This window comes from Micromonospora sp. NPDC005324 (genome assembly GCF_040607155.1).
Lineage (GTDB): Bacteria > Actinomycetota > Actinomycetes > Mycobacteriales > Micromonosporaceae > Micromonospora > Micromonospora trifolii.
In genome coordinates this window covers 56,710-106,755 of sequence record NZ_JBEXGE010000019.1, presented here as the reverse complement: position 1 = coordinate 106,755, position 50,046 = coordinate 56,710, and the positions used below count along the sequence as shown (strand labels likewise).

Annotated in this window: 84 protein-coding genes and 1 tRNA gene (1 of these 85 only partly in view); 68 read left to right on the top strand and 17 right to left on the bottom strand. The window is 71.0% G+C overall.

Annotated features, from left to right (window positions below):
• Positions 1-468: 468 nt before the first annotated feature.
• Positions 469-1,695, bottom strand: coding sequence for a site-specific integrase (locus ABZS40_RS20770; RefSeq protein ID WP_354944918.1), 1,227 nt, complete (start codon positions 1,693-1,695; stop codon positions 469-471).
• A 4-nt stretch (positions 1,696-1,699) separates the two neighbouring features.
• Complete coding sequence (locus tag ABZS40_RS20765; protein WP_354944917.1) at positions 1,700-2,125, bottom strand: helix-turn-helix transcriptional regulator; 426 nt, start codon at positions 2,123-2,125, stop codon at positions 1,700-1,702.
• Positions 2,126-2,421: 296 nt separating this feature from the next.
• Between ABZS40_RS20765 and ABZS40_RS20760 the strand changes: the two genes are divergently transcribed.
• The 60 genes from ABZS40_RS20760 (at position 2,422) to ABZS40_RS20465 (ending at position 36,760) form a co-directional block, all read left to right on the top strand.
• Positions 2,422-2,733, top strand: a complete 312-nt coding sequence (locus ABZS40_RS20760; protein WP_354944915.1) for a hypothetical protein — start codon at positions 2,422-2,424, stop codon at positions 2,731-2,733.
• Between the two features lie 2 nt (positions 2,734-2,735).
• Positions 2,736-2,942, top strand: coding sequence for a helix-turn-helix domain-containing protein (locus ABZS40_RS20755; protein WP_354944914.1), 207 nt, complete (start codon positions 2,736-2,738; stop codon positions 2,940-2,942).
• On the top strand, positions 2,939-3,211 hold the full coding sequence (locus ABZS40_RS20750) for a hypothetical protein (protein ID WP_354944913.1): 273 nt from the start codon (positions 2,939-2,941) through the stop codon (positions 3,209-3,211). Before ABZS40_RS20755 ends, ABZS40_RS20750 begins: the two co-directional genes overlap by 4 nt.
• 155 nt (positions 3,212-3,366) lie before the next feature.
• Positions 3,367-4,296 (top strand): hypothetical protein, encoded by a 930-nt coding sequence (locus tag ABZS40_RS20745; protein ID WP_354944912.1) that lies wholly within the window; start codon positions 3,367-3,369, stop codon positions 4,294-4,296.
• A gap of 6 nt (positions 4,297-4,302) precedes the next feature.
• Entirely contained in the window at positions 4,303-4,923 is a 621-nt protein-coding gene (locus ABZS40_RS20740; protein WP_354944910.1) for a hypothetical protein, read from the top strand.
• Positions 4,920-5,882 carry a hypothetical protein gene (locus ABZS40_RS20735; RefSeq protein ID WP_354944909.1) on the top strand — a complete coding sequence of 321 codons (963 nt, stop codon included), beginning with the start codon at positions 4,920-4,922 and terminating at the stop codon, positions 5,880-5,882. The genes ABZS40_RS20740 and ABZS40_RS20735 overlap by 4 nt, the downstream gene beginning before the upstream one ends.
• Positions 5,882-6,160, top strand: a complete 279-nt coding sequence (locus tag ABZS40_RS20730) for a hypothetical protein (RefSeq protein WP_354944908.1) — start codon at positions 5,882-5,884, stop codon at positions 6,158-6,160. The genes ABZS40_RS20735 and ABZS40_RS20730 overlap by 1 nt, the downstream gene beginning before the upstream one ends.
• On the top strand, positions 6,157-6,588 hold the full coding sequence (locus ABZS40_RS20725) for a hypothetical protein (RefSeq protein ID WP_354944907.1): 432 nt from the start codon (positions 6,157-6,159) through the stop codon (positions 6,586-6,588). The genes ABZS40_RS20730 and ABZS40_RS20725 overlap by 4 nt, the downstream gene beginning before the upstream one ends.
• The gene (locus ABZS40_RS20720; protein WP_354944905.1) at positions 6,588-7,115 is read left to right on the top strand and encodes a hypothetical protein; all 528 of its coding nucleotides are present in this window, start codon (positions 6,588-6,590) and stop codon (positions 7,113-7,115) included. The genes ABZS40_RS20725 and ABZS40_RS20720 overlap by 1 nt, the downstream gene beginning before the upstream one ends.
• Positions 7,112-7,573: a hypothetical protein gene (locus tag ABZS40_RS20715; protein WP_354944904.1), complete on the top strand. Its 462-nt coding sequence runs from the start codon at positions 7,112-7,114 to the stop codon at positions 7,571-7,573. Before ABZS40_RS20720 ends, ABZS40_RS20715 begins: the two co-directional genes overlap by 4 nt.
• Positions 7,570-7,698, top strand: coding sequence for a hypothetical protein (locus tag ABZS40_RS20710; protein WP_354944903.1), 129 nt, complete (start codon positions 7,570-7,572; stop codon positions 7,696-7,698). The genes ABZS40_RS20715 and ABZS40_RS20710 overlap by 4 nt, the downstream gene beginning before the upstream one ends.
• Positions 7,695-7,943, top strand: a complete 249-nt coding sequence (locus tag ABZS40_RS20705; RefSeq protein ID WP_354944902.1) for a helix-turn-helix transcriptional regulator — start codon at positions 7,695-7,697, stop codon at positions 7,941-7,943. The genes ABZS40_RS20710 and ABZS40_RS20705 overlap by 4 nt, the downstream gene beginning before the upstream one ends.
• On the top strand, positions 7,940-8,953 hold the full coding sequence (locus ABZS40_RS20700) for a lambda-exonuclease family protein (RefSeq protein ID WP_354944901.1): 1,014 nt from the start codon (positions 7,940-7,942) through the stop codon (positions 8,951-8,953). Before ABZS40_RS20705 ends, ABZS40_RS20700 begins: the two co-directional genes overlap by 4 nt.
• Positions 8,950-9,747 (top strand): ERF family protein, encoded by a 798-nt coding sequence (locus ABZS40_RS20695; RefSeq protein WP_354944900.1) that lies wholly within the window; start codon positions 8,950-8,952, stop codon positions 9,745-9,747. Before ABZS40_RS20700 ends, ABZS40_RS20695 begins: the two co-directional genes overlap by 4 nt.
• On the top strand, positions 9,744-10,196 hold the full coding sequence (locus tag ABZS40_RS20690) for a hypothetical protein (RefSeq protein ID WP_354944899.1): 453 nt from the start codon (positions 9,744-9,746) through the stop codon (positions 10,194-10,196). The genes ABZS40_RS20695 and ABZS40_RS20690 overlap by 4 nt, the downstream gene beginning before the upstream one ends.
• Positions 10,193-10,378 (top strand): hypothetical protein, encoded by a 186-nt coding sequence (locus ABZS40_RS20685; protein WP_354944897.1) that lies wholly within the window; start codon positions 10,193-10,195, stop codon positions 10,376-10,378. Before ABZS40_RS20690 ends, ABZS40_RS20685 begins: the two co-directional genes overlap by 4 nt.
• A complete protein-coding gene (locus ABZS40_RS20680) occupies positions 10,371-10,955 on the top strand; it encodes a crossover junction endodeoxyribonuclease RuvC (RefSeq protein ID WP_354944896.1) in 585 nt (194 codons plus the stop codon). Before ABZS40_RS20685 ends, ABZS40_RS20680 begins: the two co-directional genes overlap by 8 nt.
• Positions 10,952-11,269 carry a hypothetical protein gene (locus ABZS40_RS20675; RefSeq protein ID WP_354944895.1) on the top strand — a complete coding sequence of 106 codons (318 nt, stop codon included), beginning with the start codon at positions 10,952-10,954 and terminating at the stop codon, positions 11,267-11,269. The genes ABZS40_RS20680 and ABZS40_RS20675 overlap by 4 nt, the downstream gene beginning before the upstream one ends.
• Positions 11,254-12,144 (top strand): hypothetical protein, encoded by an 891-nt coding sequence (locus ABZS40_RS20670; RefSeq protein WP_354944894.1) that lies wholly within the window; start codon positions 11,254-11,256, stop codon positions 12,142-12,144. Before ABZS40_RS20675 ends, ABZS40_RS20670 begins: the two co-directional genes overlap by 16 nt.
• Positions 12,137-12,325 (top strand): hypothetical protein, encoded by a 189-nt coding sequence (locus ABZS40_RS20665; RefSeq protein WP_354944892.1) that lies wholly within the window; start codon positions 12,137-12,139, stop codon positions 12,323-12,325. The genes ABZS40_RS20670 and ABZS40_RS20665 overlap by 8 nt, the downstream gene beginning before the upstream one ends.
• Positions 12,322-12,798, top strand: a complete 477-nt coding sequence (locus tag ABZS40_RS20660) for a hypothetical protein (protein WP_354944891.1) — start codon at positions 12,322-12,324, stop codon at positions 12,796-12,798. Before ABZS40_RS20665 ends, ABZS40_RS20660 begins: the two co-directional genes overlap by 4 nt.
• On the top strand, positions 12,795-12,989 hold the full coding sequence (locus tag ABZS40_RS20655) for a hypothetical protein (RefSeq protein WP_354944890.1): 195 nt from the start codon (positions 12,795-12,797) through the stop codon (positions 12,987-12,989). The genes ABZS40_RS20660 and ABZS40_RS20655 overlap by 4 nt, the downstream gene beginning before the upstream one ends.
• Positions 12,986-13,387, top strand: a complete 402-nt coding sequence (locus ABZS40_RS20650) for a hypothetical protein (protein WP_354944889.1) — start codon at positions 12,986-12,988, stop codon at positions 13,385-13,387. The genes ABZS40_RS20655 and ABZS40_RS20650 overlap by 4 nt, the downstream gene beginning before the upstream one ends.
• Positions 13,380-13,574, top strand: coding sequence for a BldC family transcriptional regulator (locus ABZS40_RS20645; RefSeq protein WP_354944888.1), 195 nt, complete (start codon positions 13,380-13,382; stop codon positions 13,572-13,574). Before ABZS40_RS20650 ends, ABZS40_RS20645 begins: the two co-directional genes overlap by 8 nt.
• Positions 13,571-13,876 carry a hypothetical protein gene (locus ABZS40_RS20640; RefSeq protein ID WP_354944887.1) on the top strand — a complete coding sequence of 102 codons (306 nt, stop codon included), beginning with the start codon at positions 13,571-13,573 and terminating at the stop codon, positions 13,874-13,876. The genes ABZS40_RS20645 and ABZS40_RS20640 overlap by 4 nt, the downstream gene beginning before the upstream one ends.
• A complete protein-coding gene (locus ABZS40_RS20635) occupies positions 13,873-14,190 on the top strand; it encodes a hypothetical protein (protein WP_354944886.1) in 318 nt (105 codons plus the stop codon). The genes ABZS40_RS20640 and ABZS40_RS20635 overlap by 4 nt, the downstream gene beginning before the upstream one ends.
• Positions 14,187-14,534, top strand: coding sequence for a hypothetical protein (locus tag ABZS40_RS20630; protein ID WP_354944885.1), 348 nt, complete (start codon positions 14,187-14,189; stop codon positions 14,532-14,534). The genes ABZS40_RS20635 and ABZS40_RS20630 overlap by 4 nt, the downstream gene beginning before the upstream one ends.
• Positions 14,527-14,742, top strand: a complete 216-nt coding sequence (locus tag ABZS40_RS20625) for a hypothetical protein (RefSeq protein WP_354944884.1) — start codon at positions 14,527-14,529, stop codon at positions 14,740-14,742. The genes ABZS40_RS20630 and ABZS40_RS20625 overlap by 8 nt, the downstream gene beginning before the upstream one ends.
• 115 nt (positions 14,743-14,857) lie before the next feature.
• Positions 14,858-15,370 carry a hypothetical protein gene (locus tag ABZS40_RS20620; protein WP_354944883.1) on the top strand — a complete coding sequence of 171 codons (513 nt, stop codon included), beginning with the start codon at positions 14,858-14,860 and terminating at the stop codon, positions 15,368-15,370.
• The gene (locus ABZS40_RS20615; RefSeq protein WP_354944882.1) at positions 15,367-15,792 is read left to right on the top strand and encodes a hypothetical protein; all 426 of its coding nucleotides are present in this window, start codon (positions 15,367-15,369) and stop codon (positions 15,790-15,792) included. Before ABZS40_RS20620 ends, ABZS40_RS20615 begins: the two co-directional genes overlap by 4 nt.
• Positions 15,793-15,795: 3 nt before the next feature.
• Positions 15,796-16,083 carry a hypothetical protein gene (locus tag ABZS40_RS20610; RefSeq protein WP_354944881.1) on the top strand — a complete coding sequence of 96 codons (288 nt, stop codon included), beginning with the start codon at positions 15,796-15,798 and terminating at the stop codon, positions 16,081-16,083.
• Complete coding sequence (locus tag ABZS40_RS20605; RefSeq protein WP_354944880.1) at positions 16,080-16,766, top strand: hypothetical protein; 687 nt, start codon at positions 16,080-16,082, stop codon at positions 16,764-16,766. Before ABZS40_RS20610 ends, ABZS40_RS20605 begins: the two co-directional genes overlap by 4 nt.
• Positions 16,763-17,002, top strand: a complete 240-nt coding sequence (locus ABZS40_RS20600) for a hypothetical protein (protein WP_354944879.1) — start codon at positions 16,763-16,765, stop codon at positions 17,000-17,002. The genes ABZS40_RS20605 and ABZS40_RS20600 overlap by 4 nt, the downstream gene beginning before the upstream one ends.
• Positions 16,999-17,259: a hypothetical protein gene (locus tag ABZS40_RS20595; RefSeq protein WP_354944878.1), complete on the top strand. Its 261-nt coding sequence runs from the start codon at positions 16,999-17,001 to the stop codon at positions 17,257-17,259. The genes ABZS40_RS20600 and ABZS40_RS20595 overlap by 4 nt, the downstream gene beginning before the upstream one ends.
• A gap of 27 nt (positions 17,260-17,286) precedes the next feature.
• Positions 17,287-18,171 (top strand): hypothetical protein, encoded by an 885-nt coding sequence (locus tag ABZS40_RS20590; protein ID WP_354944877.1) that lies wholly within the window; start codon positions 17,287-17,289, stop codon positions 18,169-18,171.
• Positions 18,168-18,377 (top strand): hypothetical protein, encoded by a 210-nt coding sequence (locus ABZS40_RS20585; RefSeq protein ID WP_354944876.1) that lies wholly within the window; start codon positions 18,168-18,170, stop codon positions 18,375-18,377. Before ABZS40_RS20590 ends, ABZS40_RS20585 begins: the two co-directional genes overlap by 4 nt.
• Positions 18,378-18,532: 155 nt before the next feature.
• A complete protein-coding gene (locus ABZS40_RS20580) occupies positions 18,533-18,856 on the top strand; it encodes a hypothetical protein (RefSeq protein ID WP_354944875.1) in 324 nt (107 codons plus the stop codon).
• A 113-nt stretch (positions 18,857-18,969) separates the two neighbouring features.
• A complete protein-coding gene (locus ABZS40_RS20575; protein WP_354944874.1) occupies positions 18,970-19,473 on the top strand; it encodes a hypothetical protein in 504 nt (167 codons plus the stop codon).
• Positions 19,470-20,900: a hypothetical protein gene (locus ABZS40_RS20570; protein WP_354944873.1), complete on the top strand. Its 1,431-nt coding sequence runs from the start codon at positions 19,470-19,472 to the stop codon at positions 20,898-20,900. Before ABZS40_RS20575 ends, ABZS40_RS20570 begins: the two co-directional genes overlap by 4 nt.
• Positions 20,901-20,917: 17 nt before the next feature.
• A complete protein-coding gene (locus tag ABZS40_RS20565; RefSeq protein ID WP_354944872.1) occupies positions 20,918-21,193 on the top strand; it encodes a hypothetical protein in 276 nt (91 codons plus the stop codon).
• Positions 21,177-22,640, top strand: a complete 1,464-nt coding sequence (locus tag ABZS40_RS20560; RefSeq protein ID WP_354944871.1) for a phage portal protein — start codon at positions 21,177-21,179, stop codon at positions 22,638-22,640. Before ABZS40_RS20565 ends, ABZS40_RS20560 begins: the two co-directional genes overlap by 17 nt.
• On the top strand, positions 22,612-23,361 hold the full coding sequence (locus ABZS40_RS20555) for an HK97 family phage prohead protease (protein ID WP_354944870.1): 750 nt from the start codon (positions 22,612-22,614) through the stop codon (positions 23,359-23,361). Before ABZS40_RS20560 ends, ABZS40_RS20555 begins: the two co-directional genes overlap by 29 nt.
• A 2-nt stretch (positions 23,362-23,363) precedes the next feature.
• On the top strand, positions 23,364-24,611 hold the full coding sequence (locus tag ABZS40_RS20550; RefSeq protein ID WP_354944868.1) for a phage major capsid protein: 1,248 nt from the start codon (positions 23,364-23,366) through the stop codon (positions 24,609-24,611).
• 62 nt (positions 24,612-24,673) lie between these two features.
• Entirely contained in the window at positions 24,674-25,084 is a 411-nt protein-coding gene (locus tag ABZS40_RS20545) for a hypothetical protein (RefSeq protein WP_354944867.1), read from the top strand.
• 51 nt (positions 25,085-25,135) lie between these two features.
• The gene (locus ABZS40_RS20540; RefSeq protein ID WP_354944866.1) at positions 25,136-25,645 is read left to right on the top strand and encodes a hypothetical protein; all 510 of its coding nucleotides are present in this window, start codon (positions 25,136-25,138) and stop codon (positions 25,643-25,645) included.
• A 66-nt stretch (positions 25,646-25,711) separates the two neighbouring features.
• A complete protein-coding gene (locus tag ABZS40_RS20535) occupies positions 25,712-26,326 on the top strand; it encodes a hypothetical protein (protein ID WP_354944865.1) in 615 nt (204 codons plus the stop codon).
• Between the two features lie 3 nt (positions 26,327-26,329).
• Positions 26,330-26,752, top strand: a complete 423-nt coding sequence (locus ABZS40_RS20530) for a hypothetical protein (RefSeq protein WP_354944864.1) — start codon at positions 26,330-26,332, stop codon at positions 26,750-26,752.
• A 1-nt stretch (position 26,753) separates the two neighbouring features.
• Positions 26,754-27,482 (top strand): hypothetical protein, encoded by a 729-nt coding sequence (locus ABZS40_RS20525; RefSeq protein WP_354944862.1) that lies wholly within the window; start codon positions 26,754-26,756, stop codon positions 27,480-27,482.
• A gap of 69 nt (positions 27,483-27,551) precedes the next feature.
• Positions 27,552-27,959 (top strand): radical SAM protein, encoded by a 408-nt coding sequence (locus ABZS40_RS20520; RefSeq protein ID WP_354944861.1) that lies wholly within the window; start codon positions 27,552-27,554, stop codon positions 27,957-27,959.
• A gap of 6 nt (positions 27,960-27,965) precedes the next feature.
• Entirely contained in the window at positions 27,966-28,433 is a 468-nt protein-coding gene (locus tag ABZS40_RS20515; protein WP_354944860.1) for a hypothetical protein, read from the top strand.
• Positions 28,434-28,436: 3 nt separating this feature from the next.
• Positions 28,437-28,796: a hypothetical protein gene (locus ABZS40_RS20510; RefSeq protein ID WP_354944859.1), complete on the top strand. Its 360-nt coding sequence runs from the start codon at positions 28,437-28,439 to the stop codon at positions 28,794-28,796.
• A 5-nt stretch (positions 28,797-28,801) separates the two neighbouring features.
• Positions 28,802-28,975, top strand: a complete 174-nt coding sequence (locus tag ABZS40_RS20505) for a hypothetical protein (RefSeq protein WP_354944858.1) — start codon at positions 28,802-28,804, stop codon at positions 28,973-28,975.
• Between the two features lie 4 nt (positions 28,976-28,979).
• Positions 28,980-31,016: a hypothetical protein gene (locus ABZS40_RS20500; protein ID WP_354944856.1), complete on the top strand. Its 2,037-nt coding sequence runs from the start codon at positions 28,980-28,982 to the stop codon at positions 31,014-31,016.
• Between the two features lie 2 nt (positions 31,017-31,018).
• On the top strand, positions 31,019-33,958 hold the full coding sequence (locus tag ABZS40_RS20495; RefSeq protein WP_354944854.1) for a hypothetical protein: 2,940 nt from the start codon (positions 31,019-31,021) through the stop codon (positions 33,956-33,958).
• A gap of 10 nt (positions 33,959-33,968) precedes the next feature.
• Complete coding sequence (locus ABZS40_RS20490) at positions 33,969-34,490, top strand: hypothetical protein (protein WP_354944853.1); 522 nt, start codon at positions 33,969-33,971, stop codon at positions 34,488-34,490.
• Between the two features lie 15 nt (positions 34,491-34,505).
• Positions 34,506-35,354, top strand: a complete 849-nt coding sequence (locus ABZS40_RS20485; protein ID WP_354944851.1) for a hypothetical protein — start codon at positions 34,506-34,508, stop codon at positions 35,352-35,354.
• 1 nt (position 35,355) lies between these two features.
• On the top strand, positions 35,356-35,739 hold the full coding sequence (locus ABZS40_RS20480; protein ID WP_354944849.1) for a hypothetical protein: 384 nt from the start codon (positions 35,356-35,358) through the stop codon (positions 35,737-35,739).
• 9 nt (positions 35,740-35,748) lie between these two features.
• A complete protein-coding gene (locus tag ABZS40_RS20475; protein ID WP_354944848.1) occupies positions 35,749-36,054 on the top strand; it encodes a hypothetical protein in 306 nt (101 codons plus the stop codon).
• 214 nt (positions 36,055-36,268) lie between these two features.
• A complete protein-coding gene (locus ABZS40_RS20470) occupies positions 36,269-36,523 on the top strand; it encodes a hypothetical protein (protein ID WP_354944847.1) in 255 nt (84 codons plus the stop codon).
• 9 nt (positions 36,524-36,532) lie between these two features.
• On the top strand, positions 36,533-36,760 hold the full coding sequence (locus tag ABZS40_RS20465) for a holin (RefSeq protein ID WP_354944846.1): 228 nt from the start codon (positions 36,533-36,535) through the stop codon (positions 36,758-36,760).
• A 78-nt stretch (positions 36,761-36,838) separates the two neighbouring features.
• On the opposite strand, the gene ABZS40_RS20460 is transcribed toward ABZS40_RS20465, so the two are convergent.
• On the bottom strand, positions 36,839-36,982 hold the full coding sequence (locus tag ABZS40_RS20460) for a hypothetical protein (RefSeq protein ID WP_354944844.1): 144 nt from the start codon (positions 36,980-36,982) through the stop codon (positions 36,839-36,841).
• A 164-nt stretch (positions 36,983-37,146) separates the two neighbouring features.
• Between ABZS40_RS20460 and ABZS40_RS20455 the strand changes: the two genes are divergently transcribed.
• Entirely contained in the window at positions 37,147-37,281 is a 135-nt protein-coding gene (locus tag ABZS40_RS20455) for a hypothetical protein (protein ID WP_354944843.1), read from the top strand.
• A gap of 62 nt (positions 37,282-37,343) precedes the next feature.
• On the opposite strand, the gene ABZS40_RS20450 is transcribed toward ABZS40_RS20455, so the two are convergent.
• The 6 genes from ABZS40_RS20450 to ABZS40_RS20425 form a co-directional block, all read right to left on the bottom strand.
• The gene (locus ABZS40_RS20450; RefSeq protein ID WP_354944841.1) at positions 37,344-37,715 is read right to left on the bottom strand and encodes a hypothetical protein; all 372 of its coding nucleotides are present in this window, start codon (positions 37,713-37,715) and stop codon (positions 37,344-37,346) included.
• 226 nt (positions 37,716-37,941) lie between these two features.
• A complete protein-coding gene (locus ABZS40_RS20445; protein ID WP_354944840.1) occupies positions 37,942-38,412 on the bottom strand; it encodes a hypothetical protein in 471 nt (156 codons plus the stop codon).
• Positions 38,412-39,020: a hypothetical protein gene (locus tag ABZS40_RS20440; protein WP_354944839.1), complete on the bottom strand. Its 609-nt coding sequence runs from the start codon at positions 39,018-39,020 to the stop codon at positions 38,412-38,414. Before ABZS40_RS20440 ends, ABZS40_RS20445 begins: the two co-directional genes overlap by 1 nt.
• Entirely contained in the window at positions 39,020-39,253 is a 234-nt protein-coding gene (locus ABZS40_RS20435) for a hypothetical protein (protein ID WP_354944838.1), read from the bottom strand. The genes ABZS40_RS20440 and ABZS40_RS20435 overlap by 1 nt, the downstream gene beginning before the upstream one ends.
• A complete protein-coding gene (locus ABZS40_RS20430) occupies positions 39,253-39,597 on the bottom strand; it encodes a hypothetical protein (protein ID WP_354944837.1) in 345 nt (114 codons plus the stop codon). The genes ABZS40_RS20435 and ABZS40_RS20430 overlap by 1 nt, the downstream gene beginning before the upstream one ends.
• An 89-nt stretch (positions 39,598-39,686) precedes the next feature.
• Positions 39,687-41,012, bottom strand: coding sequence for a hypothetical protein (locus ABZS40_RS20425; RefSeq protein ID WP_354944836.1), 1,326 nt, complete (start codon positions 41,010-41,012; stop codon positions 39,687-39,689).
• A 126-nt stretch (positions 41,013-41,138) separates the two neighbouring features.
• Here ABZS40_RS20425 and ABZS40_RS20420 point away from each other — a divergent pair, with 126 nt between their 5' ends.
• On the top strand, positions 41,139-41,351 hold the full coding sequence (locus tag ABZS40_RS20420) for a hypothetical protein (protein WP_354944835.1): 213 nt from the start codon (positions 41,139-41,141) through the stop codon (positions 41,349-41,351).
• A 288-nt stretch (positions 41,352-41,639) separates the two neighbouring features.
• Here the strand turns inward: ABZS40_RS20420 and ABZS40_RS20415 are convergent, their stop codons facing one another.
• From ABZS40_RS20415 to ABZS40_RS20405, 3 genes are read right to left on the bottom strand one after another with little or no spacing between them, the layout of a single operon-like run.
• Positions 41,640-41,828 carry a DUF397 domain-containing protein gene (locus ABZS40_RS20415; protein ID WP_354944834.1) on the bottom strand — a complete coding sequence of 63 codons (189 nt, stop codon included), beginning with the start codon at positions 41,826-41,828 and terminating at the stop codon, positions 41,640-41,642.
• Positions 41,829-41,845: 17 nt separating this feature from the next.
• Entirely contained in the window at positions 41,846-42,055 is a 210-nt protein-coding gene (locus tag ABZS40_RS20410) for a hypothetical protein (protein WP_354944833.1), read from the bottom strand.
• Entirely contained in the window at positions 42,052-42,318 is a 267-nt protein-coding gene (locus ABZS40_RS20405; RefSeq protein WP_354944832.1) for a hypothetical protein, read from the bottom strand. The genes ABZS40_RS20410 and ABZS40_RS20405 overlap by 4 nt, the downstream gene beginning before the upstream one ends.
• 293 nt (positions 42,319-42,611) lie before the next feature.
• Between ABZS40_RS20405 and ABZS40_RS20400 the strand changes: the two genes are divergently transcribed.
• The 3 genes from ABZS40_RS20400 to ABZS40_RS20390 all read left to right on the top strand — a co-directional run bounded on the left by ABZS40_RS20400 (position 42,612) and on the right by ABZS40_RS20390 (position 44,852).
• A complete protein-coding gene (locus tag ABZS40_RS20400) occupies positions 42,612-43,691 on the top strand; it encodes a helix-turn-helix transcriptional regulator (protein ID WP_354944830.1) in 1,080 nt (359 codons plus the stop codon).
• Positions 43,692-43,755: 64 nt separating this feature from the next.
• Positions 43,756-44,166, top strand: coding sequence for a winged helix-turn-helix domain-containing protein (locus tag ABZS40_RS20395; RefSeq protein WP_354944828.1), 411 nt, complete (start codon positions 43,756-43,758; stop codon positions 44,164-44,166).
• Between the two features lie 134 nt (positions 44,167-44,300).
• Positions 44,301-44,852, top strand: coding sequence for a hypothetical protein (locus ABZS40_RS20390; protein WP_354944826.1), 552 nt, complete (start codon positions 44,301-44,303; stop codon positions 44,850-44,852).
• A gap of 69 nt (positions 44,853-44,921) precedes the next feature.
• Here the strand turns inward: ABZS40_RS20390 and ABZS40_RS20385 are convergent.
• Both ABZS40_RS20385 and ABZS40_RS20380 read right to left on the bottom strand, forming a co-directional pair.
• Positions 44,922-44,996 (bottom strand) — tRNA-Val (locus ABZS40_RS20385).
• Between the two features lie 50 nt (positions 44,997-45,046).
• Positions 45,047-45,715, bottom strand: a complete 669-nt coding sequence (locus tag ABZS40_RS20380) for a PGPGW domain-containing protein (protein WP_354944824.1) — start codon at positions 45,713-45,715, stop codon at positions 45,047-45,049.
• A gap of 273 nt (positions 45,716-45,988) precedes the next feature.
• Here ABZS40_RS20380 and ABZS40_RS20375 point away from each other — a divergent pair, with 273 nt between their 5' ends.
• Complete coding sequence (locus tag ABZS40_RS20375) at positions 45,989-46,420, top strand: SsgA family sporulation/cell division regulator (RefSeq protein WP_007457244.1); 432 nt, start codon at positions 45,989-45,991, stop codon at positions 46,418-46,420.
• Positions 46,421-46,535: 115 nt separating this feature from the next.
• Here the strand turns inward: ABZS40_RS20375 and ABZS40_RS20370 are convergent, their stop codons facing one another.
• Positions 46,536-47,312 carry a glucose 1-dehydrogenase gene (locus ABZS40_RS20370; protein ID WP_354944822.1) on the bottom strand — a complete coding sequence of 259 codons (777 nt, stop codon included), beginning with the start codon at positions 47,310-47,312 and terminating at the stop codon, positions 46,536-46,538.
• Positions 47,313-47,513: 201 nt separating this feature from the next.
• Between ABZS40_RS20370 and ABZS40_RS20365 the strand changes: the two genes are divergently transcribed.
• Both ABZS40_RS20365 and ABZS40_RS20360 read left to right on the top strand, forming a co-directional pair.
• Complete coding sequence (locus ABZS40_RS20365) at positions 47,514-48,506, top strand: AraC family transcriptional regulator (RefSeq protein ID WP_354944821.1); 993 nt, start codon at positions 47,514-47,516, stop codon at positions 48,504-48,506.
• Positions 48,507-48,513: 7 nt separating this feature from the next.
• Positions 48,514-48,969 carry an Rrf2 family transcriptional regulator gene (locus tag ABZS40_RS20360; protein WP_030333674.1) on the top strand — a complete coding sequence of 152 codons (456 nt, stop codon included), beginning with the start codon at positions 48,514-48,516 and terminating at the stop codon, positions 48,967-48,969.
• Positions 48,970-48,981: 12 nt separating this feature from the next.
• On the opposite strand, the gene ABZS40_RS20355 is transcribed toward ABZS40_RS20360, so the two are convergent.
• Together ABZS40_RS20355 and ABZS40_RS20350 are read right to left on the bottom strand one after the other, a co-directional pair.
• Positions 48,982-49,593 (bottom strand): malonic semialdehyde reductase, encoded by a 612-nt coding sequence (locus ABZS40_RS20355; RefSeq protein ID WP_354944820.1) that lies wholly within the window; start codon positions 49,591-49,593, stop codon positions 48,982-48,984.
• A 70-nt stretch (positions 49,594-49,663) separates the two neighbouring features.
• Positions 49,664-50,046: the 3' portion of a flavin reductase family protein gene (locus ABZS40_RS20350; RefSeq protein ID WP_354944819.1), read on the bottom strand. The gene runs 178 nt beyond the window's last position; 383 of the gene's 561 nt are visible here — the last part of the coding sequence; the start codon falls outside the window, past its right edge; its stop codon occupies positions 49,664-49,666.

The window sequence follows — 50,046 nt, the reverse complement described above, 5'->3', positions numbered from 1 at the left end:
CGCTAGTTGGAGTGCGCACTCATCGGATTCGCCGAAGAGGTCTCCAGGCTGAAGGGCCTGGTCACGTCGCTGCTCGGTGGCTCAGTGTCCTAACTGACTACACCAGCTACCGAACCGGTGGCGCCGGATAGCGTTCGGATCGTCGCGACCAGTCCGGGCTTTGCTGGAGGTCATTCAGCCGGGTGAGTCCATGGCGGCCCAGACCGAGAACCAGCCGCGCTGCTCCCAATCTAAGCCGCGCATACGGCGAAGCCCGTTACCGGCTACTCCGGCAACGGGCTACTGACCTGCACGAACTGAGAGTGGGCGATGCTGGTATCGAACCAGCGACCTCTTCGGTGTGAACGAATGCCGGGCGATGGCCCTGACCTGCGGTTACGCGGCGTGACCTGCGGCGGGGGTCCGCAGAACGTAGGCACGTTTAGGCGCTTTCAACATGGCGAATCAAGATCATGACTCACGGGTGACTCACGAGCCGGCTGACCGCGCCCGCTTCATCGCCTGCCGCGCCCGATCGAACCGGTCCTCGCGGGAGTGCAGGTACCGCTGTGCGGACCGCAGATCCTCGTGTCCCATCAACGCCATGATGTCGTGCACCGGCACACCCTCGTCCGCCAACCGGGTACCGAACCCGTGCCGCAGATCGTGGGGCGTTGGCTGCGGGTCGGCCAGGCTGGCGCCGACGACCGCCGCCCGGTACGCGTGACCCTTCACCATCGGCCGCTCCGGCAGCCCGCGCAGCGCTGGCGTCCACACCCGCCTGTGCCAGTTCGAGTACCGCAGCGCCTCGCCCTTCTCCGACGTGAAGACGAGCCGTCCCGGTCCGCCCTTCGGGAACACGCCGGCCACCTCCCGCGCGGCCAGCTTCGCCGCCGCGATCCGCTTCACGAGGTGCTCCCCGTAGGTCACCGTCCGGTTCCCGGCGGCGCTCTTCGCGTACGGCCGGCACGTCCCGTCGCGCTCCATCACCCACGCGATGTTGATCCGGTGCTTGCGGGTGTCGACCATCTCCGGCGGGATCGCCGCAGCCTCTTCCCATCTCATCCCGGTGTCGGCGATCAGCTCGACGAACAGGCTGGCGTCGGCGCGGCCGGGGAACATCCGGTCGAGCGCGTCGACCAGCTGCCGCTCCTCCCCCGGGTCGAGGATGCGGTCGACGTGCGCGTTGCGCTTCGGCCGGCTGACGCCCCGGGCGGGGTTGTCACGGATCAACTTCGCCTCGACGGCCAGGTCGAGGACGGCACGCAGCACCCCGAGGGCGCCCTCGATCGTCGCCGCGCCGACCGGCGGCTTACACCCCGGGCACGTGGTCCGCTTGCGGCAGCTGGCCTTGTGGGTGCTCTCCATCTCGACGACCCACGCGGTCACGTCGGGCTTGAGGATCGTGCCGACGGGTGTCTTCGCCCAGCGGGGTTCGACGTGCACCCCCCAGTGCGAGGCGTCGCGTTTCCGGCTGGCCATCTCCAACCGCCGGCTGGTCGTGCCCCACTTCTCCCAGCACTCCCCCACGGTCTTTTTGCCGGCGCGGGGGTCGATCCAGTCGCCGCGGCTGATGTCCGCTTCCAGGTCGCGGGCCCACGTCTGGGCGCCGCCCTTGAGCCGGAACGTCTCGGTGACGCGGTCAGGGTCGCTGCCCTTGGGCAGCCTGACGGTGGCCGCCCACAGGTTCGAGGGCAGCTGGCGAATCCAGGCCATCGAGCTACATCTCCTTAGCCTGGTCGATCCACCACTTCACCTCGTCGACGTGCCGCTCGGAGTCCTTGGCCCGTAAGGCTTGCAGGCGTTGGATCATGCGCTGCTTGACGCGCGGCGGCACATCGGATTCGAGGATGACCCGCATCGCCGGGTCGTCGGCGTCGGCCGGGGCCTGGTCGCCGGCGATCTCGTCGGGGCTGTAGAAGCCGGCGCGGACGAGCAGTGGGCCTGGCTTGACGTGCAGCGCGTTGGCGACCTGGCGGATGCTGTCTTCGGAGACGTCCGTCTCTTGGGTGAGCCAGCGGCGGACGGTCTTGTAGGTGACGCCGACCAGCTTCGCGAAGGCGGTGGTGTTTCCGCCTGCCTCGTCGCGGACGAGCTGGGCGACGACGGCGGCCCAGGCTTCTCGGTTGACGGTGCGTTCTCCCACCTCCACACCGTATCGGACACGCATGTCCGTGAGGGGTAGGCGGGGGCCTCGGAACCTCACGACGAGCGGCGGTTTTGCAGGGGTCGGGTGGGTTCGTTTCTGCGACGTGCGGTGTGCGCGCAACTCCTGAGCGATCGCGGTTCGCCGGTTGCGACGTGCCTGCAGCGTGGACATGGATGACAGTCTACGGACACGCGTGTCCGTAGTTCAACCGTTCGGCTGGACATGAATGCCGAGGTGCACAGGCGGCGCGCCGCCCCTTGCTATGACGTGCATGTCCTAGTAACTTAGCCCTCATGAGTACGGACATCCATGACACAGTAAAGCCGGACACGGCTGGGATACGTCTGGACGTCGCCCATCACACCGAGCTGTTCGCCGCGATCGGCTGCGACACCCCGGCGAAGATCGCGGCGGAAACCGGAGTCACCGAGCGCACCGTCCGCCGGGCCCGCCAGGGCGTCATCGGCGAGGTCTTCATCGCCCAGACGATCGCCGCGCTTCAGCGCCGCGACGCGCAGCTGCGCGCGGCCGGCATGAAGGCACCCATCCTCGACGAGCTGTTCACCGTCGTCACCACCTCGGCCGCCAGCACCCCGGCGGCCTGACCGTGTCGGCCCTGGACCTGCTCACCGTCAACGAGACCGCCGCGCTGATGCGCGTCGACAAGCAGACGGTCTACCGCCTGATCTGGGCCGGCGAACTGACCTGGGTCGACATCTCCAAGCCCGGTGCCAAGAAGGCCCGGATCCGTATCCGCCCGTCGGCCATCGAGGCGTGGGCGGATTCCCGAGAGAAGGCAGGCAAGGCCGCATGAGCACGAGCCCGAGCAACCCCACTCCCCCGGCTGGTCCCGGTCGCCTCAACCTGGCCGCCCAGCTCGCCAGCCTCCTCGACATCAAGGGGCGCGCCAAGCGGGCTGCCGCCGCCAAGACCGCCGGGTCGTACGGCAGCTCGGTGAGCCCGCTGACGGCGGAGCGTCGCGAGGACAACTACCGCCGGCAGAACGGCACCGACCGGCTGACCGCGCGTCAGCAGCGCCGGGCGGACCACAAGGCGGAACGCGCGCGCCGGACGAGGGCCTGATCTGAGTTTCCGGCCCGTTCGGGATCCCGACCCGGCGATCGCTACGACCGGGCGGGCCGGACGCACCACCTCGAACAGCAAGAACGCGGGCCACCTCTAGCCAGGTGACCCGCGCCAACCGACCTCATCCCAACTCCCGAAGGAGCCCAAGGTCGATGAACGAGAACCCTACCAACGAGACTCCCGCCGGCGAACTGCAGCGCCGCGACCACGTGCTCCTGACCAACCGGCCGCACGTCTACCGGGTCGAGCAGGCCCACCGCTACACCGACCACGACAAGGACGGCGACGCCGTCGAAAAGGTGCTGCTGGTCGTCACGCGGATCGGCGACACCGTGCCGCAGGGCGAACGCCTTTGGGCTAACGAGCCGGTGCGGGTGGCAACCGACGACGAGGTCGCGGAGGCGTCGGCCGTCGCGTTGCGGGCCGAGGTCGTGGCCGGGCTGAAGAAGCTGGCCGGGCTGATCGAGGAACACAAGCCGCAGCTGAAGGTGTGGCCGGGGCTGGGCATGAACGTGCAGCTGGCGGACGGCGAGGTGTCGCGTCTCGCGGCGGCGTTGGGTCTGGAGTTGCTCGACGGGTACGGCGCGAGCAAGTCCAAGCGGGCGACGTGGCAGTCGACCCAGTCCGACCTGGGCGAGGGGCTGTCCGTCTACTTCGAGGGCATGCCGGCTCCGGAGCCGGTCGAGGCCCAGGCGGACGAGCTGCCGGCCGACGAGGTCGAGCAGGTCTGGGTCTTCACGTTCGGCTCCGGTCAGGAGCACGACGGAAGGTACGTGCTGATCTACGGCACGCGCGCGGAGGCGCGGGCCGAGATGGTCCTGCACTTCGGCAACCGCTGGTGCGACCAGTACGCGTCGACGAAGGCGGCCGGCGTAAACGAGTTCGGCCTGACCCAGCTGGCGAAGACCGAGTGGCCGGCGGCCGCCGAGCAGGAGCACCGTCACTCGGGCGGCACGGCCGGCGGTCCGGGCGAGAACAGCGTCACCTGTGAGTGCGGGGCCTCGTTCTCTGGCTTCGACTCGCAGGCCGACGCGATGGTGCTGCTTAACGGGCACATCGCCGACGAGCAGTCGGGGCGGTGACCGGAGATGGGAACCCTGCGCCTCACCACCTCCACGCGGGAATGGCTGGATTCGCGAAGGGCCAAGCTACGTACGGCCGCGACCCGCTGCGACGCCGCCAGCCGCGACTACAACCGGCGCGACGACGAGCTGACCGACCTGGCCAAGCGGTCCGGGTGGGACGACCTGAAGACCGACAAGGTGAAGGCCGCGAACCGGGGCCTGACGGCCGCGTACGGCGCGACCACGTTCTGGCAGAACGAGGTTCAGCGTCTCGCGGCTGATATCCAGGCGGAGCTGGCGTACCAGCGGGCCCTGGCCGACGCGGCCGACGAGGCGACCCCGGTGTGGCCGGCGGCTGCTGACCGTGCGGTGCCGCGCCCGTCTCCGTCGTTCCGGCAGCGCCCGTACGCCACGGACGACGTCGACGAGGTGCGCCTGGGTGGCCTCGTCGAGCCGGCCCCGCTGACTGACCCCGCTCTGCGGGACACCGATTCCCCGGCCGGACCGAGCCCATCCGGGCTACCTCGCGTCTCCGGTCCGGCCGGGGGCCAGTGGTCGACGCCGCCGGGGGTCGGCGTCGGTCGGGGCGCGGCGGGTACGGGGGTGCCCGCCGCGCCCACCACCACCGAGGGCGGTGCACGGTGAAGATCCATTACGAAGCGTGGAACCCCGGCACCGACGCACAGATCGACATTCGGCGAGCCGACGCGATCTGCCGCGAGTACGCCGCGCAGGGCTTCGACCTCACGCTGCGGCAGCTCTATTACCAGTTCGTCTCCCGCGACTGGATTCCCAACACCGTCCAGTCGTACAAGCGGCTCGGCAGCGTCATCAACAAGGCGCGGATGGCTGGCCTGCTCGACTGGTCGTACATCGTCGACCGCACCCGCAACCTCGCCCGCAACAGCCACTGGAGCGATCCGGCGGACATCATGCGCGGCGCGGCCCAGGGGTACGCGATCGACAAGTGGGCCGACCAGCCGCGCCGCATTGAGATCTGGGTCGAGAAGGAAGCCCTCGCCGGCATCGTCGGCCAGGTCGCCAGTGAGCTTGACGTTGCCTACTTCTCGTGCCGTGGCTACGTCAGCCAGTCAGAGCTGTGGCGCGCCGGTCGCCGGCTCGGGCAGTACGTCGACCAGGGCCAGGGCGTCACCGTGCTGCACCTCGGCGACCACGACCCGTCCGGCATCGACATGACCCGGGACATCCGGGAGCGGCTGGAGCTGTTCATCGGCGAGGACCGTGGTTCGTGGGTGCTCTCCGACGAGGACCACCTCGATGAGCCGGACGGGCTGCCGAACCTGGAGGTCCGCCGGATTGCGCTGAACTTCGATCAGGTCCGCCGATACAACCCCCCGCCGAACCCGGCCAAGGAGACCGACTCGCGGTCGGGCAGCTACAAGCAGCTGTACGGCAGCCAGTCGTGGGAGCTGGACGCGTTGGAGCCGGCCACCCTCGCGGACCTGATCCGGACGCACGTCGAGGGCATCCGCGACGACGACCGGTACGCCGCGCAGGAAGCGACTGAGACCGAGCACCGGGAGCTGCTGGTAACGGCCTCCAATCGGTGGGATGACGTCGCCACCTTCCTGGACGGTGCGTGATGAGCCTGCCGATCAAGGCGGGCCCGGCGCGGTGCCCGGACTGCTGGACGCCGCCCGGCCAGGAGCACGAGCTGTCCTGTCCGGCTGTCTCGCCCGCTCAGTTCCGCGCATTCCTCGCCGAGCGGCGGGCTCACCATGAAGAGCAGGCGCGGCGCGAGCTTCAGCGTGAGCTGCGTTGGCGTTCCGCTCGGTGGTGGATCGCGGGCACGGTGCTGCTCGTCGTCGCGCTCGTCTGGGGTCCGCTCGTCGTCGCGCTGCTGCGGGGGTGGGTGCGATGAACCTCCCCACTGTGCTGCTCTGCGGCTGGCTGGCCACCCTCGTCGCCATCGTCGTGGCCCTGGCCGCACGCCCCCGCCGCGTTGCCGACCCGGCGCAGCCCGCAGCCGACGACAGCCTGCACGCGGCCACCGTGACCGCGCTGCTCCAGCCGGACGACCCGTCGCTGCCCGACGTCGACGCCGAGCTGATCGCCCTGGTCGTGGCCCGGACCGTCGACCAGTACGCCTCGTACCTGATCGCCCTACGCGACGGGATGCCCGCCGAGATCGTCGCCAGCCTCCGCGAGCAGATGTACGCGGACCTGCGCGACTCGCTGTCCCCGCCGCAGCTGGCCCGGGCGCTCGTGATCGGCCTGCACTCGCACGCCGACGAGCGGGCCCAGGCGCTGGTCAACCAATTCCGCACCCTTCCCACCCGGGAGTCCTGATGAGCCTGACCCAAGACCTGCTGACCAGCGCCTACTTCCTACTGCCCATCGGCGCTGCTGTCGGCGGCCTGCACCTGCTCGGCCGCAAGCGCCGGGCCGCCGCGAACGAGTACGACCTGTGGGCACCCCACGCCGACGAGCCGGCCACCGCCAACCCAGGGCCGGCGATCGTCTGGCACGACCAGGCCGCGAAGGACCGCCACGACCAGCGCTACGCCCGCGACGAGGCGGAGCAGGCGGCGTACCGGGCAGCGAACGCCGCACCGAGCCGGCGGATCCGCCCGGCCGCCGCGCTGGCGGAACCCGTCGACCTGGCCGCCTGGGAGACGTCGGCACCCGTCGGCGAGCCGGTGCCGCCGGTCGCCCCCGACCGGCCCGCGCTCCGAGACGTGCAGTGGACGCCCCCGTATGCCGAGCTGGCCCTGGCGCAGGTGATCCGCCGGTACGGGGACGACGCGGCGGACATCGCCCGCCGGTTCCTGCAGGAGATCGGCGACGAGCAGCGCGCCCTGGCGGTGACCCGGTGATCCCCCCGCACAACCTCAGCCCGGGTGATCTCGCCCAGCTGGACCAGGCGCACGTCGCACTCGCCGAGGACTTCGACCAGCTCCTGACCAACCCGCAGCTCGCGCAGTCCCTCGCCGACGACGGGATCGCAGTCGCCTGCGCTCGCCTGACGATCGGAATCGAGGAGGAGATCGGCGGCCGCATGGCCATCGCCGGCGTTGCCGCGCTGGCCACGCTGCGCCTCGTCGAGCGCGAGGCGGAGGTCGCCAAGCTCCGCGCCGAGCTGGCCCGCCGGCCGCTCGTCGACGAGCCCGGCCCCGACGTCACCGAGGTCTGGGACGGACAGACCGACCGCTGGCAGCGCGCTGGCGACGGCTGGCGAGTCTGCGAGGACGACAAGGGCAGCGAGCTTGCCTGGCAGGACCTCGTCGAGATGTGGGGCCCGATCTTCCTCCAGCCCACGGCGGCCGACCAGTGAGCGACGACAAGCCCCTCTACAACGCCGACCAGTGGGGACGCGGCAACTCCACCACCGGCCTGATCGTCGCCGTGATGGTGCTGCTGCTCGTCGTCCCCGGCATCGCCTGGGCGGTGATCCTGTGACCGCCCCAACCCAGCAGCGGCGCCGACCGGCGGTGTCGGAGTACGACGCGCAGATCCTCGCGCTCGTCGCCACCGGCCGCACCACCCGCCAGATCGGCCTGGAGCTTGGCCGCACCACCGCCGGCATCCAGTCGCATCTGTCGAAGCTCTACCGGCGGATGGGCGTACGCAACGCACCGCACGCCGTGGCTGCCGCGATCCGCGCCGGGATCCTCACCGTCGACCGCCCGGCAGGCCGCCAGTGACCGACGCTCCCACCCCGGTAGCCGCACGGCGGGTCACCCCGACCGCCGTGCGGCTACTCCCCGCCGACGCACCCCGCGACACGTGGCTCACCGCACGCCGTAACGGCATCGGATCCTCCGACGTCGCCGCGATCCTCGGCGTCGCCGACCACAACACCGCCGTGCACGTCTACCGCGACAAGCGCGGCGACCTCGTCGACGACGCCGGGGAAGCCGCCCTCTGGGGCAACCTGCTCGAAGAGCCCGTCGCCCGCGAATGGGCCCGCCGGCAACGCTCCGTCATCCAACGCGTCGGCCTGGTCGCCCACGTCGACCAGCCATGGCGCATGGCGACCCTCGACCGGCGCGTCGCCGAGTGCCCCATGAACCGTGAGGTACGCACCGCGTGCGCCCTCGAAGTGAAGTGCCGCAGCGCCTTCAAGGCCAGCCGATGGCGCTCCGACATCCCCGATGACGTCCTCGCCCAATGCACCTGGCAAATGGCCGTGACCGGCTACGACCACATCCACGTCGCGGTGCTGCTCGGCGGCAACGAACTGAAGATGACCGTCGCCCACCGCGACGAAGCGATGGAGCGGTACGTGCTGCGGGAGGTCGACCGGTTCCGCACCGAGCATCTGCTCGCCGGCGTCGAGCCGGACTGGGACCTGAACAGGGCCGCGGCGCTGATCGAGATGGACGCGCTGATGCACCCCGACCGGGTCGGCGAGATCAGCCTCGACGAGGTCGGCGAGGTCATGGAGTACGCCGAGCTGTCCGCACGTAAGGGCGCCGCTGACCGGGCGTTGAAGCGGACCAGGGCGACACTCGCCCGCCTGGCCGCCGGCGCGCGGTCGGTCAAGTTCGGCGACCAGCTGGCCTACACGTTCGACCCGGTCACGAAGCGGACGACGGACCTGGACCGGCTGCGTGAGCAGTGGCCGCAGGCGTACGCGGACTGCGTGACCGAGAAGACCCACCACCAGATCCGGATCAGCCCGGAGTTCCGACGGACAGGAGAGTTCGAGTGAGCCTGCGAGAGCGCGCGGCCGCTGACACCAACGACCAGGAGTGGGCGCCGGCAGCCCCGAGGGATGGGGCGTACGCCGGCGAGCGGCCGGCGTCCCGGGAGCCGGTCGACGAGCTGCCCGACATCGAGTACGACGGCGCGATTACCGACGGGGCCCAGGTGCCCGTCCACACCGCGTGGGCCCGGGTGATGGCCGACGTGCAGTCGGTCGGCAAGGGTGACCGCTTTCAGGCCACCGGCCAGGGCAACTACCAGTACCGGGGCGTCGACCGGGTCCTCAACGCCGTCGGGCCGGCGCTGCGTCGCCACGGCGTGATGGTGATCCCGACGTGCACCGAGGCGAACTACCGGGACGTCCTCACCTCGAACAACAAGAAGATGCGCGAGTGCACGGTCACCGTGACGTACTCGATCCGGGGGCCGAAGGGCGACGAGATGCCCGCCCAGTCGTGCGGCGAGTCGATGGACTCCGGCGACAAGGGCACGACGAAGGCGTGCACGGTCGCCTACCGGAACCTGCTGATCACCGCGCTGTCGATTCCGACGCGCGACCCGCGGCTCGACGCTGAGGCGAGCAACCACGAGCGTGGGGAGTCGCCGGCGCCGAAGCCGACGGAGTACCGGGACGAGATCACGGACCCGCGTACGTCGCTGGGGCGGCTGAGGCAGATCCGGGCCGAGCTGAGCCAGCACCGGATGGGCGCGGCGGAGGTCGTGAACGAGGTGGGCGACGACGAGTCGCTGCTGGATCTGGTGAACCGGATCGGCCGGCAGCGGCAGGAGGCTGGCCAGTGAGCGGCTACCTGCGCGTCAACGTCGACGGCACCCTCACCGAGTACACGGCCGAACCGACCAGCGACCTGATCCGGCAGGCGATCGGCGACTGGTGGGACATGGTCCACCTGCCGAACGGGCTGATGGGCTGGGTCGACGGCGACGGCCACCCCAAGGGCCTGCCCCGCAACGTGGTCGGCAGCATCCTGCTGATGGCGCTCGGCGCCGCGCAGATGCCGTACGCCGGCCCGGTCGTGATCAGCGGCTGGCACCCGACCCGGGAGATCACCGGGCTGGAGGTCACCCGCGAGCAGGTGGTGCGGGCGGTGTACGCCCGGGTCTGCGGTGCGCTGGCCGGGGTGGTCGACACCGACGGGTTCGCCGACGCGGTCCGCGAGACGGCCAGGGAGTTGCAGGCCGCGCCGACGCCGGCGTTGCGGGTGGTGCCGCTGGGCGGTGATGGGCGGTGAGCCGGACCGAGCTGTACGTGCCGGATCCGGCCGACGTCGCGCTGGTCAACGAGGCGTGGAAGGCCGCGACCTGCCCGCACTTCCGGGACACGGCCGTGTGCCTCGACTGCCAGTCGACGGCGATCCTGCGGGCACTGGCTGAGCGGTACGAGCTGACGCCTCGGGCGGTGCACGGTGACTGAGCTTCGCATGGTGGCCCTCGACCTGTCCCTCGCCGCGACGGGCCTCGCCGCGACCCACGACCACCACGGGCGGGCTGGCCTGCTCGCCCGGACCATCCACACCGCCCGCACCGCGCACGGCGCCACCGACATGGACCACAAGCGGGTGCACGCCGTGTTGAACGACGTCGCCGCCGCGGTGAAGTGCGAGCCGCACCTGGTGCTCGTCGAGTGGTTGCCGCAGATCGACCACGGGGCGACCGCGCTCCGGCTGGCCGAGCTGCACGGGGTGGTCAAGCACTGGTTGCACGTCCAGCGGATTCGGTACGTCGATGTGCGGCCGCCGGAGCTGAAGATCTGGGCGACGGGGAAGGGCGACGCGAATAAGACGCAGGTCGTCGAGCGGATCACCGCTGACTACGGGCGCCTGGTCCACATCGGTGACGACAACCAGGCGGATGGCGTGGCGCTGCTGTCGATGGGTTTGGCCGCGTACGGCCACCTGCTGGTCCGGTCGAGCAGCTCGCAGTCGCGGGCGTTGGCGAACGTGAAGTGGCCGACGTTGGCCACGGAGGCCGGGCCGGTGGTGCCGGTATGAGCGGCCCGCAGATCCCGCCGCACGTGACGGCCGCTGTCGATCAGTGCCGGGCCGAGCTGAGCGAGCTGGTCGGCGCGGTTCGGGAGCACCGCGACGCGAACGCGTGTGAGTTGCCGGGCTACTGCCCTGGGTTCGTGGTGGCCGAGTTCGTGCAGCGGGCGGGGTCGGACCGGCGTCGGGCGCTTCTGTACGCGGCTCTGGCCGAGCTGGCCGCCCTGGATTACGGCCTGCCGGTGCACCTGACCGAGGCGGCCGTGGTCGCCCTCAACGACAAGCCGAAGAGCAGGGGGTGGTGGCCATGGCGGAGGCGGTGATCGCGGCGGATCCGGAGTGCCGGTGTGGTGATGGCCGGTGGTCGCACAAGCACGGGTCGGGTGGCTGCCGGGTGATGGATTGCCCGTGCGACAAGTACGAGCTGCCGAGGGGCACGCCGGCGAACGACTGGCCGCTGCCGGCCATTGAGGTGGAGCAGGCGGAGGCGGCCGGACTGGTCGTACGGCCCGAGTCGCCGGCGGCTGACCCGGGTCTGGCCGCCGTGCTGGCCGAGCCGGAGCCCGTCGACGAGCCGGCGCCAGAGCCGGTGCCGGTGGTGGCCGACCCGGTCGCGCAGGCCGAGTCCGTTGAGCAGGTCGCCGGGATCGACGCTCACCTCGCCGACCCGGAGCCGACCGACGACGAGGTGGCCGACGAGATTGACCGGGCGGAGGACGCCGCCGAGATCGAGCGGTTGACGGCCGAGCTGGACGCCGCACGACGGGAGGCCGCCGAGGCGCAGAACCGGGCCGGGCACCAACGGGCGAAGCACGACGAATGTCGGCGCCGTGCCGACCGGCTCGACGCCCAACTGCGTGACGCCACGACCGAGCTGGAGCAGGTTCGCAGTGAGAAGACCCGGCTGGCCGGGCAGCTCGCGCCCCGGCTCGCCGACCTCGACCAGGCGCTCGGTGAGGTGGCGAGGCTGCGGCGCGAGCTGAACGGCGCGAACGCCGTCCGGCAGCACGCGCAGGACGCCCTCGACGAGGCGATCCGCACCGGCACGTCGGCGGCCGCGAACGTGCTCTACCGGTACGACGCCGACCAGTGCACCACCGAGGCCTGCGGGTCCCGGTACACGGTGCCCGTCGAGCACCCGCATCCGCTGACGCCGGTGACGGTGCTGGTCGTCCGCAGGGAGGTGCCCGGTGCGTAGGTGGCTGGCGCGGCTGGTCGACGCCGAGGTGCGCCAGCTCAAGGCCGAACGAGACGAGGCCTGGTCGATCGCCGGCCGGGCCACAAAGGCGGCGAGCGGTTGGCACGCCGCCGCGCAGGTCGAGAAGGCCCGGGCAGACGCCCTGGCCGCAACCCGCAAGAAGGAGAGCACCACCCGATGACCGTCAACATCTCGTCCGCGTGGACGAAGGAGAACCGCCCCCGCAACGGCCTCTCCGAGATCGAGGGGAAGTTGGTCAACGACCAGCTGCTCGACGCCTCGTACTGGGCCGTCGTCAGGGTCGAGCCGAACTTCTACAAGGTGTCGTCGGAGGACGGGTCGCGTACCCCGACGGCGAAGATCGCGCACATCGAGGTCGCCGTCGACGAGGACGACATCGAGGCGGTGCGGTCGCTGTTGCAGCGGCGGTACAAGGACCGCACGGGGATCGACGACCAGGAGCCGGCGACGCTGTTCGATGTCGCGCCGGGCGGTGAGCAGGACGGGGACCAGGACGGCGAGCGCCAGGTGCCGGAGGCCTCGGCCGACGAGATCCTGGCCGAGCGGGCGGAGCGCAAGGCGGCCGAGGCGGAGGCGGAGCGGGCCAACCGCGTGGCCTCGCCGTTCTCCGGCGGCACGGACGACGCGGCATGACCGGGCCGGAGCACTACCGCGAGGCCGAGAAGTTGCTCGGCCAGGCGGACGGGCATCAGCGGGCGACCCCGGAGGAGCTGTCCCTGTTCGCCGAGGCCCAGGTGCACGCCACGCTCGCGCTGGCCGCCACGACGGCCGCAAGCGACCCGGACGAGGGCTGGACCGACATCCGCCGGGACGGTGGATCGTGACCGCCCCGACGATGACCGTCAGCGAGCTACAGGCCCGCGTCGACCGGGGAATCACCTGGCTCGACGGCAAACTGCTCGACTGGTGGCACGCCGATCGGCCCAGCCAGGGCTTCGAGAACGGCGGCCCGATCGACCTCGACGCGTTGCAGATGAAGCACTCGTGCTACTGCGTGCTGGGTCAGCTGCTCGGCTCGTTCTACCGGGCTGAACTCACCCTGCCACAGGCTGTCGCGTTCGGCTTCGACGCATCGACCGGGGCGGACGCGCCTGACGAGCCGCGGACTGACGCCGAGTGGGATGCCTGGCACGCGCGGATGGCCGACGAGTTCGACGCCCTGACCGAGCTCTGGTCGAGGGTCATCGAGCAACGCCGGGCGGGGGTGGACGTCCGTGGCTGACACCCAGAACCGGGGCCGACTCCTCACCCCCGGCGAGGTCGCCGACATCTTCCGCGTCGACCCGAAGACCGTCACCCGCTGGGCTGCCGCCGGGAAGCTGCACGGCATCCGCACCCCCGGCGGGCACCGCCGCTTCTACGAGGCCGACATCCGCGCCGCACTGACCCGGGGGCCGGTCGAGCCATGACCGAACGCGACGCGCTCTACGAGGCGCTCTGGAAGGAGCGGTTCGGAGAACGACCCTCCCCAACCGCCCGCCCAGTGCCGCTCTCCCTGCGTCGCAGTGACGCCGCCGACCTGCACCGGGTCGGCGGCGTCATCCACAGCCCACCCGGGCCGCGGCTCGACGGCGACGTCCTGCGGATGGCCGGCTACGGCTGGTCGATCGAGCAGATCGCGGCGCTGATCCAACGCGACGACGTGTACGTGACCCAGGTCCTCGCCAAGCACGGGCGCGGGCCGGCCCTCGAGGAAGGACTGGCGGCATGACGGCACCGACGAAGGCACCCACCACGGACACCGGCCGGTGTGGCACGACCGCCGGGTACAGCCGGCATCGGGCCGCCAACCAGAAGCCGTGCCGGGCCTGCCAGGACGCGACGAACGCTGTCAGCATCGAGCGCCGCCGACGCCTGCGGCCCCGCGTGCCAATGCCGCCCGCGGTCCGGATCACCGCGGCGTCGCGGCACGGCCGGATGGCGGCACGGCCCGTGATGCACCTGTTCCGGCCGATGAGCTTGTCGCAGTGTGGCGACTGCTTCGGGTGGCGCGACGACTACCGGCACCTGGGGCGGGTCCGGTGAGTGACCTGCTGATCGCTTCTCACGACCAGGCCGTGCACGCCATCCGCGAGTACGTCAACCGGGACGGCGTCGACGAGCTGCTGCGCGGGGTGATCCTGCGCGTCCTCGACGTCCACCCCGCTGATCCGTCGGCCACAGGCCGGCCCGACCCGGACTGCTCGTGCGAGGGGCGCGGCTGGCGGCTGATCGGCGGCGGCCGGGAGCACTGCCACTGCCGGTGCCCGTGGTGCCTCGGCTGCGAAGAGCCGCTGTGTTTCGGCCCGTGCCCGACCGTCGAGGTCATCGCCGAGCGCCTCGACCTGATCGTTCCCGTCGACCTACCCAGAGGGGACGCCCATGCCTGACGAGAAACGCGTGGTGCTGGTCAAGCCCGGAGACGTGCTGGTCATCGGCAACGTCGGCGACCACAGCCTTGTGGACCTACAGCGGGCCGTCGACCACCTCAAGCAGCTCGGCTTCGTCGGGGTGCTGCTGTTCGCCGCCGACATCCAGCTCGACGCGCTCACCCCGGACGACGTCGCGAACCTCACCGCGATGGTGCAGACCGAGTGATCGATCCGAGCGTCCGCGCGGACTACATCCGGCACGTCGTGCCGCTGATCATCCGCGCTCACCGTATCCGCCCCCGGCGCGCCCGGTTGCTCGCCGCGAAGCTCAGGAGACACCGATGAACGGGCGACCGACACCTCACCTCGACGCGGTCAAGGCAGAGCGCGACAAGCTCGCCGCGACCGTCCAGCGGGTCCGGGACTTCGCCGACGAGTTGGCGCTGTACTGCTCGCCGCACGGAATGGCCGCCGACTACGCCCAGCGACTACGAGAGGTCCTAAGCGAGCCCGACCCCGACGCGGTGCAGCGGATGCTCGACGACGCCACCCAGGCGTTCGCCGACGCCAGCACCGGCAGCGAGCGCCGGGAGGTCATCCGCGACCTGCTCGCCGGCTGGTACGCCGCCTGGCCGCCCACCGCAGTCACCGACCCGCACGAGGGCATCGCCTTCCAGCTCGTCGCCCTGGTCTACGCCGCCGAGGCCCGGGCCGTGGCCTGCCCATGCCTGCCCGGCGCTCCGAAGCACCAGCACGGCGTGGGCGGGTACGCGACCGACCAGTACGACCCGGCGGACGACGAGCCACCGGGCCGCCCGATCGTCACCGTCGAGCTGCCCGGGGTGAGCCGATGAAGCCCCTCGACATGACCCGCCACCACGCCGACAACTGCCACTCCGAACACGCCGCCTGGGACCCCGAGGGCAACCTCATCGTCGCCATCGGCGTCGGCCCCATACCCAAGCGGGGCAAGTACGCGCCCGGTGACTGGGTCGTCGTTCACGGCCGCCCCAACGCCGTCCGAGGCAACCGCAGGTACGGGTTTCGCGGCATGGTCCTCGGTGGCTGCGGCGGCGGCTACTACTACGGCATCACGGATGACGGCCGGCAGTGGTGGGAAACCGGCGGCGTCCTAGTGCCCGAGAGCAACCCGTCGCCGGAGAGCTGCACCTGCTGCCCACACCCGGCCCCCAAGGCGACACCGGTGGTGAGCCGGCAGCTGGACCTGCTCAGCCCTGCCGCGTTCTTCGCCTCCACCGCGCGGGCGGTGAGCTGACCGATGACCCAGCAGGCGGCGCTCATCCACCAACCCGGCCGAGGCGGCATCTGGCGACGGTTCCTCCTCGCCGGCCACACCGCCATCAACGCCGCCCCGTGGCTCGACGCCGTCGCCCAACGCTCACCCGTCGGCACCTGCCGCAGAGACGGCGGCTACCTCTACCCCGGCCAGCCCTACCGGCCAGCCAGCGGAAACCGCGACTTCTACCCGGCCACCTGCGCCACCTGCCACCAAGACACGGCGGCGCCAGGCCCACGCCCCACCCGAAAGAGGAAAAGCACCCGATGACGTGGTTCAAGGTGGACGACTCGTTCCACTCCCACCCCAAGGTTCTCGCCGCCGAGCCGGCCGCGCTGGGTCTGTGGGTGGTCGCTGGCTCCTGGTCCGGAGCGAACCTCTCCGATGGGTTCATCCCCGACCACGTGCTCCCGCGACTGCTCCCGGACGCCGCGTCGCTGGCCCAGCAGTTGGTCGCCGCAGGGCTGTGGAAGAGGGCCCGAGGCGGCTACAGGTTCCACGACTGGGGCGACTTCAACCCGAAACGAGAGGAGGTCGAAGAGGAAAGGAAGGCCGCACGAGAACGCATGCGAAATCTGAGGACGAAGCGCAAGGGCGCAGCTCAGGACGCAAACGGTTCGGCCGAACAGTCGGCGAACGTTCGGGATGTGTTCGTAACCCCGACCCGACCCGACCCGACCCGTAAAGAGGGGGGTAGCTCTTCGTACGTCACTCACGACCGCGCGCACGAGGGGCCGCCCCCCTCCCGATGCACAGAGCACCTGACCACCCCGACCTCCGGCCCATGCCGCGCCTGCGGCGACGCCCGCAAGGCCCGGGACCAGTGGGACGCCGACAGGCGACGCCGCATCGACGCCGCCCCCACCTGCCGCATCCACCGCGGCCAGCCAGCCCACAACTGCGCGCCCTGCCGCTCCGAGCGGCTCGGCGCTGACCACCAGGAGCAACCGTGACCGTCAGCCGTACCCGCGTCCGCAGCCACCCGGCCGCCGGCCCCGCCAAGCCCCACCGCAAGCCCGCCGAGCCGATGCTGCTCGACCCGGAACGGTGCGCCTGCCGGCGGCCGACGTTGGTGGCCACGTTTCGCCGCGAGCAGCTCGTCGCGTTGGAGCTGCGCCACCTCCGGTCCGACGGGTGCGCGTACCCGCCGCAGGCCATCGACGTCGACAGCTGGCTGATCCCGTGGTGACCACCGGCCCGACCCACGGCCTGCCCAGCACCTACAGCAGCACCCGCTACGGCTGCCGCTGCCGCGACTGCACGACCGCCAACACCAAACGCCACCGCCAGGCCAGAGCCGACCGACGCGACCGGCTCGCCGCCGACCCCAGCCTCGCCGAGCACGGCCACGCCGCGACGTACACGAACTGGATGTGCCGCTGCCCGCCTTGCACGGCGGCCCACAGCGAGCAGCTCGCCGCACGTCGAGCCGACCGCAAGCGCTGACCCACCCGCACCATGAGAGGCCCCGCGTTGACCAACCCGTGCACCCTCTGCGACCGCCCGCAGCCAGACACCGCCGCCGCGTGCCAGCTGTGCACCGACCGGGCGTACCGCGACCTGCACGACCTCGCCGACGCCACACCCGCAGCCCGCGACGTCGCCACCGGCCAAAGCCGCCACGGCACCAACGGAGGCGGCGGCAGTCACGAAGGGCGCATCCCGCTCAACCTCAGCGCCGGAGCCAAACTCGACGCCGTCCAGAACGAGATCACCACCTGGGCCAGGTCCATCGCCGGTGACCGTGAACGGCCCGAACCCACCGGGCCCGACCCGCTCATCGCCGCCGCACGCTGGCTCGCCGGACACCTCGACTGGCTACGCCGCCAGGCCCACGCCGCCGACGCCTACCGCGACTTCCGCAGCGCATCCGTCATCGTCCGCAGCGTCGCCGCCGGACCCACCGAACGGCGATGGCTCGGCCAATGCGGCGCCGACCTCGACGACGACCAACGCTGCCCCGCCGACCTCCACGCCCGAATCGGCGCCCGCATCGCCGTCTGCCGGGCCTGCGGCACCCGACACGACGTGCGCGAGCGGCGGGCGTACCTCGACGGCCTCACTGGCGACCAGGCGTACACCGCCCGCCAGATCAGCCTCGCGTACCCGCAGATCCCCGAAGGCACCATCCGCACATGGGCGAAGCGGGGTGAACTAATCGCCGAGCTGGAGGCGCTGCCCGACGGGGTTGAAGGGCCGCTGTGGGTGCACCGGGATCCGGGCGGCAGGCCACGACCGAGGTACGTCCTCGGTGAGGTCCTGGCCCTCGCCGAGCGCAAGGCCGTAGCCAGGGCAGAGCGCGAATCCCGGCAGGCGCGGCATGATGACACCACCGACCCGGAAGGACGCGCGGCATGAGAGACGAACTGCTGATCTGGCTGCTGGCCCTGCCGCTGAGCATCGGGCTCGGCTACGTGATCCACCGCGAACGCCGATACCGCTGGTTCCGCCGCTGGTCACACCTGCTGCTGATGCCGCCTATCGCCAACATCGCATCACCAGCCGAGCCGAACGCCGACCGGCCCGGCTGCCGCGACGAGTGGAAGCCCGACGCGCTGGCGTGACCCGGCAGCTTGACAGCGCGGTGATCACTTGCAACGCTGTTCACGGACAGGCAGAGGTGTCGGAACAGCCCGGTAGAGCGCAACGCTCCCGGGCTGTTCGCATACCCGGGGGCGGGGCACCCACCCCCCACCCAAAACGCAGGGGGGTGGCCACCATGCCCACCACCACACAGCGGGGGTACGGGTGGGCACACCAGCAGGCACGCGCCGCAGCCCTCGCCCACCTGGCCCAGGTAGGCACCCTGCCCTGCCCCTTCTGCACACAGGCCATGACCACAGCGATGCGCCTGCACTACGACCACTACCCACCCCTGGCCCTCGGTGGTGGAGGACCAGGCACCGTACGCCGCCTCGCCCACGCATCGTGCAACTGTCGTGCTGGTCAGCAGCTGGCACAGCAGCGACGCACGCACACGAGCACGAAGCGCAAGACACCACGCAAGCCGACGCGATCGACGATCAACTCGCGCAGATGGTGACAGTGGGTGAGGGTAGGGGGGCGCCCCGGGCACGCAAAACGGACACTTCTGACCCTCATGCTTCCGTCAGGAAAATTTCCCCCCGCTGAGCTGGGAAAACGTCGGGAGGTGCCATGCCGCTGACCGGAGCCGAGCGTCAACGCAGGTCCCGACGCCACCGCGCGGACGATCACTCGCTCTGTGACGAGACGGCCGACTGCCGTCGTGACGGGGCGAGCGACGGTGACACCGACGTCACGGTGACGAAGCCGCGTCCGGCTCGCCGGGCGTCACAGTCAGAGCCGGCACCGACGCAGAGCGCCGCACCGGTCGTCGAGAGCGACGACGAACCGGCCGACGACACCGACCCGGGCGACATCGAGGCCGAGGTGCGCGAGTTCGTCGCCAAGCTGCTGCCGAACTTCCCCGCCGGCGACCCCCGGCGCATCCTCTGCTCGATCGTGGTCAAGCTGGCCCGCCGCGTCGACGAGTCCGGGGCCGCGCCGGCGGCTATCCAGCAGCTGCGCGTGATGCTGATGCAGATCGCCGAGGTGCCCGAGCAGCCCGCGGGGCCGCTCGACGGGGCGCGGGCACAGCGGGCGGCACGCCGGATCGGTTCGCTGGCACAGGGCCGGTGAGCGGCACCCTGCTCGGACAGCAGACACCGCGGCTGGAGCTGCGCCCCGAGTGCGTGACGTCGGCGGCCTGCGAGGCGATCGAGTTCTACCACTCGCTCGGCCGGACGCTGGACCCGTGGCAGCAGCACGTCATCGAGGCAGGCCTCGGTGAGGACGCGGCCGGCGACTGGGCGGCGCCCGAGGTCGGCGTCATCGTGCAGCGGCAGAACGGCAAGGGTGACATCGCCCAGGCGGTGGAGCTCGCGAGCCTGTTCCTGTTCGGCGACGAGGTCATCGTCCACACCGCGCACCTGATCGACACGTCGAAGACGGCGTTCCGGCGCACCGTGGAGCTGGTCGACGGCTCCGATGACCTGGTCCGCCGGGTGCGCCGGGTGAACAAGACCAACGGTGAAGAGGCCATCGAGCTGCTCACCGGTGGGCAGCTGCGCTTCCGGACCCGCACAGGGCGGGCCGGGCGGGGCATCACTGGCGACAAGGTGTTCTTCGACGAGGCGCTGGAGTTGACGGACGACCAGCTGGAGGCGCTGGTCCCGACGATCCTGGCCCGGCCGAACCCGCAGATCTGGTACCTGTCGACGGTCCCGAAGGTCGCCGAGCAGTTCCTGGTGCGGCTGCGTAAGCGGGTGCTGGCGCGCGAGCCCGGGCTGGCGTACTGCGAGTGGGGCGTCGACCGTGGCGCGAACCTGGGCGACCCGCGGGTGATGGCCAAGGCCAATCCGGCGTACGGCATCCGGGTGACGCCGAAGACGCTGGCGATCGCCAAGGGTGCGCTCGGTGAAGAGGGTTACGGCCGTGAGTGCGCCGGCATCTGGCCCCCGGAAGCCGACGCGAAGTACCTGGTGATCCCGGAGCTGGCGTGGCTGGGGCAGCGCGACGCGTCGTCGACGATGGCGGGCCGCCCGGCGTACGGGGTGTACGTGCCACCGGATCGGTCGTACTCGGCGATCACCGCGGCCGGCGCCCGCGCCGGCGGCGGGTGGCTGGTCGAGACGACCGGCAACGAGCATGGCCTGGATCACCGGCCCGGCACCGGCTGGATCGTGGATCGGCTCAAGGAGCTGGAGCGGCACCAGCCGCTGGTCGTGGTGATCGACGACAAGGCGATCGCGGACGCGGCGGAGAAGGCCGGTCTGAAGGTGCACCGCGCGGCGACCGCCGACGTGGTCACCGGCTGCCAGCTGCTCTTCGACGGCGTCGCCGGCGAGGACCTGGCGTCGCGCAACGTGTGGCACCTCGGGCAGACCGAGCTGACCACCGCGGTGGCCGGCGCCGACAAGCGCCGGGTCGGCAACTCGTGGGCGTGGGACCGCAGCGATCCGACGGTGGACATCGCGACCCTGGCGGCCGGCTCGCTGGCCCTGTTCGGCGCGGTGACACCGCGCGTGCACCGCCCGTCCCGCAAGCCCTTCGCCGCGTTCGTCTGACCTGTGAGGAGGCCCCGGTGACGGTGCTCGAATACCCGCATACGGCCCGGGTCGACCGGGTGGATCGGATCACCGCGCAGGCCCGGGCGTGGCCGGCTGGCCGGACGTTGCTGGGGTTGCTCGCCGCGGTGCTGGTCCTGGTGGGTCGGCTGACGTTCGGGGTGTTCGCGGCGCTGTGGATGGCCGGCACGTGGTGCGCGGCCGCGATGAAGGTCGGGTGGGACGACGCCCGGGAGACGCGCGAGCGGCGCGCCGGCGAGGCGATGAGGCGGGCTGATGGCGTCGACGCTTGATCGGGTGACCGCCCGGCACCGGGCGATGGTCCGTCCGGCCGAGGCGAAGGGCTTCACCGAGCAGCCGTTCTGGCGCCTCGACGCGCTTCGCAACGCGCTGATCGGCAACTCGGCCCCGGACCGGGAGACGATCGAGCACGAGTTCAACGGCTACGTCAGCGCCGCAGGCAAGGGCAACGCCGTGGTGTTCGCCTGTTGCTACGCCCGGCTGCGGGTGTTCGCCGACGTGCAGTTCGGCTGGCGCGACCGCGTCGACGGGCAGCTCGGCCCGTTCTACGACTCGGCGGACCTGGCGTTGCTGCGTCGGCCCTGGCCGACGGGCACCCTGGCGAACCTACTGGCGTGGATGGAAGTCGACGCCACGTACGCGGGCAACTCGTTCGTGACGACGTGCGACGACGAGGGCCGGTACGGCCGGGCGGCACGGGGGCCGGGGCGGCGGCTGACGCGGCTGCGGCCGGACTGGGTGACCTTGGTGATCGGGTCGCACTCGGATGACCCGTACGCGATCGACGCCCGGGTGGTGGGCGTCCTGTTCGAGCCGCCGACGTCGGGCCTCGGTGTGAGCGTCCGGTCGAAGCCGGTGTTGCTGCTGCCCGAAGAGGTGTGCCACTACTCGCCGATCCCGGATCCGGCCGCGAGGTTCCGGGGCATGTCGTGGCTGACGCCGGTGCTGCGGGAGATCGGCGCGGACATCGCGGCCACTGAGCACAAGGCGAAGTTCTTCGAGAACGGCGCCGCGTTGCAGACGGTGGTGTCGCTCGACAAGGACATGAGCCCGGAGCAGGTCGCCGAGTTCGCCGACGTTTTCAAGGCGCAGACGACTGGCCCGCGCAACGCGTACAAGACGCTGTTCCTCGGTGGTGGCGCGGACGTCACGATGCGCGGCACCGATTTGAAGTCGGTGGACTTCAAGTCGGTGCAGGGCGGTGGGGAGACGCGCATCGCGGCGGCGGCCGGTGTGCATCCGGTGGTGGTGGGCCTGTCCGAGGGCCTGTCCGGGTCCAGCCTGAACGCGGGCAACTACAGCGCGGCGAGGCGCAACGTCGGTGACGGCACGCTGCGGCACCTGTGGGGCGAGGCCGGCGCGAGTCTGGAGACGTTGTTCGCCCGCCCGAAGGCGGCGGCCGAGCTGCGGCCGGACACCCGCGACACGGCGTTCGTCCGCGAGGACGCGAAGGACGTCGCCGAGATCCAGTCGACCCGCTCGCAGGCGCTGCGGGCGCTGCTGGACGCCGGGTATGAGCCCGACGCGGCGGTCGAATACCTCCGCTCCGACGATATCTCCCGCCTGGTGGGTCGGCACAGCGGTTTGTTCAGCGTGCAGCTGCAGCCGCCCGGCACGAAGCAGCCGACCGAGGATCCGCCGGCCGAGGACGAGCCAGGCGACGACGCACCACCGGAGGGGGGGCAGGGCGATGCAGGTCAAGGCACTGAGCGGGGTTGAGATCAAGGACGTCGACAAGGGCACCGTGAGCGCGGTGTTCTCGACGTTCGACGTGATCGACTCCGACCGCGACGTGACCCGACCGGGGGCGTTCGAGGACGGCGCGAAGTGGAAGATCTCCGCATACGGACATCAGTCGTGGATGGGCGTCCTGCCGGTCGGCAAGGGCACCGTCCGTACCACCGGCACCGAGGCGATCCTCGACGGCGAGTTCTTCATGAACACCACCCAGGGGCGAGACACCTTCGAGGTCGTCAAGCAGATGGGTGAGCTGCAGGAGTGGTCGTACTCCGTGCACCCCACGAAGCATTCGTACGGCGAGTTCGAGGGCCAGCAGGTCCGCTTCCTCGAGCAGCTGGGCGCCGGCGAGGTGTCGCCGGTGCTCGCGGGCGCCGGCATCGGCACCCGAACGCTGGACGCGAAGTCCGCGACCGGGCTGCTGCAGCACGAGATTCAGACGGCGTTGGCGGCCATGGGCGTGGTCGACGGCGCGATGACCAGCGCAACCAGAGTGGGCGCTCTCCGCGCTGAGCACGGCAAGTCCCTGTCCCGGGTCAACGCCGACGCCCTCGATCAGCTCGGCGACGAGCTGAAGCGCCTGTACGAGGCGTACGAGGCGCTGAAGGCGCGCGGCCCGGACACCCACCCTGACGACGAGGCCCTGGCCGATCTGGCCGCCAGCGAGCTGCTGCGGGCCGTCGCACGAGCAAGGAGAGCATGACCATGACGGACGTCATCGAGTTCCCGGCGCTGAAGGAGGCGCAGGACAAGCTCGACGCGAAGAACAAGGAGCTGTTCGCCGTCCTCGACGAGGCCGGGCCCAGCTACGACATGAAGCTGGTCAAGTCCATCGCCGGCGACACCGCGGCGAAGGTCGCGTGGATCCAGGCGAAGAACGCCGAGATCGACGAGGTCGGCAAGGAGGTCGAGGGTTACCGCCAGGTCGCCAAGGCCGCCGGCCGCCGCAACGCCGCCGGCAAGGAGAAGGGCTCGGAGCCGGACGAGCGCAAGGCCGGCCGTCGCGACGACCGCGACGAGCAGGTGCAGGCCAAGTCGTTCGGTGAGCAGTTCGTCGCCTCGAACGCCTTCAAGGGCAAGCACGGGTCGATCGGCCCCGAGGCCACCCTCGACCTGGAGCTCAAGACCCTCATGCAGACCAGCGCGGGCTGGCTGCCGGAAACCAACCGCACCGGCCGAGTCGTCGACTTCGCGACCCGGCCGATCCAGGTCCTCGACTTCATCCCCACCACGACGACCGCGCAGGCGGCCGTGGTGTACATGGAGGAGACGACCTTCACCAACAACGCGGCCGAGACGGCCGAGGCCGGGACCTACCCCGAGTCGGCGCTGGCGCTGACCGAGGTGTCGAGCCCGGTGCGGAAGGTCTCGACGTTCATCCCGATCACCGACGAGCAGCTGGAGGACGTCGACCAGGCCCGCGGCTACGTCGACAACCGGCTGCGGTTCATGCTCCGGCAGCGGATGGACCTTCAGGTCCTCGTCGGCAACGGAACCGCGCCGAACCTGCGCGGCATCAACAACATCGCCGGCATCCAAACCCAGGCGAAGGGCGCCGACCCGACGCCGGACGCCTTCTACAAGGCGATGGTCAAGGTGCGGGTGACGGGCCGGGCGGTGCCAGACCTGCACGTCATGCACCCGAACGACTGGATGGACATCCGGCTGCTGCGCACGGCCGACGGCGTCTACATCTGGGGCAACCCGTCCGAGGCGGGCCCGGAGCGGCTGTGGGGCCTGCCGGTCGCCCAGTCCGACGCGCAGACCGAGGGCACCGGCCTGACCGGTGACACCTCGTTCCTGGAGCTGTCGATGCGGCGCGGGATCGTCGTGCAGGTCAGCAACTCGCACGGCACGTACTTCATCGAGGGCAAGCAGGCCGTCCGCGCCGACGTCCGGGCGGCGTTCATCGTCTACCGGCCGACCGCCTGGTCGACGGTCACCGGCATCTGAGACGGCCCCTGGCGGGCCGGACGGCAACGTCCGGCCCGTCGCCGTGAAAGGAGACAAGGCAGATGCCCCAGATCGAGCAGACCACCGGCATCAAGACCGCCCAGGGCGAGTACGACTTCGCCCGCGACGGCGGCGCGGTCAGCACCATCAACCTGCGCGGCGGGCCCGGCGACGCCGCCGGCAACGAGGTCCCCGCCGGCGCGGTCATCCTCGGTGGCTACATCGAGGTCGACACCGCGGTGACGTCCGGCGGCGCGGCGACGGTCGCCGTCAACTCCGAGGGCGCCGGCGACCTGCTCGCCGCAGCGGCCGTCTCCGGCGCGCCCTGGTCAACGACCGGCCGCAAGTCGGTCATCCCGGTGTTCACCGGGGCGACCACGGTCAAGACCACGGTCAGCCGCCGGTTGGCCATCACCACCGCGACGGCGACGCTCACGGCGGGCAAGTTCCGCGTCGTCGTCTTCTACCGGTAGCCCGCCATGGCGCTGTCGATCAGCACGATCAGAGATCAGGAGGCCACGCAGATGGCGGGAACCACGAAGGCAGAGCGGCGGGTGTACCGCACCACCGACGGGCAGCTGGTGCGGGAGAACGACCCGCGCGGCGCGTACCTCGCGTACGGCGTCGGCGACACCGTTCAGGACGGGGAGGTCGACGCCTACCGCGCCCTGGTCGACGGCGACGCCACCGGCCACGAGGTACCCGGGCTGATGCACGACCGGCTGGCGACGCAGATCGCGGACGCGCAGCGGGTCATCGCGAACGCCCCGGGTAGCCCGGCGGCCGACGCGGCCACGGACCGGATCGCCGACGCGGCCGAGCAGGTCGACGCGGCGTCGATCCCGCCGCCGCCCGGCCGGGACCACACGTCGCCGGTGGCGATCGTGCGGGAGTTCGCCGCCGGCACGGCCAGCGTCGACGCTGAGGCCGCAGAAGGCGACGGCGAGGGTGAGACCAAGGGTCGGCGGCGTGCGAGCACCAAGGCGGCACCCAAGCCGGCCGACAAGGCCACCGAACGGCCTGCCAACAAGTAGGCGGGACGGGCCGGGGCGGCGTCCACGCGACGCCGCTCCGGCCGCGCTAAGTAGAGGGAGGCACCGGTGGCGCTCGGCGATCCGTACGCGACGCGCGACGAGCTCAAGAAGCGCAGCGACATCCCGGATAACGACACCCTCGACGACGACCAGTTGGCCGCCGCCGTGCTGAGCGCCTCGCGGGAGATCGAGCGGTGGTGCCGCCGCCAGTTCAACGACGCCGGGGTCGCGTCGACCCGCACGTACCGGGCGATCGGCGACCGCCTGGTGCTCGTCGACGACTTCCACACCACGGCCGGGCTGGTCGTGGCGGCGGACTCCGCCGGCGCTGGCGTCTACAACGAGGCGTGGGTGACAGCCGACTACCTGCTGGAGCCGCTGAACGGGGTGGTCGACGGGGTGCCGGGCTGGCCGTACAGCCGGATCAAGGCCCTCACGTACGGCCTGGCGTGTTCGGAGCGCCCAGTCGTGCAGGTGACCGCGCGGTGGGGATGGGCGGCCGTCCCGGCAGACGTCAAGGAGGCGTGCCTGATCATGGCGGCTGAAAGCTTCAAGCTGACCGACGCCCCGTTCGGCGTCGCGGGGTTCGGGGAGTTCGGCCCGGTGCGGGTGCGGATCAACTCGCTGGCCGAGCAGAAGCTCGCACCGTACCGCCGGCACAAGATCCCGCAGGCGGTCTGAGCTGTGGCCCTCGACGTAGTCGCCCTGATGGGCGCGCTCAAGGACCGGCTGTCGACCATCGACGGGCTGCGCTCGGAGAGCTACCAGCCGGACAAGCCAAACCCGCCGATCGCCTTCCCGACGGTCCCGCCGATCCCGTCGTACCACGAGGCGATGCGACGTGGCCTGATCGTGCTGCCGATGCAGGTCGTGGTGCTGGTTCCCGCGAAGGTCGACCGGGTCGGCCAGCACCTGCTCGCCGAGTACGCCAACCCCACCGGCGCGAAGTCCATCCGCGCGGTGCTCATGGACGGCGATAAGACGTTCGGGGGGCTGATCGACGACCTGGTTGTCGACTCGTTCGACCCTCGCGGCCTGGAAGACGTCGGCCTCATCAACTACTACGGCGGGGTGTTCAACCTCCGCGCGATGGCACCGGGAGGGTGATGTGGGCAGCTTCGCCCTGACCGACGCGACCGTGTTGGTCGCCGGCTACGACTTCACGACCAACCTCAATCAGGCCAGCCTCACAGTCGACACCGAGCAGCTGGACGCGACGACCTTCGGCAGCGGCGGGTGGCGCTCACGTGCCGGCGGCCTGAAGTCGGTGGCCGCGTCGATGGCCGGGTTCTGGGAGTCCGCCGCGGTGAACGCGCCGGATCCGCAGGCGTTCCCGGACCTGGGCGTTCCCGACCGGGTCGTGACCATGTCACCGACCCCGACTGAGGGGTCCATCGCCTACTTCGGCCAGCTCGGGAAGTTCGGCTACAACCTGTTCGGCCAGATGGGCGAGCTGACTCCGTTCAGCCTGACCATGTCCGGCACCAACGCTGTCGGGCTGATCCGCGGCCAGGTCGCGAAGGCCAAGGGCAACGTGTCAGCGACCGGCGCGACCGGGTCGATCGTGCAGTTGGGTGCGGTACCCACCGGCCAGTACCTCTACGCGGCTCTGCACGCCCTCTCGGCCGGCACGACGCTGACGGTGCAGGTGCAGTCTGCTGCTACCGGCGCGTTCAGCTCTCCAACGATGCGCGGCACGTTCGCCGCGGCGACCGCGCAGGGCGGGCTGTGGCTGACCCGGGTCGCCGGCCCGATCACCGACGCGTACTACCGGCTCAACGTCTCCGCGGTGACGGGGACCTTCCAGATCGCCGGCGCCATCGGCATCGGCGCCTGACCTTCCCGTTCCCCGCAGCCCCGCCCGGATGATCCGGCGGGGCTGTCGCGTATCCAAAGGAGTTGAGCCGTGGGCTCGTTCGCTTTCGTCGACGCCGTTGTGACCGTGAACGCCGTCAACCTGTCGCAGTTCGTCCGCCAGGCCACCATCACCGCGTCCGCTGACCAGCTGGAGGACACCGCGATGGGTGACCAGTTCCGCTCGCGCCTCGGCGGTCTGAAGGACTGGACGGTGGCGCTGGAGTTCAACGAGGACTACGTGGCCGGCGGCGTCGATCAGACGCTGTGGCCGCTGCTGGGCACGGTGGTCACCGTGTCGGTGAAGGCCACGTCCGCGGCGGTGAGCGCCACGAACCCGTTGTACTCCGGCCCGGTGGTCGTGTCGGCGCACACCCCGGTCGGTGGCAGCGTCGGTGACCTGGCCACGGTGGGTGTGACGTGGCAGGGCGCCGGGGCGCTGTCCCGCGCCACGGCCTGACCGGCGGTGGGCTTCGAGATCCGCGCGGGCTCGGCCGATCTCACGTCGGTGCGCAAGGCGCTCAGGCGGGTCGGCGACGTCGGCCTGGGCAAGCAGCTCGCCGGCGGTCTGTCTCGGGCCGCCCGGCCGCTGGGTCCGGCGATCCGGGCCGAGGTGCCGAAGGCGATGCCCTCCGGGTACGCGCCGATCCTCAGCCGGTCGCTGCGGTTCCGTACCGCGGTGAAGAGCACGAAGCAGACCGCGCGGCTCACGTTCCGGGTGTACGGCGACGGGCGCAAGGAAAAGCGCGACGTCCCGACGCTGAACCGGGGCACGCTGCGCCACCCGGTGTACGGCAAGCGGGGCGCCGGCTGGGTCGCCCAGCGGGTCCGGCCGGGGTTCGTCGACCGGCCGGTGGACCGGATGGGCCCGGACATCTCCCGGGAGATGCAGGGAGTCGTCGACTGGGTCGCCGACCAGATCACGAAGGGCTGATGCATGAAGCTGCTGCCGCCGATGCGGTTCCGGTTCTGCGAGGACGATCACGAGCGGTACGGGTCGGCCTGGTGGGTGTACGACGAGGCCGCCCTGGTGCGGGTGCCCGCCAGCACGTTGGTGGAGATCGAGCAGCAGATCGGCATGGGCCTGCGGGGCATGATGCGCGGCGTCAGGGCGGATTTCACCGCCGCGAACCTCGCGAGCATGTGGGTGGCCCGCCGGTTGGCCGGGGTCGACGAGCCGTTCGACGGCTTCGAGCCGCTGGTGCTGTTGGCCGACTGGGAGCCGGTGCCGGCCACCGATGATGTGGACCCCCCAGCTTCTGCCTCGTCGACACCGCCGCCGAGCACGGAGGCGTAGCGGGATTGCTCGACGAGGTCGGCCCCCGTCTCTCTCGGCATTACGTGGCGATCAGCCCGCTCGTGCTGCGCGAGATGACGCTGCGCGAGATCTACGCCCACCTGCTGCCCCTGGCCCCGTCGCCGGCGGATGAGCGGGCCGCGCTGATGGCGCAGCACCCAGCACTGAAAGGGGGGTGACCCGGTGGACAAGCGCGAGATCCTGGTCAGCCTCCTGGGCGAAGAGACCGTCTCGAAGATGGCCGACCGCGCTGGCGGCGGCCTTGATCGGTTCGGCCGGTCCCTCGACGCGACGGAGAAGGACGCCCAGGATCTGGACCGGCAGATCGCCGACGTCGAGGGGTCCCTGAAGCACCTGGCGGTCGCATTCGCCCGCACGTCCGACGAGGCCGACCGGATCGATATCAGTAAGGGCATCCGGAAGCAGCAGGCGGAGCTGCGCAAGCTGGTCAAGTCGAAGGACCTGCTCCCCGACTTCGCTGCGGCTGGCGCGGAGAACGCTGAAGGTTTCGGCGCCAGTTTCGTAGCGCGGATTGGGCCGCTGCTCGCGAAGGCCCCGATGGGTGCTGCGGGTGGCGCGATCGGTGCTGGGGTCGCCGCCGTGGCGGTGCCGATGATCGGTGCGGCGGTCGCCGGTGCGGTGCTTGGCGGGGTGGGTGTCGGCGGTGTCGTCGGCGGCGTGAGCCTGGCCGCGAAGGACGCCCGGGTGCAGGCCGCGTCGAAGCAGCTGGGCCAGACCGTCATGGGCGACCTGGAGGACTCGGCCAGCAAGTTCATCGGGCCGACGATTCGCAGCATTGGCGTCATCGAGGACGCGTGGTCCGATGTGGCCGACGACGTCGACGGCGTGTTCGAGGCCGCCGCTCGCTACGTCGAGCCCCTCGCCCAGGGCGTCGCCGGGCTGGTGCGGGAGATCGGCCCTGGCCTGCGGGAGGCAGCGGAAGCGGCCGGCCCGGTGGTGCGGGAGCTGGCGGAGGGCCTGCCTCGAATCGGTGACGCGATCTCCGACGCGCTGTCCGACATCTCGGGTGGCGCCGACGAGGGCGCGTCGGCGGTCCGTGGGCTGCTGATGGGCCTGGAGTCCGGCATCCGCACCGTCGGGACGTTCGTTGGCGGCCTAGCCCAGGTGTACGGCGCGTTCGTGAAGGCCGGCCAGGGTGGTGCTCATTTCGCGGAGGGCATCGCGGGTTGGCTCCCGATCGTCGGGGACAAGATCACCGACAACCGTGAGCGGATGGACGAGCTGGCCGGCGCTCTCGAAGGCGGTGGCGAGTCCGGCAAGGAAGCCGGCGACGGAATCTTCGGCGGGCTGATGAAGGCCGCCGAGGGCGCGGACACCGCCACGACCGAGATCAAGTCGCTGCGGGAGGCCATCGACGAGTTCGCCGGCCAGGCACTGGACGCCCGGGCGGCAACCCGCGATTTCGAGGAAGCCGTCGACGCGGCGTCGGAGTCGGTGAAGCGCAACGGGAGGACCCTCGACGAGGGCACGGCGAAAGGCCGGGCGAACCAGGCCGCCCTGGACGCGATCGCGTCCTCGGCAATCCGCCAGTCGCAGGCCACGCTCACAGCGACCGGGTCGCAGGAGCAGGCCACTGCAGTCACGGAGCGAGGGCGCGCCGCGTTCCTACGTGCCGCTGGCGCAATGGGCATGCAGGCGGGTAAGGCCCGGGAATTGGCCAACAAGTTGTTCGGGATCCCGAACGTCAAGCGCGAGGTCTCGATCAAGGACAAGCAGGCCCGGGACGCGATCAGGGCCGTGCAGCAGGGCCTCGGGAAGATCAAGAGCAAGAACATCACGATCGGCGTGTACTACAAGACCAACGGCGACCTGAAGCTCCCCGGTGGCACGTCGCTCAAGGGCGCCGCGTCGGGCGGCCCGGTCATCGGTATCGGCCCGAAGGGTGTCGACAGCGAACCGTACCTGCTGGCCCCGGGTGAGCACATCCTGACGGCGGCAGAGGTCGACGCGGCCGGCGGACACGCGGGCGTGGAGCGGATCAGAGCACTCCTGCGCGGTAAGACGACCGGCGGTCCGGCGCCTACGTCGGCCGCCGGCGGCCGGTCCAGCTCGCCAGCCGGCGGCGGGGGTGCGCCGGTGCTTCAGATCAATGCGGCGGGCGCGTCTGGCCTGGAGCGGCTGTTCGTCAGCTGGCTGGTCAAGGCGATCCGCGATTCGGGCGGAAACCCGAAGGTACTGGGACTGGGAGGTGGGTGGTAGCCGTGAGCTTCCCCGATGACCCGCTGAACGTGCAGGTGAGGATCGCACCCGGCGCGAACCCGGCCGCCGACCCGCTGACCTATCAATGGGTGGACATCACCGATCGGCTGCAGCGGGCGGAGCCGATCACCATCTCCCGAGGTCGGTCGACGCCGCTGGCGGACACCGTGCCGTCGTCGTGTTCGCTGCGGCTCAACAACGCCGATGGCCGGTTCACCCCACGCAACCCGGTCGGCCCGTATTACGGGCAACTGCAACGCAACACACCCCTGCAGGTGCGCCTGCTTCACGTCGTCGACGTCTTCGACCGTACCGTCTCCAACGGTTGGGGCTCGCCCGCTATCGGCTCGGCGTGGACCACGTCCGGCGGTTCGGCCAGCGACTACTTCACGGACGGCAGCGTGGCCAAGCAGTCGCTTGGCACGGTGAACGTGCTGCGGCAGGCGTTCGCCGACACGGGCGTCACCAGCGGGGAGATGACGGTCGACGTCACGAACCCGCTCGGCACGCCGAACGGCGCGGCGGTAACGCATTGGGTCGTTGGCCGGGCTGAGGACCCCAGCAACTTCTACGCGGCCCGGTTGGACATCAAGCCCGGCGGTGGGGTCGATCTCCAGATCGTCAAGCGGGTCGGGGGTGTGCTGACCGGGCTGGCGGCCGTGACCAACATCGGCACTCACGCGTCGAGCACCTGGCGGGTGGTGTTCTCCTGGATGGGATCGGAGCTGCGCGCGAAGGCATGGAAGCCGGCCTCCGATAGCCCCCCGGGCTGGCAGGTCGGGGCCGTCGACACGTCGCTGAGCTCCGGCACGCAGTGCGGCCTCTTGACGCGACTGGAGGGCGGCAACACCAACACGCTGCCAGTGGTCGTCAGTTACGACAACGTGGAGGTGACCTCACCGCGGTTCACCGGCTACGTGGACCGCTGGCCGCCGCGCTGGGATCCGTCGGGCAATCTGCGGTGGGTGCCGATCCAGGCGTTCGGCACCCTGAAGCGGATCTCGTCGGCGGGCGAGGCGACCAGGTCCCCGTTGTACCGGTACTACACGGAGCAGCAGACCTTCAACAAGTCGGGCTACTGGCCGCTTGAGGATGGGTCGCTGGCGACGGAGGGCGCGTCGGCGATGCGCACCGTCGATTCCCTGGTGCCGTCCGCCCCGGTGCGGTTCGGTCAGTCCTCCCCGTTGGGTGGGGTCGGCACGATGGTCGACACGTCCGGGGCGTATCTGCAGGCACGGATCCCACCCGAGTACGCCACCGACTGGCGGATGGAGTGCGTGGTCGCGCACGACGAGGTGCCCACCACCTCGACGCGGGTGGTGGCGTGGCTGACCCCGGGCACCATCCAGGCGTGGAACCTGTTCACCACGGCCACCGGTTTCTCGGTGAACGGCTACTCGGCGATGTCCGGGGGTACGTTCCTCATCGGCGTCAACACCGGCATCCTGGCCCAGCCAGGGAGACTGCACCACATTCGTATCGACGTGACCTTGTCCGGGGGCTCGAACTCCCTGCAGGTGTGGGTGGACGGGGTGTCAGGAGGCAGCGCGACACTTGGGTCGTCACTCACCCTGCAACCGACCCTGCTGCGGGTCAACCCGGACGCCGCGCAGGTCATCCCCGCGGTGGGTCACATCGGCGTGTGGTCGGCGTCTCCGCTGCCGGCGACCACCTCGGCCGCGGTGGCGCTGGGTAGCCCGGGAGAGCTGGCGCACGCCCGAGTAGCCGCCGTGTGCGCTGAACGGCAGGTGCCGTACGCGCCCTACCCAGTCGCAGGGATCACCTCGGAGGCCATGGGACCCCGGCTGTCCGGGTCGCTGATGGCGCAGCTGCGCGACGCGGAGGCCACCGACGGTGGGATCCTGTACGAGCTGACGTGCGGCCGCTTGACGTACCGGCCCCGGTCGACGCTCTACAACCAGCCGGTCACCCTGGCGCTTGATTACGCGGCCCGGCATATCGCACCCCCGATGGAGCCGTCCGACGACGACGCGACGCTGCGCAACGATGTCACCGCCCGGCGGCCGTCCGGGTCGGATGCCCGCTACGTCGACGAGGCGCACATCGCGGCTGTCGGCCGGTGGGAGCAGCCACTCAGCGCCAATCCCAGCACCGACGCGCAGCTGGAGCAGTTGGCCGCGTGGGCTGTGCATCGGGGTACCGTCGCCGAGCAGCGGTTCGACACGATCACGCTACGGATGACGGCCGGCGACGCGGTGACAACTGCGTGGCTGGGCTGCGACATCGGGTCCCGGCTGACCGTGGCGAACGTCCCCGCGTCCGTCACTCCGGACCCGGTGGACCAGATTCTTGTCGGGTACGTCGAGACTTTCGGCGAGCACCCGGTTTGGACGGTGCAGGCCCTCTGTGAGCCGGCGTCGTCGTGGACGATCGGTCGACTCAACGACCCGGTACTGGGTCGCCTCGACACGGCCGGGTCGCAACTGTCGGCGGGGGACGCGTCGGCGCAGATCCGCGGTGACGCCCCGAACCGAGCAGTCGTCGCGGCGGGCCTCGACGTGGCGCTGTTCGCTCCGGGCGCCCGGGTGGCGTTGTACGACAGCGCCGGCCGTCGTAAGGAGCCGACGGTGTTCACGATCACGAGCATCGCGGGGCCGGCGTTCGGTGTGTACGACATGTTCCTCGACCCGCTGCCGGCCGAGACGGTCCGGGGCAACTTCACGGGCGACTACGACTCGGTCCGCAGGGTCGACGGGACGAGCCTGTCGGTGGCCACCGCCGCCGGCCCGGTGTGGACGACGAACGTGGCGCACGTGCCGTTCGACGTCAACGTCGCCGGTGAGCGGGTGACTGTCACCGCGATCTCCGGTGCCAGCAGCCCGCAGACGTTCACGGTCACCCGGGCGGTCAACGGGGTCGAAAAGGGCCACGCGGCGGGCACCGACGTGCGCCTGTGGCAGCCACTGATTCTCGGACTCTGAAGGAGGGGTCGTGCCGTTCACGGCTGGCCAGCCCTTGTTGGCCTCGCAGCTCAACGACCTGGAGGTGTTCGCGATCCCGAAGGTGGTCGTGAAGACGTCCGATGAGTCGGTGGCCAGCTCGATCGCCCCCCAGGACGACAACGAGCTGCTCTTGTCGGTCGCGGCCAACACGGCGTACCGGCTGCAGATGCACCTGCTGCTGCTCAGCGCGGGCACCGCCGGCGACTTGAGGTTCCGGTTCAACGCTCCGGCGGGGTCGCGGCTGTCGGCGTCGGCGGCGGGCTTGGAGGTGGGGGCGACCGGTCAGACGGGGTCGATGCAGGCGGCCGCGATCCAGGACGTGACGTCGTTCCCCACGGCGGACTTTGGTTTCGGGGCGGTCGGCACCGTGGTGGGGATCATCTGCTCCGGAACGTTGATCGTCGGCGGCACCGCGGGCACGTTCAGGTTGCAGTGGGCGCAGTGGGCCAGCTCGGCCACCGCCACGACCATCAAGGCCGGCTCCGCCCTGGAGCTGAGCCGCTATGCGTAAGGGGAGCTGGTCCTGATGACCCGCGCACCGAGCAACCTCCTGGCCGTCCGAAGCCTTCTCCTCACTCACCTCGACAACGCCCCCGGCCCGGACGACCTGGATCCGGGCGAGGTCGGCATCGTCGGTGACTCGGCCCACCGAGGTGGCTACCACTGCGGATCCGACCGCCTCGACTCTGACGACTACTCGGTGCGTGAGTCGCCCCGCGACCGTGCCGGGTTGACCTTCGACGCGGCGGCGCTGGACGTCGGTTGGTTCGAGGTTCGGGTCGGCGGCGTGACCCACAACCTCTACACCTTCAACCGGTGGATGGTCGCCCAGTTGGAGGCGAACACCCCGGACTCCCGCGACATCCGCGAGTGGATCTACACCCTCGACGGCAAGACCGTCCGCCGCTGGGACCGGCTCAAGAAACGCAGCACCGGCGACAGCTCACACCGCTGGCACAGTCACGGATCGTGGTTCCGCGATGCCATCAAGGCGGGCCGTGACCAGCGGCCCCTGTTCCGCCGCTACCTGCAATCCATCGGCCTGATCAAGGCCCCAACCGTGGAGGCAACCATGACCGCAACCGACGACCGCGTACTCCAGCTCACCAACGCCGTGTTCACCGGCGGCGACAGCATGGGCCTGAAGGTCGACCCGGACGGCTCTGGCCGCCTCCCGGCCAGTAACAGTCTCGTGGCCAAGCTCGACTTCATTGCCCGGACCCTGATGCTCGTGCAGGGCGAGATCTCGGGTGACCAGCAGCCGATCGTCCGAGGCGTCCTGGCCGGCCTCACGCCGGAGAAGATCGCCGCCGCGATCCCGCCCACCATGGCCAAGCAGGTCGCCGACGAGCTGGCCCGCCGGCTGGTCGCCTGACGTGCCCGCTCAACCGAAACGCTGGTCCCGGGTCGCCGGCTACACCCTCATGGCGGCCGCCGGCGTCGGCGCCGCCCTGGTCCCCACGCCCAGCGTCGAGAAGTCCACCGGCCCGCTGGTCTACCTGTGGGCGCTGTTCCTCGTCGGCGGCGGTGTGCTCGCCGCGTACGGGGCGGTCAGCGACCGTTGGATCGGGGAGCACCTCGGGCTGCCGCTGCTCTGGGCCGCGTTCACGGTGTACTCGCTGGTCCTCGCCGCCGTGCAGTCCCCGGCCGGGATCGTGGCCAGCCTCGCGCTGGGGGCGTTCGCCCTGCTGCTCTTCGGTCGCTGGCGGGATGTGGGAGCAGTCAGGCGGGAGGCCACCCGGCAGGCCCGCGAGCGATAGGAGCCGCCCGTGTCATCCGAGATGGTGACTGCCCTGATCGGCTTGGTGCTGGGCGGGGGCGGCATCGCGTTCCTGCAAAGCTTGTTCTCTGGAGTCGGGTCGCTGCGGGCCGGTGCCCGAGCGCACGAGCGGGAGTCGGTGCAAGATCTGGCTCGCGCCCGCGACAAGGCCGACGAGCGGGCTGCTAGCGCGGAGCGCGACCGGGACTACTGGCGGCGGACCGCCGGTGGTTACGCCTACCAACTGACCCGGGCCGGGGTGGATCCCAGCCCGCCGGATCCGGTGCCGCCGTCGGAGCGCCCGGTCACCGCGTAGTGCGGTGCTCGTGGTCGTGCTGGGTGACGCCCGAGCACACCGTGCACCGCCACTGACGGCCCATCCGCCGGCACCCCTCGACCGTGCACGACCCCCACGCCGGGGTCGTCTCCGTGTGCCCGGCGGGGCACGGCCTCGGCACCTCAGCGACGCCATCCGGCGTCCGTACGTACTCCTGTCCCACCCGACGACCGTACCCAGGAGGCCACCCGAGATGAAGCCGACCACCGGCCGGATCGTCCGCTATCGCGGCAAGCAGGGGCTGCTGGCCATGCGTGCCGCGATCGTCACCGCTGACGTCGACACCCTCGACCCGCGTGGGGTCGAGGCCGGCGAGGTGCCGGCGCTCGACAGCGACCAGCACGTGCACCTGTGGGTGTTCACGCCCGGCGAGAAGGGCGGGTTCGCCGAGTTCAACGTCGCCCCCGGCGACGAGCCGGGCCAGTGGTCCTGGCCCCCGAGAGTCTGAGGAGGCTCGATGTTCACGAGCAAGTTCTGGAAGGCCGCCGCCGAGCGGGCCGGCAAATCCGCCGCGCAGTCGCTGCTGGGTCTGTGGGCCCTCGACGGGTTCAACGTGCTGCACGCCGACTTCCCGCTCGCCGGTGGTGTCGCGGCCGGCGCGGCGCTGCTGTCGCTGCTGACGTCGGTCGTGTCGGCCGGCGCCGGTGAGCCCGACTCGCCGAGCCTTGTCGGAGGCGAGCAGTAACATCGGCTCCGCTGCGAACGGTTGCGCCCCCACCCTCTCCATTTCGGAGCGGGTGGGGGCGCTTCGCTGTGTTCGGGGTCAGTTCATGTCCATCACTTGGCGGTGGTACTCGGCGCGCTGGTCGGCGGCGATGACCTGCATGGCCTTGATCTGGGCGCGCTTGGGGCTGATCGTCGGGTCCATAGCCTGGATCTCCTGGGCCTTCGCTTCGACCTTGTCCATGTCCGTCTCCCCTGCTCATTGGCCTTTCTTGTAATACAAGTATGGCACGGCACGGCATGGCATCGCTACACCTCAGCCCCTATTTCTGTGATACATTTTTAGGCATGGTAGACGGCAAGCCGGGACGACCGGCCACAGGGCAGACGCGAGGGCGCAGCATCCGCATGGGTGCCACCTGGGACGAGGCGTCCGCAGCAGCCGATGCCGACGGGGAGAGGTTCGCCGCGTTCGTCGAGCGGGCACTGCGCCGCGAACTGGACCTGCGGGCTCGGCGAGAAGCGCGAGCCCAGGCACGCTGAACAGACCGCGACCCCCGTCACCTCTCCGGAGGCGGCGGGGGTCGCTTCGTGCTGGCCCGGAGTCAGCCGGTCGCGATCGCCACCCAGGCCACCACGACCACTGCGACCGCGACCCACAGCAGTACCTTTCGCCGCGACGTCACCCGCCGCGCCACCGTGCCACCCTCCACCGTCTCCAACTGCAGCGCAGCGAGGCGCCTCCCGACTAGCGCCCACCCGTCGCCCTGGCCGTTGACCCGCCAGCCCTCGTCGGCCAGCTCTGCCAGCGCGGCCGGCAGCTCGAGCGGCGCGAAGATCTCGTTCGGTGCCGGGGCGCGCCGGGCGCCGCCGCCCGTCGAAGCGGACAGCGGGCCGAGGGTGACGCCGGCGCTGACCCGGCCGGTGCCGGAGATGCCCACGCGGAATGGGCCGGGGAGGCGCACGCCGAAGTTCATGGCTGGAGGGTAGGACCGGGCGTCAAGCGGCCGGATCGTCCGGACGGGGAATCGTCATCTCCGTCAAGGCGTCCTGTGATGCCGCCCGTCGGAGGTAGCCGCGGCGCATCTCCCGCCGCTTCCGCCGACACGGGCCGCACGCCCACGGCAGCGGCCACCACCGGCCACAGATCCAACACCTCACGCGGTCACCCCCGAGGCACGGTACGACGGCCGGGCAACCCCGCTACGCCGCACCGCTGCCCCGCTTCGCCCGGGCGTTGCGGATGGCCCTCTTCGCCTTCGACTCGGACGCCCCGTGCACGCTCATCAGGTGCCGCACGATCTCCATGTACGGCCGGCGCTCACCCGTCATCCGTGCGACCGCCGCCTCGACCGTCTCCGGCTCGTCCTCGTCGTCGAGGTTCAGGTCCAGCTCTTCGTCGACCAACTCGTCGACGACCCGGACACGCCGGCCGCCGACGTTGCGGATCTGCCCCCACCAGCCGGTGTCACGGTCGGTGTCATCGGTGTCTGACACCGACTTGACCTTGAGGTTCGCGCTGACACCACCTTCCTCGTCCTCGGTGGGGGAGGGGTCGCGGTACTCCTGGATGCCGATGAACAGCCCGAACAGCAGAAGCGCGACCAGCACCGCGATCGGCCCACCCCAACCGCGTTCCGGTTCGGCGGTCGCGGCGATCAGCACGGTGTTCATCAGGCGTCTCCGAACAGGATGGCGGGCAGGGGTGCGACGAGCGTCGCGGCGAGGTCGATCAGCGTCCGGGCGACGTCCCCGACGAGGCCGCCGGGCAGGTCGGACATCAGGCCGAGCAGGATCGCCACGATCCACAGCGGCGCGTTGAGCCGCCGCAGCCCGGACGCCGGGAAGGACAGGGTGGCGAACCGGCCGAGCTTCTTGCTGAACTTCACCGGCAGCATGCAGCCGACCGCGTAGATCCACAGGAGTCCGATGCCGGCACCGAGTAGCAGATTGATGCTGGCGCCGGCGATGCGTGCTCCGCCGGTGGAGTCGAGCAGGCTCTGGATCAGCTTGCTGAGCGTCTCCACGGTCCACTGGTCGAGCGGGCTGCCGTCGAAGCCCTCGCGGATCGTAGGTACAGCCACGATGAACGCGATCCGATCCCGCAGGCTGTTCGGGCCGACGCTCATCCAGTCGATTAGCAGCGCGAGTAGCAGCAGGATCGCGACCGTGGTCGGCGACATGGTGTGCGTGATGTCGAACGAGCTGGTGCCGGCGCCCGGGGTGGGCGACGGGCTGGGGCTGGGCGTCGGCGCGGCGACCAGCAGGGCGTGGAGCAGCATCAGGACCCCGTCCAGTTCCGCACCACCGTGCCGGCCGCGTCGCGGACCTCCATGCGCGGTGCGTCCATCGGTTCGTTCGCGGCCCGGGCGTCGCGGGTCAGCGCCCACAGGTGCCGGTCGAGCGCACTCTCGTAGTTGGGCAGGTTCAGGTCGAGGTACGCGATGTGAGTCCGCTTGTGCAGCACCTCGTAGTCGCCGTCGAAGATGTGTAGGCGGTACTGCTGGGTGGCCATCAGGCGTCCATCTCCAGGTGCGTGAGGACGGGGAACAGACCTAGGCCGAGCAGCAGCATGGCGCCGGCGGCCACCCAGGCGGTCGTGTAGTGCTCGGTGAGGATCGCGGTCAGCGCGGTGACGAGGGCGGCCAGGACGCTGCCCGCGAGCGCGAACGCGATGGGCGTCCACGGCACGTAGCGGGCGGGCAGCACCACCGGGTCGATCCGGGCCAGGCGCATCTCGGCAACGCGGGTGGCCACCTCGGGCAGCGACTCGGCGGGCGTGGTCACGGTTCTGCCCGCGAGTGCCCGCAGCGGCGAGTCAGCGGGCACCTGGCCGCGTATCTGGTGGGTCGTGTGCATGATGTGGGTCCTTCCTTCGGGGAGGGTCCCGGGGCGCGGCTGGCTGTCCAAGGCGTAGGCCGCGCCCCGGGGGCTATCGGGTGCCCGCGCTATCTGGTCCGGCCGCTACGGCGGCGGGCAGTGCGGGCATCTGGGGTCGCTGTGGTCTTGGCGTGTTCCTTCTTCCACTCGTTCGCGTAGGTCTTCCCGACGCCGGCCGCGCTGGCCAGCCTGCGGTCGGACGGCGGGCGCCCGTGGTCGGCGACGTACTTGGCGTATGCGGCCGCGGTCCGGGCCGCTTCGTTCGCGGGCGGCGGTGTGGGCGGACGGACGGCCGGCGGATCCACCTTCACGTCGACCGTCCGGCGTTGACGGGGCGCTGCGGCAACCGTCGCGGGCACCCGGGCGGGCGGCTCCGCACTGCCCGCGGGCACGCTGCCCGTCGCGGGCAGTGCGATGCCCGGTGCCGGCCACACGCCGACCGGCCGGTCGGTCAGCGTGAGTTGGTTAGCGTGGTCGACGACCCGACGGACGCCTGCGACTTGCTGCTCCAACCGGCGGCACAGCTGGATGCCCGGGTCGGACTCGTCGGCCACGCCGGCGGGCAGACCGCGTAGCGCGAACCACGCGGCGCCCAGCCGGCCGGGACGGACTGACGCCCGCCGGGCCTCGGCCCACGCCTTGTACCCGGCCCACGCCGCCTTCGGGTCGCGCACGTTGTGGTCGATGCTCCACCGTCGCGCCTGCCACGACCGGATCGGGAACGCCCGCCGGCGGGCCGGGTCGAACTGGGCGCCGGTCTCGTCGACCAGATCCTCGCGGAGCAGCTGCACGTGCTGGGCGCGACGGGTGTGCAGACCCCACAGCCAAGGGGACAGGCTGGACAGCACGCCGAGGATGACGGCCAGCGCAGTTGGCTCCAGCAGGCTGTCGGCGAAGTGGCTGTAGTTGACGGTGGCCATGATCAGGGCGATGCCGTACGAGGCGCGGCGGAGCCAGGCAGCCGTGCCGTACGCCTTGGCGAGCAGGGCGTCGTGGGCGTGCCAGCCGACGTACAGGGCGACGCTCTCGGCAGCCGTAGCCACACCGATTGCGATGGCCACCCGGACGGCAGCCGGCCAGGTCGGGTCGGTCTCGTCGTACACGTACGCCAGCTGGCCGCCGACGGTGGCGGCGTTGACGATCAGCAGGGGGCCGACGGTCCGGGCGGACACGGCGAGCGCGGCGATCCTGCGCCGGCGGCGGGCCCGCGCCTTGGCCTTGGCCTTGGCGCGTTTGCGGTCGGCGCGTTCCTGCTCGCGCTCGAGCTGCCGGCGGGTGGCCCGGTCGGCGGTGGCCTTGTCGCGGGCGAACTTGTCGTCGAGGCGTCGGCGCTCGTCCTCGACGCGAGCGGCGTCGGCCATCTCGGCGGCGGACCGCCGACGGAACATGGTCATTCGCCTATCTTGGCGCGCCTGGCGCTTCTGGCGCAACTGGCGTTACAGTCACGGCGTGTCGGTGCGGGTATCTCCGGCGTGTCTGGCGTGAGATCATCCCCAGATGGGACGAGCAGGGGGCGCAGATTGAGCGGCAGCGTGTGGGTGAGCCCAGCGGAGGCGGCCAAGCTGCTGGAAATCTCGCTGCGCCAGGTACAGCGGTCCCTGAAGGACGAAGAGCAGCGCACCAGCGAGTGGGGTGCGGAGGGCACCGGGTGGCGGTACAAGCCGCTGTCGACCCGTGGCGCGTACCAGCTGCGCCGCAGTGCGGTCATGGCGAAGGCCGGCGAGCCCGAGTAGTAGCCCGACGCGAAGAATCCTCCGCTCACCTGCCGGTGGGTGGAGGCTTCCGTCGTCTGCGGGGGGTTGCTGGTGGGCCGGCCGACCAGTTGCCTCCCTGCCGCTGGCGACACTCCGGCTCCGGGCAGTCGCAGTACCAGCCGAGCTCGTCGGTCGGGATGCGGTCGCCGCCGCAGGTGTGCGTGGAGGTGGTGAGGATCCGGGCCATGCAGCCGAGACACTTCGACGGGCGCGCGTGAGGGGCCGGCCCCGAACTGGGAGCCGGCCCCCCTCGGCGGTCAAGGTCGGTCAGAACGTCTGGCCGGCGCGGACCGACTTGGTGAAGGTGGCCCACTCGGCCTCGTCGAACACGACCTGCGTCTCCGGCCGCTGCGAGTTCCGGACGATCCGGTTGCGGCCCTTGTCGATGGCGACCTCCACGCAGTTCGAGGTGCCGCTCTCGCACTGGGCGGGCTTGACGAACGTGAGCTGATCCATTGGGTATCTCTCTCTTCTCAGCCGGCCGCCGGGTGCGGCCGGTCGTTGGTGAGGGATGGTCTCGGGGGCATCCACAGGTCGTGGGCGACGAGCTGCCCGAAGGCATCCGCCCAGACACGGCAGCGGGGGCCCGTCTTGCAGATCGGGCACTGGCCGTCGACGGCCTGGTGCTCGTGCACGGTGTTCCGCCAGCGGGCGGCCGGCAGGGCGAGGCTCAGCGCGCTCACGGCCGCTCACCCGCAGCGGTCGCGGCCAGGACGTCGACGTCGACGAGCACCTCGAAGCAGAACGGCTTGTCGCAGTCGGCCGACTCCCACGCGCACTCCAGCCCGTGCCCGCGCACCCAGGCGTGCGCGGGGTCGGGGGACTCGTGGACGGAGACGATCCGGATGTCGTGGTAGGTGTGGCCGGGCTGCCCGGGGGCGGTCTGCCACTCGCCGGGCCGCACGGACAGGCGAGTGCCGGGGATCGGCATCGTCCGGGCGGTCATCGGGCTGGCCTGCCGTATTCGTAGCGGTGCTCGGCGGCACGGCGGCGCGCCTGCGCCAGTAGCCGCTCCTTCGCGGCTTCCTGCTCGCGGGCCTGGATGGGGGGCCCGGCTGGCTCACCTCGCGGGGCCGAAGGTGAGCCGGCCAGCAGTTGCCGCAGTCTGGGGACGAGTTGCACGGTGTCGCCTCCCTCGCGTCAGGGGCGCCAACCGCGCCTTACCTCCACCTTCGTGACGGCAGGGCTACCCTCGGAAGGGAGTCGATGCTTTCAGGACCTTTCACCAAAGGACCCCCGATGGATGATCTGGGCGCACAGCTGCGGCACGCTCGCACCGAGGCGGGCGTCACGCTGGCCTCCATCGCGGCAAGGTCCTGCTACTCGGCAGCCCACCTCAGCAACGTCGAGGCAGGACGGCGAACCGCGACGCCAGACGTCGTGCTCGCCTACGCGCGGGCGTTGGGAGACGCGGACGTGAAACGCCGACACCTTCTCGCCGCAGCCACCATCGGACCCATCGCCGCGAGCGAACTGATCCGCGCCGGGTTCACCCACGCCCTGAACGGCCGCGACAGCGAAGAACGCTGGGTCGAACGGGTCGCCCAGTACGGCCGCGACTACATGGAAATCGGGGCCAACGCACTACAGGCGCGCCTCGCCGGTGACCTCGTCATCATGCAGCAACACCTCGACTCGCCGGTGATGTGGGCGAACGCCGCCCGGGCCCTCGTCACCTACGGCAAGACCACGAAGACCGCGTCCGAGGCGATCGGCTGGTACGACATCGCCCGGGTCGCCGCGGACCGCTCAGACGACCTCGGTGTGCGGGTGTGGGTGCGCGGCCGGGCGGCCATCGCCCTGGCCTACGAGGGCGCCGCTCTGGCCACGGCGAAGCGGTACGCCGACGAGGCGGTCGGGCTGTCCGATACGCCGTCGCTAGGGCGGCTCAACGCGTTGATGGCCCGGGCGCACGTCGCTGCCGGGCGTGGGGACGTCGACGGCGCGGTGGCCGCCGACTCCGAGGCGCGGCGCGTGTTCGACGAGGTCGCGTCACCGGACGGGGAGATCTCCGACTCGGCGGTGCCGCCGTGGCGGATGGCCACGTTCCGGTCGATGCTGTACGCCCGGCTGGGGATGCTGCGCGAGGGCGAGCTGGCGCAGTTCGAGGCGGACCGGTGGCGGCCGCCGGCGTTGACCCGCTTCGCCACGCACATCGAGCTGCACCGGGCGTTGATGATGGCGCACTCGGGGGACCGGGCGGGCGGGATGACGTACGCGCGTCGGGCATGGTCGGCGCTGCCGGTGGAGCGCCGGTCGCAGACTCTGGGTTTGGTGCTGCGCGAGGTGGAACGGGCTGCCCGGGAGTCTCGCGCCTGAACGTTGATCGGACTACTCAACTAGTCCGGTACCCATGATCGGCTCGGGCCCTACGCTGCCGATCGTGATCTATCCGGCGAGCGAGCCGGTCGGCTACCTGGAGCTGGCCGAGATCCTCCGCGTCCGGATCACGTCCGGGCAGCTCAGCCCGGGTGACCGGCTACCGTCCGAACGCGACTTGAGCCAGACGTACGGCGTCAACCCGCTGACGGCCCGGGCGGCTGTGCAGCAGCTGCGCAACGAGGGCCTGGCTGAGTCGGTGCGTGGTCGCGGTGTGGTGGTCCGCGCGCCGGTCGAGGTGGAGATGGTGTACGCGGAGCCGGGCGAGTGGGTGTCGGCCCGCAATCCGACGCCGGAGGAACGGAAGACGTACGGGGTGCCGGAGGGCGTGCCGCTGTTGGTGATCGCCCGGTCGGATGGGCTGTTGGACGCGTACCCGGCGCATAGATACCGGGTGACCTTCCGGACGGGATAACTTCCCCGATCGGACAGTGGATCATCGCCGGACGTCACACGCTTGTTAACCGTTGATCACGCAACGTTCGCCATCTGCAAGATGCGGCGAGTGATCATTGCCTCACCCCTAGTCCCGCAGGCGAGACTCCCACGATGGAAAACACAGGGGGACCCCGAGCTACCGACCCTCCGCGACGCCACACCGAATACGGCTATCTGATCCTCGGTGTGGCCGCGATCGTCCTGGCTACCACTCTTTTCCTCGTCGACCACCTAACACCGGTGATCATCCCGTTCGGCACCTATCCCCTGCTCGCCAACCTGTTTGGCGCCGGCATCTGCGGCTGGGTCGTGCGCTCCAGCGACCTGCAGCGCCAAGACCTGGCCCAGCGGCTGGCCAGAGTGGAGGCGGCGCTCGCCGCCCTAGCTGAGCAGCGCGACGTGGGGATTCGGCAAGCGCGTCCGGTGGCAACCCACCGGCCCGGCGGTCACATGTACGTGTCGGGCGCCCAGGGCGAGACGATCGGCTTCCGCAGGGGCACTGTGGACGCACCGACTGATCCGTCGGGCGCGACGTTGCAGCGGGCCCGCGAGGACGGCATCGAGCAGGGCTTCGAGATCGGCTACACAGCGCAACTGGCGGAGCGTGGCGTGACGCCCCTTCTCCACCGCGCTCGACGGTCGCGACTCATGGGCGACTCATGATCTCTGCGGGTGGGTAGCGAAGAGCCCGGCTGGAAGGTGTCCGGCCGGGCTCTGACCTGCTGTGGAACGTGGTGGGCGATGCTGGTATCGAACCAGCGACCTCTTCGGTGTGAACGAAGCGCTCTCCCACTGAGCTAATCGCCCTCAGCGCCACTGACTCTACCCGATCGTGGAACCGGACCGGAAATCCGGGGTCAGTGCGTCGCGAGGTAGTGCATCGCCTCGGCGATCACGTCGATGCCGAGGCTGTACTTGAGGGACAGCCAGACCACCGTGGCCACGAAGACCAGGCCGACGGACCCGAGCGCGATTCGCACCAGCAGCGACTGCCTCGTCACCCAGCGTGTCCATCCGTGGACGTGGCGGCGGGTGAAGCCGAGCAGCCGTCGCGCCCAGTGGTATTCGACGGCCCAGATGCCCAGGCCGGCGATCACCAGCAGCCAGCCCGGCCCGGGGAGCGGGATGAGGGCGATGCCGATGGTCACCACCAGCGCACCGGCGATCGCGATGAAGATCTTGAGTGCGATCCGGCCGGTGGGGTTGGCGCGGATGAGGTCGAGGGTCAGCGAGATCCGCTCGCGCCAGCGGGGGCGTCGCGGCCGATCCTGCACGGCGACTCCGCCACCACGGCCAGCGTCGGTGTCGCCACCGCCACCAACACCGGTGCCGCCAACACCAACGGCGGCGTCGCCACCACGACCGGCGCCATCGCCGCCGGGACGACCGGCGTCGGACGCCGGCCGACCGGCCCGTTCGGGCTGCTCCATCGGCACTCCGTACCCCCGCTTTTCGGCTGCTCGGACCGCGACTTTCGGCGGGACGGGTGCCGCCGCCGGATCCACTGAGGATTGCTTCGTCACCATTTCACCCCCCAGTGTCGCTCGGGCCCGTCACTGCAACGGCCGACTGGACGTTACCGGAGTAAGTCGACGACTGAGCCACCCGATACCGGGCGGGATCACGCACTGGGCAGAACCGGAAATTCTACATGAATGCTCACATTCACGCGGCCTTTCCGTCCCCCTTCCCACCACTGGGTGAAGTCAGCGTATGGCGGAGCGTAGCCAGGAGTAGCACCTGAGTATGGGAAAAGCGGAACACGCGCGTTCCGCAGCGGTGCCGGGGGGAGAACGTCCATGAGTGTCATCCGACCGACGACCGTAGAGGTCGAGACGTCGCTAAGGCTCGTCGCACCTGACGCCACCGCCTTGCCGGTGCGTGCCAGTCTGCGTTACGACCCTGCTGACCCGTATGCGGTCCATGTCCTGTTCCATGCCGAATCGGCAGGGGGCGAGGCGGTGAGTTGGTCGTTCGCTCGCGAACTTCTGGTCACCGGCCTGGACGAGCCGGCCGGCATCGGGGATGTTCGGGTCTGGCCCTGGGCCACACCGCGCGGCGACTTCGTCGCGCTGGCCCTCTCGTCACCGGACGGCAACGCCCTCTTCGAGGTGCCGCGCAGCGTCCTGGTGCGTTTCCTTCGACGGACCTACGTCGTCGTTCCGCGTGGCCGTGAGGCCGAGCACCTGGACGTCGACACGGCGGTGAACCGGCTGCTCGCCGGCCGCTGACCGCCCGAACGGGCAACACCGGCCACACCGGGGCCGCGCGGATCTGCCGAGTCCGCGCGGCCCCGGCACACACTCAAGGTGTACGCGGACAGTCCGCCCCGCGGTGGGCCGGTGTTCAGCCGTGCGTGGTGATGCCGCCGTCGACGGGAATGACAGCTCCGGTTAGGTATGCGCCGGCGCGCGACGAGAGGTAGATGGCCGTGCCGGCCATGTCCTCGGGGCGTCCGATGCGGCCCAGCGGCACCTGCTGCTCGATGGCGGCCCGGCTCGCCGGGTCGTCGAGCGCGAACGCCATCATCTTGCTCTCGAACGGGCCGGGCGCGATCGCGTTGACGGTGATCTGCTCTCCGGCGAGTTGGTGGGCGAGGCTGCGGGTGAGCATGTGCACGGCCGCCTTGGTGGCCGAGTACGCGTACACCTCCATCATCGGCACCCGGATGCCGTCGATCGACCCGATGTTGATCACGCGGGCCGGGTCGTCGGCGCTGGCGGCGGCGCGCAGCGCCGGCAGCAGGGCGGTGGTGAGCCGGAAGACGGCCTTGACGTTGACCGCCCAGAGCTTGTCGAACGCGGCCCCGGGGTAGTCCTCCAACGGTGCGCCCCAGGTCGCGCCGGCGTTGTTGACCAGCACGTCGAGGCGGTCGAAGCGCTCGCGCACGGCGGCGGCCAGCGTCTCGGCGCCGGCGTCGTCGCCGAGGTCGGCGGGGATGGCCTCGCAGCGGCCCTCGGCGGAGAGGGTGGTGGCGACCGCCTCGCAGACGTCCGCCTTGCGCGACGAGATGATCACGTGTGCGCCGGCCCGGACGAAGCCCTGGGCGATCATCAGCCCGATCCCCCGCGAGCCGCCGGTGACCAGGACCGTCTTACCTTCGACCGAAAACAGCTGCGTCATGCCCATCCCATCGCGAGTCGGCGGGGGCCGCCGGCCGGTCGGGTGGCCGGCGGATGCCGGGTGGACCGCGGACCGACGCGCTACCGCCGGGTAACGTAGCCCGGCCGCCGGGACCGGGACAAGCCCGTGGCGCGCCGCGGATTCCGCTACGAACGTCGATCGGGATGCGGTGACCTGCGGTTCGGGCTACCGTCGCAGGCGATGGTCTCCACCGATCCCTCCCCCGCGCCATCGATCGGAACGGCGTCTCCCGTCACCGACGAGATAGCCACGTTCGCGCTGGCCGACCTTGCCGGTGATCCGGGCTGGCGTCGTCCGGTCATCGTCGAGCGGGAGCTGTTGGTTCTCACCACGCGTGGGCACGGCGACGCGGAACTCGACTTTCATCTGCTGCCGTGCCGGCCCGGCACGCTGCTGCGGGTCCACCCCGGCCAGGTGCTGCGCTGCGCCGGCCCCCAGATCGACGCCACGGTTGTCGCCTGGGATCCCCTGGCGCTGCGCGGTTTCGACGTCGACCTGACCACGACCGCGACCTGGCGGCAGTTGGCCGGTGAGGACGAGGACGCGGTGATCAGCGAGGTGAGCCAGTTGGCGGTGGACTGTCGGCGGCACCCCGACGGCCCCACCGCCCGCGCGCTGCTGCGGCACCAACTGGCCGTGCTGCTGCTGCGGCTGGCCGTGGCCCACAGCGACCGGTCGCCGTCCCGGCCCGAGGACGAGACATTCCACCGGTTCCGCCGCGAGGTGGAGCACGGCTACCCGCACACCCGGCGGGTGGAGGATTACGCAGCCGCGCTCGGCTGCTCGGTGCGGACCCTGACCCGGGCCTGCCTGGCCGTCACCGGTCGCAGCGCCAAACAGGTCATCGACGAGCGGGTTGCGTTGCAGGCCGGCCGGTTACTGGCCGCGACGGATCAGCCGATCGCCCAGATCGGCCGGCAGCTCGGCTTCTCCGAACCCACGAACTTCGGCCGCTTCTTCACCCGCGAGGTCGGAGTCAGCCCCGGCGCGTTCCGGGCCTCCCGGGACCAACCGGCGGCCGGCCGGGTTGTCCGACCTCGACCGCCCGCCGAGTCGACGGGCGCCAACGCCGGCCGGTTCCGCCCCGGCACTCCCGGCGAACCCCCAAATGGCGGGCACGCCACGAGACCCGTGCCGCCCGCCGGAGGGCCGGGCGGCACGGGGCGGGCATGATGGCACTGTGCAGATCTCCGCGCGCGGCGACTACGCGGTACGGGCGGCGTTGAGCCTCGCCACCGCGTACCCCTCGCTGCTGTCCACCCAGGCCATCGCCGCGGAGCAGGACATGCCCCGCAAGTTCCTGGAGGCGGTCCTGGCGGATCTGCGCCGGGCCGGCATCGTCCGCGCCCAACGCGGCGCCGAGGGCGGCTACACCCTCGCGCGCCCGCCACGCGAGGTGACCGTCGGCGCGGTGCTGCGCGCCGTCGAGGGCCCGCTGGCCGGGGTACGCGGGCTGCGCCCCGAGGAGACCCGGTACGAGGGCTCGGCGGAGAACCTGCCCGGCCTGTGGGTGGCCGTCCGCGCCGCCGTTCGGCGGGTCGTCGACGAGGTGAGCCTCGCCGAGATCGTCAGCGGTCGACTGCCCGCGCACGTCCGCAAGCTCACCGCGCTGCCCGACGCGTGGGAGCCCCGCTGACCCTGGGCCGGCTCACAGCGTCCACACCACCTCCTCGGTGCTGAGTCGGGGCAGCCGCCGCTCCCAGGCGTTCGGGCCGGGATGGCCCAGGTTGAGCAACAGCAGCGCCTCGTGCCGGCCGTCGGGGAAGAACTCGCGGGTCACCCCGGCCGCGTCGAACCCGGCCATCGGGCCGGCGGCCAGCCCGGCGGCGCGTACGCCCACCAGCAGGTAACCGATCTGGAGGGTCGCGCTGAACCGGGCCTGCTCGGCGCGGGCCGGACGGTCGCTCAGCCAGTCGCGGGCCTGCGGCCGGTGCGGATACAGCTCGGGCAGCCGTTCGTGGAAGTCCACGTCGGCGGCGAGCACCGCCACCAGTGGCGCGCTGGCCGTCTTCGCCCGGTTGCTCGACGAGACGTACGGCAGCAACCGCGCCCGCGCCGCCGCCGAGCGGAGCAGCAGCACCCGCAGCGGCTGGCCGTTGTACGCGGTCGGCCCGTACCGGATCAGGTCGTGGATCGCCGCGACCTGGGCGTCGGTGACCGTCTCGTCGGTGAACGTGTTGGCCGTGCGGGCCGCCCGGAACAGCAGGTCCTGGGCGGCCCGGTCCAACGCGAGCAGGTCGGCCGTGGTCGGTGCGGTCACGTCGGCACTCCGCTTCGCCGCGTGCCGCCGCGACGTGCCACCTGCCCGATGGTTAGCTCGCTGCGCTCACTCACGGCGAGACGGCGGTCGTGTAGCCGCCCCGATGGTGGACCAGTGGCGCGCCGTCGCCGCCGTCGCCGAGCGCCAGCGGCTCGGCGATCACCAGCGTGTGGTCGCCCGCCGGGACCCGGTGCACCACCCGGCAGAGCAGCCGGGCCAGCACCCCGTCGAGCAGCGGCACCCCGAACGGTCCGGACGTCCAGTCCGGGTACACGGCGAACCGGTCGATGCCGCTGGTCGCGAAGACCGTTGCGGCCTCCCGCTGCCCGGCGTTCAACAGGTGCACGGCGACGTGCTCGGCGCGGGCGAGCACCGGCCAGCTCGACGACGCCACCCCGAGGCAGAACGAAACCAGCGGTGGGTCCAGCGACACCGACGTGAACGAGGTCGCTG

Excerpts from the sequence above, each read along its gene's own strand:
- ABZS40_RS20380 (WP_354944824.1), bottom strand. The coding sequence starts at position 45,715 with ATGGTGACGAAGCAATCCTCAGTGGATCCGGCGGCGGCACCCGTCCCG.
- ABZS40_RS20365 (WP_354944821.1), top strand. The coding sequence starts at position 47,514 with ATGGTCTCCACCGATCCCTCCCCCGCGCCATCGATCGGAACGGCGTCT.
- ABZS40_RS20725 (WP_354944907.1), top strand. The coding sequence starts at position 6,157 with ATGAACCTCCCCACTGTGCTGCTCTGCGGCTGGCTGGCCACCCTCGTC.
- ABZS40_RS20425 (WP_354944836.1), bottom strand. The coding sequence starts at position 41,012 with ATGACCATGTTCCGTCGGCGGTCCGCCGCCGAGATGGCCGACGCCGCT.
- ABZS40_RS20550 (WP_354944868.1), top strand. The coding sequence starts at position 23,364 with ATGACGGACGTCATCGAGTTCCCGGCGCTGAAGGAGGCGCAGGACAAG.
- ABZS40_RS20470 (WP_354944847.1), top strand. The coding sequence starts at position 36,269 with ATGAAGCCGACCACCGGCCGGATCGTCCGCTATCGCGGCAAGCAGGGG.
- ABZS40_RS20370 (WP_354944822.1), bottom strand. The coding sequence starts at position 47,312 with ATGACGCAGCTGTTTTCGGTCGAAGGTAAGACGGTCCTGGTCACCGGC.
- ABZS40_RS20510 (WP_354944859.1), top strand. The coding sequence starts at position 28,437 with ATGAAGCTGCTGCCGCCGATGCGGTTCCGGTTCTGCGAGGACGATCAC.
- ABZS40_RS20545 (WP_354944867.1), top strand. The coding sequence starts at position 24,674 with ATGCCCCAGATCGAGCAGACCACCGGCATCAAGACCGCCCAGGGCGAG.
- ABZS40_RS20660 (WP_354944891.1), top strand. The coding sequence starts at position 12,322 with ATGACCGTCAACATCTCGTCCGCGTGGACGAAGGAGAACCGCCCCCGC.
- ABZS40_RS20405 (WP_354944832.1), bottom strand. The coding sequence starts at position 42,318 with ATGACCGCCCGGACGATGCCGATCCCCGGCACTCGCCTGTCCGTGCGG.
- ABZS40_RS20435 (WP_354944838.1), bottom strand. The coding sequence starts at position 39,253 with ATGGCCACCCAGCAGTACCGCCTACACATCTTCGACGGCGACTACGAG.
- ABZS40_RS20740 (WP_354944910.1), top strand. The coding sequence starts at position 4,303 with ATGGGAACCCTGCGCCTCACCACCTCCACGCGGGAATGGCTGGATTCG.
- ABZS40_RS20455 (WP_354944843.1), top strand. The coding sequence starts at position 37,147 with ATGGGTGCCACCTGGGACGAGGCGTCCGCAGCAGCCGATGCCGACGGG.
- ABZS40_RS20620 (WP_354944883.1), top strand. The coding sequence starts at position 14,858 with ATGAACGGGCGACCGACACCTCACCTCGACGCGGTCAAGGCAGAGCGC.
- ABZS40_RS20555 (WP_354944870.1), top strand. The coding sequence starts at position 22,612 with ATGCAGGTCAAGGCACTGAGCGGGGTTGAGATCAAGGACGTCGACAAG.
- ABZS40_RS20390 (WP_354944826.1), top strand. The coding sequence starts at position 44,301 with ATGGAAAACACAGGGGGACCCCGAGCTACCGACCCTCCGCGACGCCAC.
- ABZS40_RS20720 (WP_354944905.1), top strand. The coding sequence starts at position 6,588 with ATGAGCCTGACCCAAGACCTGCTGACCAGCGCCTACTTCCTACTGCCC.
- ABZS40_RS20430 (WP_354944837.1), bottom strand. The coding sequence starts at position 39,597 with ATGCACACGACCCACCAGATACGCGGCCAGGTGCCCGCTGACTCGCCG.
- ABZS40_RS20605 (WP_354944880.1), top strand. The coding sequence starts at position 16,080 with ATGACGTGGTTCAAGGTGGACGACTCGTTCCACTCCCACCCCAAGGTT.
- ABZS40_RS20760 (WP_354944915.1), top strand. The coding sequence starts at position 2,422 with ATGAGTACGGACATCCATGACACAGTAAAGCCGGACACGGCTGGGATA.
- ABZS40_RS20400 (WP_354944830.1), top strand. The coding sequence starts at position 42,612 with ATGGATGATCTGGGCGCACAGCTGCGGCACGCTCGCACCGAGGCGGGC.
- ABZS40_RS20575 (WP_354944874.1), top strand. The coding sequence starts at position 18,970 with ATGCCGCTGACCGGAGCCGAGCGTCAACGCAGGTCCCGACGCCACCGC.
- ABZS40_RS20635 (WP_354944886.1), top strand. The coding sequence starts at position 13,873 with ATGACGGCACCGACGAAGGCACCCACCACGGACACCGGCCGGTGTGGC.
- ABZS40_RS20415 (WP_354944834.1), bottom strand. The coding sequence starts at position 41,828 with ATGGATCAGCTCACGTTCGTCAAGCCCGCCCAGTGCGAGAGCGGCACC.
- ABZS40_RS20730 (WP_354944908.1), top strand. The coding sequence starts at position 5,882 with ATGAGCCTGCCGATCAAGGCGGGCCCGGCGCGGTGCCCGGACTGCTGG.
- ABZS40_RS20560 (WP_354944871.1), top strand. The coding sequence starts at position 21,177 with ATGGCGTCGACGCTTGATCGGGTGACCGCCCGGCACCGGGCGATGGTC.
- ABZS40_RS20460 (WP_354944844.1), bottom strand. The coding sequence starts at position 36,982 with ATGGACAAGGTCGAAGCGAAGGCCCAGGAGATCCAGGCTATGGACCCG.
- ABZS40_RS20770 (WP_354944918.1), bottom strand. The coding sequence starts at position 1,695 with ATGGCCTGGATTCGCCAGCTGCCCTCGAACCTGTGGGCGGCCACCGTC.
- ABZS40_RS20465 (WP_354944846.1), top strand. The coding sequence starts at position 36,533 with ATGTTCACGAGCAAGTTCTGGAAGGCCGCCGCCGAGCGGGCCGGCAAA.
- ABZS40_RS20440 (WP_354944839.1), bottom strand. The coding sequence starts at position 39,020 with ATGCTGCTCCACGCCCTGCTGGTCGCCGCGCCGACGCCCAGCCCCAGC.
- ABZS40_RS20450 (WP_354944841.1), bottom strand. The coding sequence starts at position 37,715 with ATGAACTTCGGCGTGCGCCTCCCCGGCCCATTCCGCGTGGGCATCTCC.
- ABZS40_RS20625 (WP_354944884.1), top strand. The coding sequence starts at position 14,527 with ATGCCTGACGAGAAACGCGTGGTGCTGGTCAAGCCCGGAGACGTGCTG.
- ABZS40_RS20640 (WP_354944887.1), top strand. The coding sequence starts at position 13,571 with ATGACCGAACGCGACGCGCTCTACGAGGCGCTCTGGAAGGAGCGGTTC.
- ABZS40_RS20670 (WP_354944894.1), top strand. The coding sequence starts at position 11,254 with ATGGCGGAGGCGGTGATCGCGGCGGATCCGGAGTGCCGGTGTGGTGAT.
- ABZS40_RS20615 (WP_354944882.1), top strand. The coding sequence starts at position 15,367 with ATGAAGCCCCTCGACATGACCCGCCACCACGCCGACAACTGCCACTCC.
- ABZS40_RS20540 (WP_354944866.1), top strand. The coding sequence starts at position 25,136 with ATGGCGGGAACCACGAAGGCAGAGCGGCGGGTGTACCGCACCACCGAC.
- ABZS40_RS20585 (WP_354944876.1), top strand. The coding sequence starts at position 18,168 with ATGAGAGACGAACTGCTGATCTGGCTGCTGGCCCTGCCGCTGAGCATC.
- ABZS40_RS20485 (WP_354944851.1), top strand. The coding sequence starts at position 34,506 with ATGACCCGCGCACCGAGCAACCTCCTGGCCGTCCGAAGCCTTCTCCTC.
- ABZS40_RS20610 (WP_354944881.1), top strand. The coding sequence starts at position 15,796 with ATGACCCAGCAGGCGGCGCTCATCCACCAACCCGGCCGAGGCGGCATC.
- ABZS40_RS20580 (WP_354944875.1), top strand. The coding sequence starts at position 18,533 with ATGCCCACCACCACACAGCGGGGGTACGGGTGGGCACACCAGCAGGCA.
- ABZS40_RS20655 (WP_354944890.1), top strand. The coding sequence starts at position 12,795 with ATGACCGGGCCGGAGCACTACCGCGAGGCCGAGAAGTTGCTCGGCCAG.
- ABZS40_RS20675 (WP_354944895.1), top strand. The coding sequence starts at position 10,952 with ATGAGCGGCCCGCAGATCCCGCCGCACGTGACGGCCGCTGTCGATCAG.
- ABZS40_RS20445 (WP_354944840.1), bottom strand. The coding sequence starts at position 38,412 with ATGAACACCGTGCTGATCGCCGCGACCGCCGAACCGGAACGCGGTTGG.
- ABZS40_RS20375 (WP_007457244.1), top strand. The coding sequence starts at position 45,989 with ATGAGTGTCATCCGACCGACGACCGTAGAGGTCGAGACGTCGCTAAGG.
- ABZS40_RS20750 (WP_354944913.1), top strand. The coding sequence starts at position 2,939 with ATGAGCACGAGCCCGAGCAACCCCACTCCCCCGGCTGGTCCCGGTCGC.
- ABZS40_RS20745 (WP_354944912.1), top strand. The coding sequence starts at position 3,367 with ATGAACGAGAACCCTACCAACGAGACTCCCGCCGGCGAACTGCAGCGC.